This window comes from Microbacterium sp. FG3 (genome assembly GCF_057809335.1).
In genome coordinates this window covers 1-55,319 of record NZ_JBMDJT010000012.1, presented here as the reverse complement: position 1 = coordinate 55,319, position 55,319 = coordinate 1, and the positions used below count along the sequence as shown (strand labels likewise).

The following is a 55,319-nucleotide window of genomic DNA, read 5'->3' as shown; positions in this document are numbered from 1 at the left end:
AGCGAGACAGCATTTTCGCGCCGAGACAGCGTGCACACGCCACGGTCTCGGCGCGCAATTGCTGTCTCGCGGGCACCGCGTCAGACGGTGTCTCGCCAGTCGCGCTCGGGCGACATCGTGCCCTGCGGGGCGGTGACGGCCTCGGTGGGCGGGCCCATGATCGTGGCCTCGTCGCGGCGGTGGCGCAGCACGTTCTCGATGTAGCTCGAGAGGGTCTCGGCCAGCGGCACCCACTGCTCGCGCTGCTCGGAGATGAGCCAGCGATGCTCCAGCACCTGGTGGAACACCTCGGCCGGCTCGAGCTTGGCGCGCAGCTCGATGGGGATCGCGCGGACGACGGGCTCGAACACGCGCGTCAGCCACTCGTGGGCGGCGATCTCCTCCTCGTCCTCGCCCCGATCCGTGCGGACGCGGTACTCGTCGAGGTCGTTGAGCAGGCGGCGGGCCTGGTTCTCCTGCACGTCGAGGCCGGTCAGCCGCAGCAGGCGGCGCTGGTGGTGCCCCGCGTCGACGACTTTCGGGGTGATGGAGATGTGCGCGCCGTCCGGCGCCGTCTGGATGGCCATCTCCCCGATGTCGAAGCCGAGCTCGTTCAGGCGCCGCACGCGCTCGGTGATGCGCCACGACTCCGACATGTCGAACGACTCAGGCGCCGTCAGCTCGGCCCACAGCGAGCGGTACGCCGAGACGATGCCGTCCGCGATCCGGACCGCGTCGACATCCTCGTCGATCCGCCCGCTCGCGGCGAGATCCATGATCTCGCCGGCGATGTTCGTGCGCGCCAGGTCGAGGTCGTGCTCGCGCTGGCCCTCGCTCAGCTCCGTGCCCCCGGCGCCCTCGTGCAGCTCGGCCGTCTCGGCGTCGACGAGGTACGCGGCGAACGAGCCGGCGTCGCGGCGGAAGAGCGTGTTGGACAGCGAGACATCGCCCCAGTAGAAGCCCACGTTGTGCAGGCGCACGAGCAGCAGCGCCAGCGCGTCGACGAGGCGGGTGAGCGTGTCGGGGCGCAGCGTCTGCGTGAACAGCGCGCGGTATGGCATCGAGAAGCTCAGGTGCGCGGTCACGAGTGCGGCGGGCAGCGGATCGCCGGAGGGCGTCGTGCGCCCGGCGATCACGGCGACGCGGCGCACGCAGGGGATGTCGAGCCGCTGCAGGGCGCCGAGCATCTCGTACTCGCGGCGCGCCATGTGCTCCGTCGTCTCCTTGACGGCGACGACCTGGCCCGACAGCTCGCTGAACCGCACCACGTGGCGCGAGATGCCCTTCGGCAGCCGCACGATGTGCTCGCGGGGCCACTCCTCGAGCGGCGTGCGCCAGGGCAGCGCGAGCAGCTGGGGGTCGATCTCGCTCGCCGTGATGCGGAGGGAATCGGGCATCGCCAGTCCTGTCAAGACGCCGCGACGCGGGCCGGCCATGGGGCCGACCCGCGCCGTCGTGATTCGTTCCGGATCAGACCGCGGGGGTGACCGCGGCCTCGGTCAGACGCGCACCCGTCTCGATGTCGAACACGTGCACGTGGTGCGGCACCGGGGTGAGCGTGACCTTCTCGCCGGCGTTCGGGTGCGTACGGCCGTCGACGCGCGCGACGATGTCGGTGCGCTTGCCCTCGATCTCCGAGTGGCCGTACAGGTAGCCGTCGGCGCCGAGCTCCTCGACGAGATCCACGATCACCTCGAGGCCCTCGCCGGTGGCCGGGCCCACCTGGATGTCCTCGGGGCGGACGCCGACCGTGACCTCGGAGCCGTGCGCCTTGGCGAGCGCCGCCGCCTCGACCGGCACGACCTTCGAACCGAAGCGGATGCCGCCCTCGGCGATGTCGGCCGGGAAGAGGTTCATGGCCGGCGAGCCGATGAAGCCCGCGACGAACACGTTCGTCGGCTTCTCGTAGAGGTCGCGCGGCGTGCCCACCTGCTGCAGGACGCCGTCCTTCAGCACGGCGATCCGGTCGCCCATCGTGAGCGCCTCGGTCTGGTCGTGCGTGACGTACACCGTGGTGACGCCCAGGCGGCGCTGGAGCGAGGCGATCTGCGTGCGGGTCTGGACGCGCAGCTTGGCGTCGAGGTTCGACAGCGGCTCGTCCATGAGGAACACCTGCGGCTCGCGCACGATCGCGCGGCCCATCGCCACACGCTGACGCTGACCACCCGAGAGGGCCTTCGGCTTGCGGTTGAGGTACGGCTCGAGGTCGAGCAGCTTGGCCGCCTCCTGCACGCGCTTGGCGCGCTCGTCCTTGTTCACGCCGGCGATCTTGAGCGCGAAGCCCATGTTCTCCGCCACGGTCATGTGCGGGTACAGCGCGTAGTTCTGGAACACCATCGCGATGTCGCGGTCCTTCGGCGGCACATCGGTGACGTCGCGGTCGCCGATGAGGATGCGGCCGTCGTTGACCTCTTCGAGGCCGGCGAGCATGCGCAGCGAGGTGGACTTTCCGCAACCAGAGGGGCCGACCAGGACGAGGAACTCGCCGTCGCCGATCTCGAGGTCGAGCTTGTCGACCGCGGGGCGCGTGCCGCCCGGGTAGACGCGCGTGGCGTTGTCGAACGTGACGGATGCCATGTCATTTCTCCTTCACCGGCAGGTACGTGCCGGACGATCCGTAGTGAATGGAACGGCGAGCGTGCCCGCCGCGACCCGCCTTTGGGTCGCCCTCAGTATGGCATGCGGGCGTGTCGCCTGGGGAGAATCCGCGGCGGGCCAGGACGAGCGCGGCGCGATGCGGAGGCGGCCGGGGAGAGCCGGAGGAGCGCATTCCCAGGCCGCGGGACTATCCTCTGGAAGGTTGTGGAGGCCGCACCCGCGGCGAGGGAGGACCATGTCGAACGACGAGACGTCGAACGCGCCGGCACCGGACGAGCGCCCGGAGGGCGAGCCCGTCGACCCCGCCCAGGCGCCGGACGCTCGGGAGGCAGCCGAGACGCCCGCCGAGGTGAACCGCCGCGAGGCGCTGCGCGCGAAGGCGAAGCAGGTCTCCGCGCGGCAGACGCGACGGCGCCTGCTGACGCGCGCCGGCATCGGCGTGGGCGCGCTCGCCGTGGTCGCCGCGGCCGCGATCGCGATCACGAACACGGTCGTGCCCGAGGTGACCTCGGAGACCCGGGTCCCGGCCGGGTTCGTCGACGGCGGCTTCTCGGTGAACGGCCGCGACCTGTCCGCCATGATCGCCTCGGCTGAGGCGACGCCCACACCTACCCCCACGCCGACCGAGCAGGCGGAGCAGACGCCCGAGACCGAGCCGGTGCAGATCCGCGTCTACGTGGACTACCTCTCGGCCGAGTCGGGCGAGTTCGAGCGCGCCAACGCCGCGCGCCTGGCGCGCTGGGTGGAGGGCGGCACCGTCTCGCTCAGCTACCACCCCGTCGCGCTGCTGACCCCCAAGTCGAACGGCACCAAGTACTCGCAGCGTGCGGTCGCCGCGGCCGCGTGCGTCGCCACCCATGCGCCCGACGCCTTCCCGTCGTTCAACCACGCGCTGCTGCTCGACCAGCCCGAGCCGGGCACCGCGGGATACACGGACGAGCAGCTTGCCGACCTGGCGGTCGCGGCCGGCGCCGCCAACGAGCGCAACGTGCGCGAGTGCATCGAGCTGGCCCCGTACCTCGACTGGGCGCGCGAGACGACGGCCCAGGCGCTGGACGGATCGCTTCCCGGCACCGACGACGTGACGCTCACGGGTGCCCCGCTGATCCTCGTGGACGGCGAGGTGTACGTCGGGTCGCTCGACGATCCGGCCGAGTTCACGCAGTTCGTGCTCACGGTCGAGAGCGACGCCTACCTGTCGACGCCCACGCCCACCCCGACGCCGACCGAGAGCGCGACGCCGTCCGAGTGAGGCCGACGGCGGGCACCCTAGGATGGATCCCGCGCCGGCTTAGCTCAGTTGGTAGAGCACCGCTCTTGTAAAGCGGGGGTCGTGGGTTCGAGCCCCTCAGCCGGCACCTTCTGGCGCATCACCGCAACAACCGCGGCTTCGAGCGTCCTGATCCGGGCCGGGTGGCTCGCGCTGCTCACAGGCATTCTCATCCCCACCGGCGCATCGCTGGGTGCGTTCTTCCTTCACGCGCTCAACGAACGCTGCATGCAGCCGAAGCTGTGGGGGTTCGCGCCGCTTGGCTACAGCTGCGGCGAACCGAACTGGCTCGAGTCGGCGGTCGGCTGGACGGGCACGGCCTGACGCTGGCGGGACTTGCGGCAGCGGTGACGACGGTTGTCGCCGTCGCGGCCGTCGGAGGCCTGAAGCGAGCGGACGGCATCCACCTAGGGCGTGTCTCATAACCGTTTGAGCCAGATGGTGATGGCTCTCAGGACTGCTCCGCCGCGGTAGTTGCGGGCGAGTTTGTCGTAGCGGGTGGCCAGGCCCCGCCATTGCTTGTCTTCGTTGAAACCGCGTTCGACGACGTTGCGGCCCTTGTAGTCGTGGCGGTCGTAGGTCACGGGTCGGCCGCCGCGGGAGCCGCGTCGCTTGCGGTGCCCTTGCTGGTCGGAGGGCTCGGGGATGACCGAGACGATGTCGCGATCGCGCAGGTGCTGCCGGATAGCGCGAGACGAGTAGGCCTTGTCGCCGCGGACGCGGTCGGGTCTGGTGCGGGGTCTGCCGGGCCCGCGGCGGGCGACGCGGAGGTGGCTCATCAGGATCGGGAACATCGGTGCGTCACCGGCCTGCCCGGGGCCGACGAGCACGACCAGCGGGCCGCCCTTGCCATCGACGAGGTGATGGATCTTCGTCGACAATCCGCCCCGTGACCGGCCGATCGCATGATCGGGCGGCTCTTCGCGTGGATTTCTGTAATTCGATTCAGCCCCCTGTGTCGCGAGGGAGGTTCGTCGCGTGCTGATGCGCACGGTTCACCGTGGAGTCCACGCTCACATCCCACACCAACTCGCCCGCAGCGTCCGCGTCGGCGAGCAGTTCGGCATGGATCCTGTCCCAGGTGCCGTCCTTGCTCAACTCGCTGTGACGACGCCACACCGTCTGCCAGGGACCGAACTCAGCTGGCACATCCCTCCATGGCGAGCCGGTCCGGAAGCGCCAGATGATGCCCTCCACGATCGGCCGGTGATCACTGAAGGGCCGCCCACCCCTCGGCGACGCCTTCGGCATCAACGGCTCGATCCGAGCCCACGCAACGTCCGAGAGAACTTGAGTACGCGACACACCCCAAGTCTCAGACGACGATCACCCGAAAGTTACGAGACACGCCCTAGGCCGTGTTGCTAAATGTGGGTGTGGAGCCTTCGGGTGATTCTTGAGTCGTGTCGCGAGATGTCATCACGGACGAGGTCTGGGAGCTGATCCGGGACGTGTTCCCGCCGGCGAGGACACGGGGCCGTCCTCCGGTGGATCGGCGCACAGTGGTCGAGGCGACCGCGTGGCGGTTCCGCACGGGATCGGCGTGGCGAGACCTCCCCGATCGGTTCGGGAGCTGGAACACGATCTACAAGAACTTCCGCCGGTGGGCGAGCGACGGCGTCTGGGAGGACCTGCTCACCCACGTGCAGAAGCGGGCGTCGCTCGCTGGCGAGATCGACTGGGTCGTGTCGGTGGATTCCTCGATCGCGCGTGTCCATCAGCATGGCGCGACCTTGCCCCGGGTCACAGGGGGATCCGTCGAACTACAAGAAGTCCGGGCCAGAGCCTCCTGACCACGCGATCGGCCGGTCACGGGGTGGTTTGACGACGAAGATCCATCTCGTCTGCGACGGGAAGGCCCGGGCGCTGGCGTTCGTCCTCACTGGCGGGCAGGTCGCAGACACGAGCATGTTCACCTGCGTACTCGACGAGATCCACATCCCCGGCCGAGGGCCCGCGCGCACGAGACCGGACCGGGTGCTCGCGGACAAGGGCTACCCGTCGAAGAAGAACCGGGCCTGGCTGCGCGAGCGCGGCGTCAAGGCCACGATCCCCGAACGCGACGACCAGATCGCGCACCGTCGCAAGCGGCCGGGCCGTCCGATCGACTTCGGCGATGACCAACGGGAGCGCTACAAGGGCCGCAACGTCGTCGAGCGGTGCTTCAACTTCGTGAAGCAGTGGCGCGGACTCGCTTCCCGCTACGACAAGACCGCCCGGTCATACGCGGCAGGGATCTGCCTCTCCGCCGCTCTGCAATGGATTTAGCAACACGTCCTAGTGGCTACGACGCTCGCCGTCTGCCTTGCGATCGGGGTGGGCCTTGCAAGCCGGCCGGATCAGCGCGCCAACCTGGGCGGCGCGTGGATCTACCTGGCGTCGTTCGCGGCGGTGAGCACGCTCACCGTGGTCGGCGCGCTCGGCGGGATCATCCGAGCACGAGTGACGCGGCTGAATTCGAAGCGCGGGATGAGGTCGCACCGGAACGGCTGCTGAACGTCAGCGGCCGAAGGGACGCGGAGATAACGATCACCGCGATCCGCGGGCTCAGGTGTCGTCGGTGTCCCAGCCGGGGCCGGCTGAGCCCGCCGGGTACTCCTCGAGGGGCACGCGGCCGTCGCGCCAGGCCTTCAGGATCGGCTCGACGATCCGCCACGACTCCTCGGCCACGTCGCCGCGCACCGACAGCAGGGGGTCGCCGTCGAGGATGCCCTTGAGCACCTGGCCGTAGGGGAGCAGGTCGCCGGGCTTCTTCTCGGTCTCGAGCACGCTCTGCTCGAGCGTGAACGCGTCGCCGCTGCCGTTCATCGTCACCGCCAGCGCGACGTCGCCGGTCATGAGGTCCATCGTGATCTCGTCCGGGCGCGGCGTGCCCGTCAGGCCCTCGATCGGCTCGACGGGGCGCATCCGCACCGTCACGGTCGTGCGGTCCGCGGCGATCGCCTTGCCCGAGCGCAGGACGAAGGGCACGCCGCGCCACCGGGGCGTGTCGATCTCGCACGTGATCTGGGCGAGCGTCTCGGTCTCGCGGCTCGCGTCGACGCCCTCCTCGTCGGCGTACGACGGCAGCTCGCGCGATCCGACCTTGCCGGCGGTGTACCGCGCCCGCCGGCTGTCGGCGACCGGATCCGCGACGCGCGTGCTGCGCAGCACCTGCGCGATGTTCGAGCGCAGCTCTACCTCGTCCAGGCGGGGGATCGGCTCCATCGCGACGAGCGCCATCACCTCCAGCAGGTGGCTCTGCAGCATGTCGATGAGTGCGCCGGCCGCGTCGTAGTAGCCGCCGCGGCCCTCGAGGCCCAGCGTCTCGTCGAAGACGATCTCCACCCGCTCCACGCTCTCGCGCTGCCAGGCGCCCTCGAACATCCGGTTCGCGAAGCGCATGCCGAGGATGTTCAGCACCATCGACATGCCGAGGAAGTGGTCGATGCGGTAGATCTGCGTCTCCGGCACGAGCTGCGCCAGCAGCCGGTTGAGCCGGCGGGCGGAGGCCTGGTCCGTGCCGAACGGCTTCTCGAGCGCGAGCCTCGTGTCCTCGGGCAGATCGACCTCGCGCAGCGCCTCGCAGGCGGAGATCGTCACGCTCGGCGGCAGCGCGAAGTAGATCACGGGGGTGTGGCGGCACTCCGCGAGCACGCGTCGCAGATCGTCGGCGCTCGTCGCGTCGGCGCGGATGTAGGTGGCCGACTCGAGGATGTCGGGCGGGCCGTCGCCGCCGCCCTCGACCTTCGCGAAGCTGTCGGCGATCAGCCGGCGCCAGTCGTCGTCGCTGCTCTCGCCGGTGCTCGCGCCGATCACCTGCACCTCGTAGTCGTGGCGCACCAGCAGGCTCGCCAGTCCCGGCAGCAGCAGCCGCTCGGTCAGATCGCCCCCGGCTCCCAGGATCACCATGCTCGCGCTCGGCCCGCCCATGCCCCGAGGCTAACCGCCGCCCGGGGCGCGCGTCGAGGGGTTGCCGGGGCTCGGGCCGAGGGGTTGCCGGGGCGAGGGTCGCCGACGCGGCAGGCGGGGCGGGATGCGGGCGTAGGCTTGATCGGTGACCGTCGCTCCTCCCGCCGCCCGCTCCTGGATGCCGGCGGTGCTCGCGATCGGAGGCGCCGTCGCGGTCGGCGTGCTCGCCGCCCTGCAGGCGCGCATCAACGCGCAGCTGGGCGTCGCGCTCGACGACGGACTCGTCGCCGCCGTCATCTCCTTCGGCAGCGGGCTGGCGATCCTGCTCGTGCTCAGCGCGCTGCTGCCCGCCGGGCGCGCGGGCAGCCGCTCGCTCCTCGCGGCCGTCCGATCGGGCGCCGCGCCGTGGTGGATGCTCATCGGCGGCGCGGCCGGCGCCCTCACCGTCGCGACGCAGGGCCTCACGGTCGCGATCATCGGCGTCTCGCTGTTCACGGTCGGCATGGTCGCGGGGCAGACGCTCATCGGGATCGTCGTGGACCGCATCGGCTACGGGCCCGCGGGCGTCACGGCGGTGACGATGCCGCGCGTGATCGGCGCGGCGCTCGCGCTCGTGGCCGTCGCGTTCTCGCTCGGCGGCGACGCGGTCTCGCGCGCCCCGCTGTGGATGCTCGTGCTGCCGCTGCTCGTGGGCTTCGCCGTCGCGTGGCAGCAGGCGACGAACGGCCGGCTGCGCGCGGCGGTCGGATCGGCGCTCGCGGCCACGACGGTGAACTTCGTCGGGGGCACGGCGGTGCTGGCCGTGGCCGCCCTCGTGCACGTCGGGGTGGTGGGCGCCCCGGAGCCGCTGCCCGCCGCGCCGTGGCTCTATCTCGGCGGCCCGATCGGCTGCGTGTACATCTTCATGAGCGCCGCGCTCGTCGCGCGCACGGGGGTGCTGCTGTTCGGGCTCGCCTCGGTGCTGGGCCAGCTGCTGGGATCGGTCGTGCTCGACGCGATCTGGCCGCCCGAGGCGCCCGCCGCGGCGTGGCAGTCCGCCACGACCGTCGCGCTCGCGTCGATCGGCGTCGTGATCGCGTCGGTGCGCTGGCGCCGGCGCCACGCGGCCGGCGCGCCGGCTACTCCGGCAGCCGAGTGAGGAACGCCTCGGCGTCGATCGTCTTGCGGTGGCCGCCGCGCTCGCCCTCGGGCTTGCCGCCCACGTAGAGCCAGCCCAGCAGGCGCTCGTGCTTCTCGAGGCGATGCGCCTTCGCCACGGCCTTGCTGCGCGTGTAGTGGCCGGTGCGCCAGATGACGCCCCATCCGGCCTCGTCGAGCAGCAGGCTGAGCGTGTGGGCGACGCCGGAGGCCACGGCCTCCTGCTCCCACGCCGGCACCTTCTCGCTCGGGCGGATGCACGCGACGATCGCGATCAGCAGCGGCGCGCGCAGCGGCTTGGTCGAGGGCTCCCGCTCGTCCTGCGCCTTCGCGATCGCGCGGCCCAGTCGCTCGCGATCCGCGCCGCGCAGCTCGATGAGCCGCCACGGGCGCAGGCCGGAGTGATCCGCCACGCGCGAGGCCGCGGCCACGAGCTCCAGCAGCTCCGCGCGGGTGGGCGCCTCGTCCGTCACCTTGGAGTACGAGCGCCGGGCGCGCACCGCGTCGCGGGCGGGATGCGCCGAGCCGGCGCTGGCGGCGCTCACGATTCGGGCGTGAAGTCCAGGGCGATCGAGTTCATGCAGTAGCGGTCGCCGGTGGGGGTGCCGAAGCCGTCGGGGAAGACGTGCCCCAGGTGCGATCCGCACTTCGCGCAGCGCACCTCGGTGCGCACCATGCCGTGGCTCGTGTCCTCGAGCAGCTCCACGGCCTCGGGGCGCACCGACTCGTAGAAGCTCGGCCAGCCGCAGTGGGAGTCGAACTTCGTGCCGCTGACGAACAGCTCGTTGCCGCACGCCGCGCACGCGTAGATGCCCGCGCGCTCCTCATCCAGCAGCTCGCCCGTCCACGGGCGCTCGGTCGCCGCCCCGCGGAGCACCGCGTACTGCTCCTCGCCGAGCTCGGCGCGCCACTCGTCCTCGGACTTCTGCACTTCGTAGGCCATGCCTCAAGGGTACGCGGATCGGGGGTGCCGGGCGCGTGAGAGGCAGACTGTGACGCATGGATCCCGAGGTCGCCGCCGTGCAGGAGCGCTACGCCCGTTTCGCGCGGGATGAGGCCCCCGGCCGCAGCGCGCTGTACGCGCAGTGGGCGGCGGGCGTGGCCGCCGACGAGGCCGTGGCCGCGGTGCTCGCGCGGCTGGACCCGCCCCACCGCCAGCCGCCGCTCGTCTTCGCCGTGACGCGCATGCTCGGCGCCGCCGAGGGTGACTATGACGCGTGGGCGCGCTTCGTCCTCTCGCACGCGGATCGCGTGGTCGCCGAGTGCGCGGCGCGCGGCATCCAGACGAACGAGCCGGGGCGGTGCGCGCCGCTGCTGTACGCGTTGCAGCGCGTACCGGGGCCGATCGCGCTGCTCGAGATCGGCGCGTCGGCCGGGCTGTGCCTCTACCCGGATCGCTACGCGTACCGCTTCCGCAGCGACGACGGATCGGTGCGCGAGGTGGGCAGCGGAGCCTCGGTCGTGCTCGACTGCGTGCTGCGCGGTGGGACGCCCGTGCCCGGGGCACTGCCGGAGATCGTGTGGCGGGCGGGCATCGACCCCGCCCCGCGCGACGCGTCCGACCCCGCCGACCGCGACTGGATCACGGGGCTCGTCTGGCCGGGGGAGCGGGGCAGGGCCGCGCGCATCGAGGCGGCCCTCGACATCGCGGCCGCCGACCCGCCCCTGCTCGTCGCGGGCGACGCCAGTGCGCCGGGCGCGCTCGAGGCGCTCGCGGCTCGGGCGCCCGCCGGCGCGACCCTCGTCGTGACGACCCCCGGCGTGCTGCCGCACGTGCCGCGCGCTGCGCGGGAGCGCCTCATCCGGCAGATCCGGGCGCTCGACGCCCGCTGGATCACGCTCGACGCTCCCGGCCTGCACGACGCGTGGACGCGCCGGCCCGATCCCGAGGGCTGGGACGGGTTCGCGCTCGCTCTCGACGGCGAGGTGATCGCCGCCGCCGACCCGCTGGGCGCGTGGATCGAGGAGCGCACGCCGTAGGGGTCCCCGGCCGATCCGTCGCCCGTGCGGTGCGCCTCCCGGGCGACCCGAGCACGCCGCCTACCGTGGAGGACGTGGCACTGACCGAGACCGACCGCGCGATCCTCGCCTTCGAGGCGGAGTGGACGAGGCATGCGGGTGCCAAGGAGGAGGCGATCCGCGCCACCCTCGGCATGACGCCCGCTCGCTACTACCAGCTGCTGGGTCGGCTCATCGACACCGCCGAGGCGCTCGAGCACGACCCGCTGCTCGTGAAGCGCCTGCGCCGCGTGCGCGACGAGCGCCTCGCGCGCCGCGCGGCCCTGCACGCCTGAACCGCGGGAGCGGCGCCCAGAAACGGCGAAGTGGCGCCGGGTAGCATCGTCGGGTGCCGAACGAGACGTACCCCCGCGATCGCTTCGACGACGTGCCGGGACAGCGCGACCGCGTCGGCGCGCACCGCGCGGAGAACCCGCGCCTGCGGGTGGGCGTGGCGCTGCTCTGGGCCGGTGTCAGCGCGGTCGTGCTCTTCTGCGTGGGGGTGGTGACGTTCCTGGCTCTCTCGCAGCAGCAGCCCGATGTCGCGGCCGGTCCCGACCCCGTTCCCTCGGTCGAGGCGGTCGTCGATCCCTCCTACGAGGTGCTCATCCTGAACGGCACGGCATCGCAGGGGATCGAGCAGCGCGCCAAGGAGGAGCTCGTGGACGCGGGCTGGAGCGACGCCGACGTGTCGGCGAGCGCGTCGAGCGCGACGGACATCCCCGAGACTGTCGTCTACTACGCCGCGCCCGAGCACGAGGCGGCCGCGGCGGGCGTCGCGGAGGCGCTGGGCGGTGGACGCCTCGAGGAGAGCGACGCGTATGCGGATCCCGCCAGCAAGGTCGTCACCGTCGTCCTCGGCCTGGATCGTGTTTCCGTCGAGTAAACGTTCGGAATCGTCCGTGTCAAACCTCCCCTGACGGCGTTCCCGAGTCGGGGCCGCGTGGCTACGCTGTCGCTGTCGATCCCCCGCAGCACCAGGAGAGTTCCAGCATGACCCAGGGCACCGTCAAGTGGTTCAACGCCGAGAAGGGGTACGGGTTCATCACCGTCGCCGACGGCAGCCAGGACGTCTTCGTCCACTACTCCAACATCGAGATGGGCGGTTTCCGCGTGCTCGAGGAGGGGCAGGCCGTCGAGTTCACCGTCGGAACCGGCCAGAAGGGCCCGCAGGCGGAGGCCGTCCGCCCCGTCTGACCCTCCCTCATCCCGCAACGCCCCGGACCCCTCGGTTCCGGGGCGTTCCCGCGCGCCGGGAGCCCGCGCCACGCGGCTTGCACTCCCTGGGGTCGAGTGCCAGAATGGCGTTAGCACTCGCAGGATTTGAGTGCTAAACCCATACGCCTACGTCCGGGAGGGACGACACACACATGGCAAAGATGATCGCTTTCGACGAGGAGGCCCGGCGCGGCCTCGAGCGCGGCCTCAACCAGCTGGCCGACGCCGTCAAGGTGACGCTCGGCCCGCGCGGTCGCAACGTCGTGCTCGAGAAGAAGTGGGGCGCTCCCACCATCACGAACGACGGCGTCTCGATCGCCAAGGAGATCGAGCTCGACGACCCGTACGAGAAGATCGGCGCGGAGCTCGTCAAGGAGGTTGCGAAGAAGACCGACGACGTCGCCGGTGACGGCACGACGACGGCGACCGTGCTCGCCCAGGCGCTCGTGCGCGAGGGCCTGCGCAACGTCGCGGCCGGTGCCGACCCGATCAGCCTGAAGCGCGGCATCGAGAAGGCCGTCAAGGCCGTCACGGACGAGCTGCTCGCGAACGCCAAGGAGGTCGAGTCGAAGGACCAGATCGCCGCCACCGCGTCGATCTCGGCCGCCGACCCGGAGATCGGCGCGCTCATCGCCGAGGCCATCGACAAGGTGGGCAAGGAGGGCGTCGTCACGGTCGAGGAGGCCCAGGCGTTCGGCACCGAGCTCGAGCTCACCGAGGGCATGCGCTTCGACAAGGGCTACCTGAACCCCTACTTCGTCACGGACCCGGAGCGCCAGGAGGCCGTCTTCGAGGACCCGTACATCCTCATCGCCAACCAGAAGATCTCGAACATCAAGGATCTGCTGCCGGTCGTCGACAAGGTGATCCAGTCGGGCAAGGAGCTCGTCATCATCGCCGAGGACGTCGAGGGCGAGGCCCTGGCCACGCTCGTGCTGAACAAGATCCGCGGCATCTTCAAGTCGGTCGCCGTGAAGGCCCCCGGCTTCGGCGACCGTCGCAAGGCCCAGCTGCAGGACATCGCGATCCTCACCGGCGGCCAGGTCATCACCGAGGAGGTCGGCCTCAAGCTCGAGAACACCGAGCTCGACCTGCTCGGCCGCGCGCGCAAGGTCATCGTCACGAAGGACGAGACGACCATCGTCGAGGGCGCGGGCGACGCGGGCCAGATCGAGGGCCGCGTGACCCAGATCCGTCGCGAGATCGAGAACACCGACAGCGACTACGACCGCGAGAAGCTGCAGGAGCGCCTCGCCAAGCTCGCCGGCGGCGTGGCCGTCATCAAGGCGGGTGCGGCCACCGAGGTGGAGCTCAAGGAGCGCAAGCACCGCATCGAGGACGCCGTGCGCAACGCGAAGGCGGCCGTCGAGGAGGGCATCGTCCCCGGTGGTGGCGTGGCCCTCATCCAGGCCGGCGCGACCGCGTTCGACAAGCTGCAGCTCGAGGGCGACGAGGCGACCGGTGCGGGCATCGTGCGCATCGCCATCGAGGCGCCGCTGAAGCAGATCGCGCTCAACGCCGGCCTCGAGCCGGGCGTCGTGGCCGCCAAGGTCGCCGAGCTCCCCGCCGGCCAGGGCCTCAACGCAGCCACGGGTGAGTACGTCGACATGTTCGGCGCGGGCATCATCGACCCGGCGAAGGTGACGCGCTCGGCGCTGCAGAACGCGGCGTCGATCGCCGGCCTGTTCCTCACCACCGAGGCCGTCGTCGCCGACAAGCCGGAGAAGAACCAGCCGGCGCCGGCCGACGCCGCGGGCGGCATGGACTTCTGATGCGACGGGACTCAATGCCGCGCAGCGGCGTTGAGTCCCGGCGGATCAACGCTGAGAGAAGGTGCCGCCAGGCGCCGGAGTCGAAGCGAGGTCCATCGGCTCGCCAGAGCTGACGTACACGAACGGCCCCTCCTCGGAGGGGCCGTTCGTCGTCTTCGGCGCGGGTCAGCGGAACATGGCCATCGCCGCGTGCTCGGTGTCGGCGTAGTGCGTGCCGGCGGCGCGCAGCGACTCGCCGAGCGCCGCGAGCGCCTGCTCCACCTGCGCCTGCACGGCGCGCCACTCCTCGGCGCTGGACTGGAAGGCCCCCGCGGCCATGCCGGTCCACGAGCCCTGCAGGTCGCGCAGCTGGGCCTGCAGGGTGGCGGTCTCTGCCTGCAGGCGGCCGACCGTGCCGCCGACGGCGGCGGCCTTCTCCATGACGATGTCGCTGTCGACGGTGTAGACGGGCATCCGATCCTCCTCGGGTCTTCGGTGATTCTGTGGGGCTCGTCGGTGGTGACGGGTCGGCATCGACGCTACGGGCGCGGGTCGCGACGCGGAGCGCGCGTGCCGGATCCGTGGACGGATGGCGCCCGACCGCCGCCTGTGGACGAGCCCGGTCGGTCGTCGCCGTGCACGCGGGGGAGTGAGCGCCTCCGCGGCGGCGGAGTGCCCGGCGGCGCGCCCCGCGCGCGTAGGCTTGTGCGGTGGCCAAACTGTACTTCCGATACGGCGCGATGAACTCCGGGAAGTCCACCGCGCTGCTGCAGGCGGCCTACAACTACGAGGAGCGCGGCCAGGCGGTGCTGCTGGCGAAGCCGGCGATCGACACGAAGGGCGCGGATCAGATCGAGTCTCGCCTGGGCGTGACGCGCACGGTCGACTTCCTGATCGCGCCGGACGCCGACGCGCGCGCCCTCTTCCGCACGCACCGCGAGCGGGTCCGCGCGGGGGTGGACGACGCGCTCATCCCCGGCCGCCCGCGTGACGTCGCGTGCCTCCTCGTGGACGAGGCGCAGTTCCTCACCTCGCCGCAGGTGGACGACCTGTTCCGCATCGCGGTGGAGGACGGCATCCCCGTCATGGCCTACGGGATCCGCACGGACTTCCGCACCGCCGCCTTCCCGGGATCCGCTCGCCTGCTGGAGATCGCGCACTCGCTGGAGGAGCTGAAGACGATCTGCCGCTGCGGACGCAAAGCGCTGTTCAACGGCCGCGTCGTGGGCGGGCGGTTCGTGTTCGACGGTGATCAGGTGGCGATCGACGCCGCCACGGCCGCCGTGCGCGACGACCACTTCGTCACCTACGAGTCGCTGTGCGGCGCCTGCTACCTGGAGGAGTCCGGGGGAGCGCTCGGCGCGCGCTGACGCGCGGGCGCAGGCCGGCGACGGCCGTAGGCTGGGGGCATGCGAGTTCTCCTTGCCGGCGGCGCCGGATACGTCGGGACCCACACTGCGATCGCCCTCCTCGAGGCCGGCCACGAGGCCGTGCTGCTCGACGACCTGACGAACACGAGCGGGATCGTCACGGACCGGATCCATCAGATCACGGGAAAGCGCGCACCGCTCGTGGCTGGCAGCGCCGCGCACGCGGACGACGTCGAGCGCGCCTTCGACGAACACGGTCCGTTCGACGCGATCATGCACTTCGCGGCCAAGAAGGCCGTGGGCGAGTCGGTGCAGAAGCCGCTGCTGTACTACCGCAACAACCTCGACACGACGTACACGCTCATGAAGGTGGGCCTCGAGCGCGGCATCACCTCGTTCATCTTCTCGAGCACCGGCACGGTCTACTCCGATCCGGCGGACCTGCCGTTCACCGAGGAGGCCACGCGCGACCTCGTGCACCTGTCGAACCCGTACTCGAAGTCGAAGCTCATGAACGAGGTCGTGCTCGCCGACGTGCAGCGCGTCAACCCCGAGCTGAACGTCACGCTGCTGCGCTACTTCAACCCGGTCGGCGCGCACGAGTCGGGCCTGGTGGGCGAGGACCCGAAGGGCATCCCCAACAACCTCATGCCGTTCGTGGCGCGCGTGGCCGTGGGATCGCTGCCCGAGATCAACGTGTACGGCAGCGATTACGACACCCCCGACGGCACGGGTCTGCGTGACTACATCCACGTGGTCGACCTGGCCGAGGGGCACGTCGCGGCGCTCGAGAAGGCGCAGCCCGGGCTGGTGGCCTACAACCTCGGCACGGGCAGGCCCGTGAGCGTGCTCGAGCTGATCGCCTCGTTCGAGAAGGCCGTGGGGCGCGAGCTGCCGAAGGTCATGGCCGAGCGCCGGGCGGGCGACCTCGCCGCCACCTACTGCGACCCGTCGAAGGCGCAGCGGGAGCTGGGCTGGGCGGCCACCCGCACGATCGACGACATGACGCGCGACGTGTGGAACTGGCAGCAGCGCAATCCGCGCGGCTACGACGGCTGACCCGTCGGGGCGGGCGCGGGACCCGGTGCCCGCCCCGCGTCAGGCGCGCGGCGGCAGGGTCGGGATCAGGGCGTCCAGCTTGTCGGCGGTGTCCTGCCAGCCGGTGACCGAGACGCACGCGACCTCGCCCATCGCGAGCACGGGGTAGTCGTTGCCGTCCGGATCGAGGCGGTCGCCGTAGAAGAGCATGTCCGACAGCGCCACGCCGGTCTGCTCGGCGAGGCGGCGCATCCCGTACGCCTTGTCGATGCCCTTGCGCGTGATGTCGACCGACGTCGATCCGCCCGAGCGCACCTCCAGGTCGGGCACGCGGGCCGCGACGGCGTCGCGCAGGGCGGACTTCTTCGCGCCCGTCGGGTCCCACGCGCGCTTGGCGTCGACCGGCGCGGCCTGGCCGAGGGCCGAGAACGTGATCTGCGAGCCGCGATCCTCCAGGATCGGGCCCCACGTGTCGCTCTCCCAGTAGGCCAGGCGCCGGGCCTCCTCCTCGACGGCGACGAGCGCCCGCTGCTTCTCGTCCTCGGTGAGGTCCTGCGCGTACAGCACGGCGAAGTCGGTGCCGTCGTACCGGAAGTACTGCGTGCCGCAGGTCGGCAGCAGGTGGACGTGCTCGAGCGCGCCCGGCGCGTGCGGCAGGCGCTCGACCAGCTGCGAGCGGAACTGCCCGATCTGTCCGCCGGAGATCACGGCGACCTCGACGCGGTCTGCGAGCCGGATGAGCAGCTCGCCGATGCGCGCGTCGATGGGGCTCTTGGAGGGGGCCAGGGTGTCGTCGAGGTCGAAGGCGACGACCAGCGGGGTCTTCTCTGTCACCCCCCAAGCCTACGTGTCCGTTCGCGCCGGTTCGGGCACCGGTTCGTCGCAGCCCGCGGCATCAGGTAGACTTGCAGGGTTGCAAAACGGGGTGTGGCGCAGCTTGGTAGCGCGCTTCGTTCGGGACGAAGAGGCCGCAGGTTCAAATCCTGTCACCCCGACGGATACACGAGGAAGTCTCTCATCGGACGTCAGATAATGCCTGATGAGGGGCTTCTTCTTGCAACCTTGACTCTTGTGTTGAGGGTGAAGGACTCGTCGCCATCTCGGCAACAGTTCGGAGAGAAATACCTGGCTACGCCGTGAATTCAGGGTTCGTCTTGTTTTCTTTCCCGTGAGGTACCTTGTGGGAAGTCAACCAGGCGGATCGTCGTCGGGTTTCCCCGAGGTGCTTTCTGTCCAGGCGAGCAACAGCGCCTGCGCGAGAAGCTTCGCGTCGGGTTCGGGGCGGACGAGACTTCGGAGGCGGATCTCGTCTCGGCCGCGTCTGCCGCGCGTCGGCCCGCGCCGCGGGGACACGGGAGGCGCCGTTCGCCTGTCGTGATCGACGGCTTCCTGCGCGTCGAGGAACTCCTGGAAGGCGACGCTCGCTCGCCTCGGCAGGTCTCGATCGCGTGTGACGATTCGGCGGCGGTGTTCGGCCACGGCGCTCCTGCGCAGCGGCTTCGATGGGAGATAGAACGCGTGGAGTAGCCACTGCTTCGTCGGGGTCAGACGGGATAGCGCGGGCCCTCCTGTCGCCCAGTCGGAGCATAGAAGCAGGCGCCTTTCCCAGTAGGTGTCGTCATCGAGGTGTGGCATGTCGCACCGGTTCGCGTCTCGACGTCAGTGGTCGCTTCTATGCTCGTCCGTATGAGGGTCGGCGTCTACATCGACGGGTACAACCTGTACTACGGTGCGCGCGGGCTCTGCGGGCGGTCGACGCCGGGATGGCGCTGGCTGGATCTGCGAGGCATGGTCGAGAGTGTGATCGCCACCCGTTCGCACTGGGGAGAGGTGACGATCGAGAACGTCACCTACTGCACGGCCCGGATCAGCGGTGCGAGCAACCCCGAGGGGCAGCGGGAGCAGGACGTGTACCTGCGGGCTCTGGCGCACACGGGCTCGGCGACGAGGATCAGCTTCGGAACGTACGTCGCGCGCGTGTCGACGGCGCCGCTGGCCGTCAAAGGACGCAACAGCAAACCTGTTCTCGTCGAACCGGACTGGCCGATCATGATCCAGGACCACAGCGGCCAGGACGTCCCGGGCGCGACGTTCATGGCCTCCGTCGCCCGGCGCGAGGAGAAGGGCAGCGACGTGAACATCGCCTCCCATCTGCTGATCGACGTGCTCACCCGTAGGGTGGATGCGGCCGTCGTCATCAGCAATGACAGCGACCTCGCCTACCCGATCGGCGTCGCGCGCGAGCACGTTCCCGTCGGCCTGATCAACCCGACGAAAGGGGTCCGCGCGGGCAAGCTCGCAGGGACGCCGACCGAAGGCGCAGGCAACCACTGGTGGTACCGTCTTGAGCCCGATGACCTCTACGCGCATCAGCTCCCGAACGTGATCTCGTCCCGGATCACGAAGCCCGCACCATGGTGACGAGTGCTAACATGGGGTCACACCACCCGGCGCCTCTGGCGCCGGGTCTTTTCTTTGCGCATCACCGACGGTCCGGGGGCGCTCGGTAGCCTGGGAGCCGTGCGCCGTCCGGAGACCACCGCTGAGATCGATGCCCTGCGGACACGGATCGCGAGACTGGAGCGGGAACTTGCAGAAGCCCGCGAACAGCTGAGGGAGCTTCAGCGAGAGGAGCCGGTCGGCGCGCGCCCTCGCTCCGATCTGCTTCCTACCGTCACGGCGGCCTCGTCGAGCGCCGAGAAGCTCGCCTTGTTCCGAGCGCGCTTCACCGGCAGGAACGACGTCTACGCAACGCGCTGGACCAGCGCGCGCACGGGGAAGTCCGGCTGGAGCCCTGCCGTGCGCGGCGGCTTCTACACCGGCTCCGAGACCGCTGCTGACTACCTGCCACTCGATGAGCGCACGATCGAACGGCATCTGCGGGGCGCGGCTGCTCCTGGGGAACGCGAGTTCCATATCGGTCTCTACCCGATGCTCGAAGGCGACCAGTGCAGGCTTCTCGTCTGCGATTTCGACGACGCAGAGTGGCGGCACGATGCCGCGGCCTTCGTCGCAGAGTGCGAGCAGGTTGGGATCCACGCGCTCACCGAGGTCTCCCGTTCCGGCGAAGGCGCGCATGTCTGGATCTTCTTCGAGGATGTGCTCCCCGCCATGACGGCTCGCGCAGCCGGGATGCGGCTCCTGCGCGCTGCGATGACCCGCAGGCCGGCGATGGACTTCCGCAGCTACGACCGCTTCTTTCCCTCGCAGGACACGCTGCCCGAACGATCCTCAGGGCGGGCGCGCCTGGGCAACCTCATCGCGTTGCCCTTGCAAGGCGACTGCCGCCGACGCGGGACGACCGTGTTCGTCGACCCCGACACATGGCGTCCGCACGAGGACCAATTCGCGGCACTCGCGTCGACGACGCCCGTCTCCGCAGAACGAATCAGGGAACTTGGAGCGACGAGCCACGCAGAGGCGCGCGTGGGGCCCGCCGAGTCGTTGGGCGCCAGGCCACGGCGAGCGAGCATTCGAGCGGCCGCGCGCGGAACCGCGCATAGGTCGCTGAAGCTTCGCCGCGATGCTCTGTTGCACGTCCCGACGGCACACCTTCCGGGCATCGTGATCACCGAGCTCAAGCACATGGCATCGGTGCCCAACCCCGAGTTCTATCGCAGGCAAGCACAGCGGTTCAGCACCTTCGGGACGCCACGCCTGGTCACCAGCTTCGAGCACGACGAGCACGAGCTGCGGCTACCACGGGGGCTTACCGACGAAACCGTGGCGCTCCTCGCGGATGCGGGATTCCAGGCAGCGATCGAGGCAACAGCGACGGCGCAGACACGTCTGGAGCTGACATTCACGGGGCAGCTGCGAGAGAAGCAACAGGAAGCCGTCGACGCGCTCCTCGCACATGACACCGGAGTGCTCGTTGCACCGCCCGGGGCGGGCAAGACGGTCATGGCCTGCGCGCTCATCGCCGAGCGCGCCAGGCCGACGGCGATCCTCGTGAACCGGGCCGAACTGCTCACACAGTGGCGTGAGCGTCTTCAGCAGTTCCTCGGCCTCACCGACAAGCAGATCGGACAGCTGGGAGCCGGGCGTCGGAAGCGGCGAGGTGTCGTGGACCTGATCACGATGCAGTCCGTCTCGCACCGGAACGCCGACCCTGCGGTGCTGGAAGAGTACGGGCAGATCATCGTCGACGAGTGCCATGCCGTCGCCGCTCCCGCGACCGAGGCCGCCCTGCGCAATGTCAGCGCACGCTACTGGGTCGGGCTGACAGCGACCCCCTACCGTGCCGATCAGATGAACGGCCTGATCACGATGCAGTGCGGGCCGGTGCGGCACGTGCTCGACTCTCAGGAGCGAGCGGAGCGCAAGCTGATCGTCCACGAGACGACCTTCCGCACGGACGAGCCCGGGACAGACGGGCCGTCTATCCAAGCGATCTACTCGGAGCTCGCCGCCGATCCCGAACGCAACGCGATGATCGCCCGGCACATCAGTGAGGCGGTCGCCCAGGGGCGGACGTGCCTCGTCCTGACGAACAGGCTCGAGCATCTCGACGCGCTCGCAGATGCATTGAAGGGATGCGCGGCGCCAGTGGTCGGGCTCCATGGGCGCCTCCCCACCGCGGAACGCCGAAGCATTAGAGCGTCTCTCAACGAGATGGAAGCACGGCAGCAGCCATACGTGCTCCTCGCCATCGACAAGGTCGCCGGCGAAGGGCTCGATCTCCCGGCGCTCAACACGCTGTTCCTGGGAGTTCCGGTCTCCTTCAAGGGGCGAGTGATCCAGCAGATCGGACGCATCACCCGCGGGCATGATGCCAGTCACCTCCCCGCCACCGTTCATGACTACCGCGACATGTACGTACCGCTTCTGGAGCGCATGTACTCGCGACGACGGCGCATCATGGCGAAGGAGGGCTTCGTGACGGCCGGGCCCTCCGAAGAGGAGTAGGTGCCGTTCATCGACGAGGACGCAGTACCCGTCTGATCGTGGATTCGCTCACTCCGTACATCTCGATCAGCTCGCGTCGGGTCGCCCTGCTGGCGAACAGACGCCGAGCCTCGGCCTTCTGCTCCTCGCTCAGGGCTGCGCGCTTCGACTTGGCGGTGAGGTCGAACCCGGCGCGGCGGAGCGTGTCGCGGACGGTGTTGCGGCGCACGTTGTACCGATTGGCAAGCTCATGCGTGGATGCTCCGGCCGCATAGTCATCGATGATGAGCCTCACGGCCGATCGATGCAGTGCGTTTTGCTGGGGGATTGGCCGGTCATCCGCTTCCCGCGTCGAGCCTCGCGCAGTGGCCAGGAGTTCGGCCAGTTCCGCGGTTCTCCGCTCTTGTTGGCAGTAGTTTCGCAGCAGCCCGACGTAATGCAAAAGGGACCCGCCGAAAGGCGGGTCCCTTTTGCATTGCTCGCGGTGACCAAGGCGGGTACCCGCCGCCGAGGCCCCGCGCAGCGTGAAGCGGTGATCAGACGCGCGGAGCGAGGGTGAGGAGCGAGGCCTCCGGGCGGCACGCGAAGCGCACCGGCGCGTAGATCGAGTGGCCGAGCCCGGCGCTGACGTTCAGCGGGACGGAGCGCCCGTCGTGCGTCCACGTCGACAGCCCGCGCACCTGCGAGAGCGGCAGATCGCAGTTCCCCACGAGGGCGCCCACGAACGGCACACGCACCTGGCCGCCGTGCGTGTGGCCGGCGAACAGCATGTCGGCTCCCGCACCGGCCAGGGCGCTCAGGATGCGGCGGTAGGGCGCGTGCGTCACGCCGATGGTCGGACCGTCCCCGCCGAGGGCGGCGAGCGCGGCGAGGGTGTCGTCGACGCGATCGCTGCCGTGGTGGGCGTCGTCCGTTCCGGCGAACCGCAGGTCCGATCCGGCCACGGTCATGCGGACCGCGGTGTTGTCGATCCGCCGCCAGCCCAGCTCATCCGACAGATACGCGTCGAGCGCATCCGTGTCGAGCCGCGTGGGCTCGCTGTGCCGCCGCGACGGCCCGGCGAGGTACTGGAACGGGTTCTTCGGCGTGGGCGCATAGAGATCGTTCGAGCCGTGGACGAAGACGCCTGGCACGCCCGCGAACGGCGCGAACGCCGCTCGGATGCCGCGGAGACCGTCGGGGTGTCCCAGGTTGTCTCCGGTGTTGACGATCAGATCCGGCCGCAGCCCGGCGAGCCTGGAGATCCAGTCCTGCTTGCGGCGCTGCCACGGCGCCATGTGCGCATCCGAGAGGTGCAGGACGCGGATGGGGCGGGCGGCGGGCTCCAGAATGCGCACGACGTGGTGACGCACCGTGTACAGGTGGCGCTCGATCCCGACGCCCCACGCGGCGGCGAGGGCGCCGGCGGCGGCACCGGCGCCCACGACGCCGGCGACGCCGCGGGTGAGGCGGCCGATCATGCGAGGAGTCCGATCATTCAATCGTCGTCGTTGCCGCCGCCGTTGCCGCCGCCGCCGCAGTCGTCGGCCTGGTAGTCGACGGTCACGCGCGTGCCCGGTGCGACGAGCTCGTCCGCCGCGGGCGCGGTGCCGGTGGCCTTGCCGCTGCCGGCGCCCTTGGCCTCCGAGCAGGAACCCCGCGCGGGGTCGAGGCCGGCCGACTGCAGGGCGCCCAGCGCCGCCGCCACGGCCGCGCCCGCCACGTTCGGCACGCGCACGCCCTGCCCGTTGCTGGGGCTGATGGTCACGACGGTCCCCACGGCGACGCGTCCGGCGCCCGGCTCCTGCGTCTGCACGGTGCCGTCGGGCTGGTCGCCCGTGACGGGCTCGCCGACGTTCGGGTCGAAACCGGCGGCGCTCAGGATGCGCGTGGCCTCCTCGACCGTCTTGCCCGTGACATCGGGGAGGTCGGCCATCGGCGTCACGAGCAGGTTGCGGTCGGCCTCGGGGAACGGGTCGCCGCCGTACTTCGCGTTGGCCGCCGACTGCAGCGCCGGCGCGATCCTGTGGCGGATGTCCGACAGCCTGATGCCGTTCGCCCACTGGCGCGACATGCTCTTGCGCACCCACTGGCCGTTCTCCTGCACGGAGTCGACGTTGCCCACCCAGACGGCGGTCGCGACCTTGGTCGACGACTCCACCATGAACGTCTGGTCGTCCTCGTGCGTGCCGGTCTTGCCGATGAGCGGGACGCCGTCGCGGGTGTTCGATGTGTAGCCGGTGCCTCCGGGCTGCATGACGCCCTGCAGCACGTGCGCCGCCGTGGCGGCGACGTTCGGCTCGATGACCTTCTCGCAGTTGGGCTCGGGCACGGGCTGCTCGACGCCCCCGGAGTCGACGACGCGGTCGATCGCGATGGGCTCGCAGAGCACGCCGCCGTTGGCGACGGCGGCGTAGGCGGCCGCCATGTCCATCGGGGCGATGTTCTTCGACCCGAGCACGTCGTAGGGCACGTTCGTCTTGGTCACCGACTCGCCGTTCGCCAGCGTCACGCCCATCCGCTCGGCGACCTTGTTGATGTCGCAGATGTCGAGCTGCTCGGCCATCGCGAGGTAGCCCGTGTTGAGCGAGTCGCGCGTGAACGTCATGGGCGTGCCGTAGTACCCGCCGCTGCCGCCGTAGTTGCCGATCTGGCCCGTGTCCTTCGCGGACGGCGAGATCTGGCCGCAGGCCTTCATCCTCGAGAACGTGTGCTTGGTGCCGTTGAGGCGCTGGTTGACGGACTTGCCCTTCTCGAGCCAGTCGATCAGCGTGAAGAGCTTGTAGGACGACCCGACCTCGAAGCCGGTGGACGCCCCGTGCGCCGCGTCCGCGGCGTAGATGATGGACGTCTTGCCCGGCTCCTGGCTGTTCTCGGTGAACTCCGTGTTCTGCACCATCGCCAGGATCCGACCCGTCTGCGCCTCCATGGAGACGCCGGTCGCACCGAAGTTCATGCCGTCGATGTGGCTGGGCGCCCAGTCGCGCATCGCATCCTCGCCGGCGCGCTGCACGCCCAGGTCGAGGGTCGTGTAGATGTCGAGGCCGCCGCGCTGCAGCTTCTGCGCGCGCTCCGTCGGGGTGGCGCCGAAGGCCTCGTCGGTCAGGATGATCGACCTCACGTACTGGCAGAAGTAGGCGGAGCCGCCGGCATTCCGGCACCCCTGGTCGGTGGGCGTGATGGCGGGCACGATCGGCTCGGCCGCCGCCTGGTCGTGCTGCTCCTGCGTGATCTTGCCGTCCTCGAGGAGGCGCTTGAGCACATACAGCTGGCGGCCCTTGGTGAGCGAGTAGCCGTCGGCCTCGCTGTTGATCGGGTTGCCGTCCTCGTCGACGGTCGACCCGTCGCGCATGTCGATGCGGTAGATGTTCGGGTTCTGGACGACGCCGGCGAGCACCGCGGCCTGGCCGACCGTGACATCCTTGGCGCTCGTGTTGAAGTAGTAGCGCGCGGCGGCCTCGATGCCGTACGTCTGGCCGCCGAAGTTCGCGATGTTCAGGTACCCGAGCAGGATGTCGTCCTTCGAGTACTCCTTCTCGATCGCGATGGCGTAGCGCATCTCCTGCAGCTTGCGCTCATAGCCCTCCACGCCCTCGGAGTTGGTGTGCTTCATGAAGCACACCCGCAGCTCCTCGTCGTCCGCGGCCTCCTGCTCGCACTGCTGGATGAGCACGTTCTTCACGTACTGCTGGCTGATGGACGATCCGCCCTGTGTGGTGCCGCCGGAGGCGTTGTTGAGCAGGGCGCGCGTGGTGCCGATGAGGTCGACGCCGCCGTGCTCGTAGTAGCGCGGGTCCTCGCTCGAGAGGATCGCGTCGTAGATGTGGCGCGAGACCTGGTCGTACTCGACCGGCTGGCGGTTCTGGTCGTAGAACGTCGCCAGCTGCACATCGTTGCCGGCCTCGTCCTTCGCGTAGATGGTGCTCGGCTCCATCGGACGATCCACCTTGAGGATGCCCGGCAGGTTCTCGAACAGGCTGATCGCGCTCGAGGCGGCGGCACCGCTCATCGCGATGGCGGGGGTGACAGCCGCGGTGACCAGCAGGCCCGCGACGGCGCTCAGGCCGACGAGGCCGAGCACGCCGCTGAGCACGCCGCTCGGCGTCCTTTTCGCGTTGGGCATATGGTGATGGTAAGCGAGTTCCCTGGGGGAGGCCTCACATGCGGCGGCGGCACGCGGAGGGCCGCGCACATGGTTCGCGTGGACGCCGGGGACTCGCGATGCGCCGCTCGATGACGGGAGAGTCATGACCACGTGGGAGTACCTCACGACGCCGCTGCTGATCCACAACACGGCAGCGATCCTGAACAACTGGGGCAAGCAGGGCTGGGAGCTCGTGCAGGTCGTCCAGGGCCCGGAGGGAGGCCTCGTCGCCTATCTGAAGCGCCCGGTCGGATCGGGCGAGGCCAACGCCGGCCTCGGCGCGGCCGCGGAGGCGGCCAAGCAGTTCGAGGACGAGCGGTGACCGTCTCCGCGCGCCTGCGCGAGCTGGGCCTCGAGCTGCCCTCGGTCGTGCCGCCGGTGGCCGCCTACATCCCGGCCAAGGTGCACGGTGACCTCGCTTGGACCTCGGGTCAGCTGCCGATGGTGGCGGGCAGCCTGCCGGCCACGGGCAAGGTGGGCGAGGGCGACGGGCTCGTGCCCGCCGCCGAGGCGAAGGACCTGGCCCGCACCTGCGCGCTGAACGCGATCGCGGCCGCCGCGGCGGCCGTGGGCGGCGTCGACCGCCTGACCGGCGTGTTCAAGGTGACCGGCTTCGTCGCCTCCGATCCCGCGTTCACCGGTCAGCCCGGCGTCGTCAACGGCGCGAGCGAGCTGCTCGGCGAGATCTTCGGCGAGGCCGGGGCGCACAGCCGCTCCGCGGTCGGCGTCGCGGTGCTGCCGCTCGACGCGCCCGTCGAGGTCGAGGTGGCCTTCACCTTCGCGTGAGCGGTTAGTCCGCAAGTCTGTGCCAAGTCCGCGTGCTCGCCCGCCCGGAGTTGGCACAGACTTGCGGATATAGCGACGTCAGCGCACCTGGGCGCTGATGACGCTCATGACGGCGGTGTCGGCCAGCGTCGTCGTGTCGCCGACCTCGCGGCCCTCGGCGACGTCGCGCAGCAGGCGCCGCATGATCTTGCCGGAGCGGGTCTTGGGCAGCTCGCCCACGATGTAGACGTCGCGCGGCCGGGCGATCGGCCCGATCTGCTCGCCCACCCAGGCGCGCAGGTCGTTCGCCAGCCCCTCGGCGCTGTGCGCGCGCAGGAAGCTCTCCTTGAGGATGACGAAGGCCACCACCGCCTGGCCGGTCGTCTCGTCCGAGGCGCCCACGACCGCGGCCTCGGCCGTGGCCTCGTGCGCCACGAGCACCGACTCGATCTCGGCGGTCGAGAGGCGGTGTCCCGAGACGTTCATGACGTCGTCGACGCGGCCCAGCAGCCAGATGTCCCCGTCGTCGTCGAGGCGCGCCCCGTCGCCGGCGAAGTAGTAGCCCTTGTCCTGGAACATCTTCCAGTACGTCTCGACGAAGCGATCCGGGTCGCCCCAGATGCCGCGCAGCATGCTGGGCCACGGCTCGGTGATGACGAGCAGCCCGCCGTTGCCCTCGCCGACCGGCTCGCCCTTCTCGTCGACGACGGCGGCCGAGATGCCGGGGAGGGGCACCTGCGCGGACCCGGGCTTGGTCTCCGTGATGCCGGGCAGCGCCGACACCATGATGGCGCCCGTCTCGGTCTGCCACCACGTGTCGACGATGGGCGTCTTGCCCGCGCCGATCACCTCGCGGTACCAGATCCACGCCTCGGGGTTGATGGGCTCGCCCACCGAGCCGAGCAGGCGCAGGCTCGACAGGTCGCGCGCCTGCGGGATCTGTCGGCCCTGCTTCATGAAGCCGCGGATCGCGGTGGGGGCGGTGTAGAAGATGGTCACCTTGTACTTCTCGATGACGTCCCACCACCGGCCGGGCTCCGGGAACTCGGGCGTGCCCTCGTAGAGCACCTGCGTGGCGCCGTTGGCCAGCGGGCCGTACACGACGTAGGAGTGACCCGTGATCCAGCCGATGTCGGCCGTGCACCAGTACACGTCGCTCTCGGGGTGCAGGTCGAACACGTTCCGGTGCGTGAACGCCGCCTGGGTGAGGTAGCCGCCCGAGGTGTGCAGGATGCCCTTCGGCTTCCCGGTGGTGCCCGAGGTGTAGAGGATGAACAGCGGCGACTCGGCGGGGAACGCCTGCGGCTCGTGCTCGGCGGCCGCCTGCGGCACGACGTCGTGGTACCAGATGTCGCGGCCCTCGACCCAGTCGACCTCGTTCTCGCCGCGGCGCACGACGAGCACGTGCTCGACGGTGGCCTGCGGGCCGAGACCGCCGCGATCCTCGAGGGCCTGATCGACGGCCGGCTTCAGGGGCGAGACCTTGCCCTTGCGCCAGCCGCCGTCGGCGGTGATGACGAGCTTCGCGCCCGCGTCGTCGATGCGCGAGCGCAGGCTGTCGGCGCTGAAGCCGCCGAAGACGACGGAGTGCACGGCGCCGATGCGGGCCACGGCGAGCATCGAGGCGACCGCCTCGGGGATCATCGGCAGGTAGAGCGCGACGCGGTCGCCCTCGCCGATGCCCAGGTCGGTGAGCACGTTCGCGAGGCGCTTGACCTCGTCGGTGAGCTCCGCGTAGGTGACGGCGCGGGAATCACCGGGCTCGCCCTCGAAGTGCAGGGCGACGCGGTCGCCGTTGCCCGCCTCCACGTGGCGGTCGAGGCAGTTGTAGGCGACGTTCAGCGCGCCGTCGGCGAACCACCTCGCGAACGGCGGGTTCGACCAGTCGAGCACCTGCGTGAACGGCGTGCTCCAGTGCAGCAGCTCGCGCGACTGCTCGGCCCAGAAGCCCTCGCGGTCGGTCTTGGCCCGCTCGTAGAGCTCGGGCTTCGCCACGGCGTTCGCGGCGAAGGCCGGATCGGGGGCGAAGCGGCGGTCCTCGTCGAGGAGGTGGTCGATCTGACTGCTCATGCAGCGCGCTCCTTTGCGGATATCGATCGCCGGCGGACGAAGCGCCGGGCGTGCGTCGTCGCACGTTGCTCCCGAATCTACGTCGGGCGTCGGACAGGGGCTACCTCCGAAAGTCGGTGGGCTCGCTCACAGGGCGCTTTCTCGCGTCGGCGGCGGATCGGCGCTGTGGAATCGGGGCGCGCGCGGGGCGGGCAGACCTAGCGTCGGGGCATGCCCGATCCGTTCGTCGTCCGCCCCCGTCGCCCCGCGGCCGCGGGGTCACGCCGCCTCCCGCCCGTCCCGGGAATCGGCGCGCTCGCGCCCTACCTCGAGGACCCGCGGGTCACCGATCTGTTCGTCAACGGCGCCCACGGTCTCTTCGCCGACCGCGGCGCCGGCGCGGAGCACGATCCGTCGTGGCGCGCCTCGGAGCGGGAGGTGCGCGACCTCGCGACGGCGCTGATCGCCGCGGGCGGCCGCCACGTCGACGACGGCACGCCGTGCGTCGACGTGCGGCTGTCCGGCGGCATCCGCGTGCACGCCGTGCTCCCGCCGGTCGCCCGCCGCGGGACCGCGCTGTCGATCCGGATCCCCGCGCTCGGCGAGGCGACGCTCGACGCGCTGAGCGCCGGGGGCGCGTTCCCCGACACCGTGCGGGCGTGGCTGGTGCGCATGGTGCACGCGCGCGAGAACCTGCTCGTGACCGGCGCGACGGGCACGGGCAAGACGACCCTGCTGGGCGCGCTGCTCTCGCACGCGCCCGAGCGCGAGCGCATCGTCACGATCGAGGACGTCGCGGAGCTGCGGATCGACCACCCGCATCACGTGTCCCTCGAGGCCCGCCAGGCGAATCTCGAGGGCGCGGGAGGGATCGGACTCGCGCGGCTCGTGCGCGAGTCGCTGCGGATGCGCCCCGACCGGATCGTCGTGGGGGAGTGCCGGGGCGAGGAGGTGCGGGAGCTGCTCACCGCGCTCAACACCGGGCACGACGGCGGGGCGGGCACCCTGCACGCGAGCGGTCTGGCCGAGGTGCCCGCGCGGCTGGAGGCCCTCGGCGCGCTCGCCGGGATGGACGACCACGCCGTCGCGAGGCAGGTCGCCAGCGCGATCGCCTGGGTGCTGCACCTGGAGCGCGGCCCGGACGGCGGCCGCCGCCTCGCGAGCGCCGGCCGCTTCCGCGTGGGCGGCGACGGGCGGCTCGCGATCGAGGAGGTGCGGCCGTGGCACGCGTGAGCGCGCAGGCGCCGGCCGCCGTCGCGGCGACGCTGCTGAAGGTGGCGGTCCTGCTCGAGGCCGGCACCGCTCCCGCTGCCGCCTGGCGGCACGTCGGCGAGGCGGGCGACGAGGCGGCGCGCCGCATCCACGAGCGGCTCGAGGCCGGAACGCCCGCGCCGCAGGCGATCGAGGAGCAGGGCGCCGACGCGCCGCGGGCGGGCCAGGCGCGCGGAGGCGAGGCGGCGGCCTGGCGGCAGGTGGCGGCCGCGTGGGAGATCGCCTCCACAGTCGGCGCGCCGCTGGCTCCCTCGCTGCGCGGGACGGCGCTCGCGCTGCGCGACGCCCAGGAGGCGATGGACGACGTGAGGATCGCGCTCGCCGAGCCGGCGGCGACCGCACGTCTCATGACGTGGCTCCCGCTGTTCGGCGTGGCGGTGGGCGCCGCGCTCGGCTTCGACACCCTCGGCGTGCTCGTCACGCATCCCATCGGCATCGCCTGCCTCGTCGCGGGTGTCGGCCTGCTGGTGCTCGCCCGCCTGTGGACCGCGCGCCTCGTGCGCGCGGCGCAGCCGCCGGCCGCCGTCCCCGGCATGCACGCGGAGCTCACGGCCATCGCGCTGGGCGGCGGGGCGTCGGTCGACCGCGCTCGCGGCCTCGTGCGCACGGCCGCGGAGGAGACGGGAGCGCCAGCACCAGAGGAGGGCATCGGGGGCGACGGCGAGGGCGCCGCCGAGCGCGAGATCGACGGGGTGCTGGAGCTGTCGCGTCGCGCCGGCGTGCCCGCGGTCGATCTGCTGCGCGCCACGGCCGTGCAGCAGCGGCACGACGCGCGCACCGAGGGGCGGCTGCGCGCCGCCCGGCTCGGCGGGCGGCTGCTGCTGCCGCTGGGCGTGTGCACGCTGCCGGCCTTCCTCTGCCTCGGCGTGGCGCCGATGCTGCTGGCCGTGCTGTCGACCTCACCGCTTCCCGACCTCCCGTGAGCGTCCATCCATCCACCCCCATAAGAAGAAGGAGTCACCATGAACACCGCATCACCGCACACCGCCTCCGCACAGGGCGCCGAGATCCTCGCGTTCCCCGGCGGCGGCCCCCTGGCCCGCGGCGGAACCCGCGGTCTCGCCGCACTCGCCGCCGACGAGCGCGGAGCGTCCACGGCGGAGTACGCCATCGTCACCCTCGCCGCGGTGGCCTTCGCCGGGCTGCTCGTCGCCGTGCTCCGCTCCGGCGAGGTGCAGAGCATGCTCAGCGACATCATCCGCCGCGCCCTGAGCTCGGCCTGACCGGAGCCGGGCGATGAATCGGACGCAGCGGCGGCGCGCACGGGGCGCGTGGCGCGTTCTCCCGTGCCGCGACGCACCCGCGGTCCGGACGGGAGGGGAGGGCGAGCGCGGTTCGGTCACGGCCGAGCTCGCCCTCGCCCTTCCGGCGGTCGCGCTCATCGTGGCGCTCGGCATGACGGGGCTGCTCGCGGCCTCCACGCACGTGCGGCTGCAAGACGGCGCGGCCGATGCCGCCCGGCTCGTGTCCCGCGGGGAGCCGGGCCGCGCGGGCGAGGCGGTGGCGGCCGCCGTGCCGGGCGGCGGCAGCTCGGTCACGCACCGCGGCGATCTCGTGTGCGTCACGGCCTCGGCCGGCGTGCGCATCGCCTCGATCGAGGTGCCGCTGCGCGCGACGAGCTGCGCGCTCGCGGGAGGCCTGTGATGGCCGGGTCGATCGTCGCGGCCGCCGCGGTGGCCGGCACCTCCGCGCTCATGGTGGGGCTGCTGGCCGTCGGCGGCGCGGGCGTGGCGAGCCAGCGGATCGCGGGGGTCGCCGACGCGGCGGCCCTCGCCGCGGCGGATGCCGCCAGCGGCGCGGTCTCCGGCGACCCGTGCGGCCGCGCCGCAGAGGTGGCCGAGGCGCAGGGCGCGGCCGTGGCGGAGTGCGCCGTCGACGACATGGTCGTGACCGTCGCCGTCGAGGGTCGCTACGCGGGGCTGGTGGTGGCCGGGCGGGCGCGGGCGGGGCCTCCGCCGTGAGTCGCGCGGCGCGGCGCGTCGACGCCCGGCCGGGCCGGGCCGCGCCCGAGCGGTGGCGGGCCATACCGGAAGCGGCAGGCGGCCGAAAGTGTTGCACAGATGGCGGTGTGTATGGTGTGCAACGAAGAAAGGACGCCCCTTGGCATCAGGCAAGAAGCTCGTCATCGTCGAGTCGCCGACGAAGATGAAGTCGATCCAGAGCTACCTCGGCGACGACTACGAGGTGCTCAGCTCCGTCGGTCACATCCGCGACCTCGCGGACAAGCGCGACATCCCCGAGAAGGATCGCGCCGCCTACGGCAAGTACTCGATCGACATCGAGAACGGCTTCGAGCCCTACTACGTCGTCAGCGACCGGAAGACGAAGACCGTCGCCGAGCTCAAGCGCGCCGTGAAGGGCGCGTCCGAGGTCCTGCTCGCCACCGATGAGGACCGCGAGGGCGAGGCCATCGCGTGGCACCTGCTCGAGACGCTCAAGCCCAAGGTGCCCGTCAAGCGCATGGTCTTCCACGAGATCACGAAGGAGGCCATCCAGAAGGCCGTCGAGAACACCCGCGAGCTCGACACCGCGCTCGTCGACGCGCAGGAGACCCGCCGCGTGCTCGACCGCCTCTACGGCTGGGACGTCTCGCCGGTGCTGTGGCGCAAGGTCGGCAGCGGCCGCGACGGCCAGACTCTCAGCGCCGGGCGCGTGCAGTCCGCCGCCATGCGCATGGTCGTGGACCGCGAGCGCGAGCGCATGGCGTTCGTCGCCGCCGACTACTGGAGCATCCAGGCCATCGCCGCGCGCGCCGCCGAGGGCTTCGCCGTGAAGGTCGTGCGCATCGACGGCTCGCCCATCGCCGTCGGCCGCGACTTCGACGACCTCGGTGCCCTCAAGCGCGCCGTCGTCGTGCTCGGCGAGAAGGAGGCCACCGAGCTGGCCGCCGCGCTCGACAGCGCCGGCTCGGCCACCGTGACCAAGGTCGAGGCCAAGCCCGGCACCCGCCGACCCTACGCGCCGTTCACGACGTCGACGCTGCAGCAGGAGGCCGGCCGCAAGCTCGGCATGACCGCGAAGACCACGATGTCGGTCGCGCAGAGCCTGTACGAGCGCGGATACATCACCTATATGCGCACCGACTCGACCAACCTCAGCGCGCAGGCCGTGCAGGCGGCGCGCGAGCAGGCGGTGAGCCTGTACGGCGACAAGGCCGTGCCGCTCAAGCCGCGCGTGTACGCGTCGAAGAGCCGCAACGCCCAGGAGGCGCACGAGGCCATCCGCCCGTCTGGCGACCGGTTCCGCACCCCGAGCGAGGTGTCCGGGCAGCTCGGACGCGATGAGCAGCGCATGTACGACCTCATCTGGAAGCGCACGATCGCCAGCCAGATGTCCGACGCGAAGTTCGAGACGACGACCGTCACTCTCGAGGCCCAGGCCGACGGCAAGCGCGTCGAGCTGACCGCGGCCGGCACCGTGTACACCTTCAAGGGCTTCCTGGAGGCGTACGAGGAGGGTCGCGACGAGAAGCGCGGCGACGCCGACCAGGTCGAGGACCAGTCGCTGCCGCAGGTGGCGGAGGGCGATGCGCTCGACCTGCGCGAGGCCACGCCGAAGGGGCACCAGACCAGCCCCAAGCCGCGCTACACCGAGGCCAGCCTCGTCAAGGCACTCGAGGAGCGCGGCATCGGCCGCCCCTCGACCTTCGCGAGCATCATCGGCGTGATCCTCGACCGCGGCTACGTGGTCAAGCGCGGTCAGGCGCTCGTGCCCACGTGGCTCGCCTTCAGCGTCACGCGCCTGCTCGAGCAGCACTTCGCCGAGCTCGTCGACTACGACTTCACGGCCGAGCTCGAAGACGACCTCGACGCCATCGCGCGCGGCGAGCAGCGCCGCGCCGACTGGCTCAAGGCATTCTACTTCGGCGGCGACGGCCACCCCGGCCTGCGCAACATCGTGGACGATCTCGGCGAGATCGACGCGCGCGAGATCAACGCCACCAAGCTCACCGACACCGCCACGCTGCGCTTCGGCCGCTACGGGCCGTACCTCGAGGTCGTCGATCCCGAGAACCCCGAGGCCAAGCCCCGCATCATCAACGTGCCCGAGGAGCTCGCGCCGGATGAGCTGACGCCCGCCAAGGTGCAGGAGCTGATCGACGCCCCCGTCGCCGGCAACCGCGTGCTCGGCGAGAACCCGGTAGGCGGCAAGCTCGTCGTCGTGAAGGACGGCCGCTTCGGTCCCTACCTGGAGGAGGAGGACCCGGTCGATCCGGACGCCGCCGACGCCGAGACGGGCGAGGTCGCGGACGAGAAGCCCAAGAAGCGCACGGCCAAGAAGGACGAGCCGAAGCCGCGCCGCGCGTCGCTGTTCAAGAGCATGTCGCCCGAGACGATCGACCTCGACACGGCGCTCAAGCTGCTCGACCTGCCGCGCGTGGTGGGCACCGACCCCGAGTCGGGCGAGCCCATCACGGCGCAGAACGGCCGCTACGGCCCGTACCTGAAGAAGGGCTCCGACTCGCGTTCGCTCGAGACCGAGGACCAGATCTTCGACATCACGCTCGAGCAGGCCCTCGAGATCTACGAGAAGCCGAAGTACGGCGCCCGCCGCGCGGCCAGCGCGCTCAAGGAGTTCGACGCCGACCCCGTCAGCGGCAAGCCGCTGCGGGTGCGCGACGGCCGGTTCGGCCCGTACGTGACCGACGGCGAGACGAACGCCACGATCCCGCGCGGCGAGTCGGTGGACGACATCACGTTCGAGCGGGCGGTCGAGCTGATCGCCGAGAAGCGCGCGAAGGGACCGGCGAAGAAGCGCACGACCGGCAGGTCCAGCGCCGCCGGCAAGTCGACCACCACCCGCAAGACGACCACGACGCGCAAGAGCGCCCCCAAGAAGAAGTGAGCGCGACCGAGGCGTCCGGCTCGCGGAAGCGGGGCCTGTGGATCACGCTCGAGGGCGGCGACGGCTCGGGCAAGACCACGCAGGCGGCGCTGCTGCAGGAGTGGCTCGAGCATCGCGGGCGCACCGTCGTGCGCACCCGCGAGCCCGGGGGCACCGAGGTGGGGCGGCTGATCCGCGAGATCGTGCTGCACCACAGGGGTGAGGTCGGCGCGCGGGCCGAGGCGCTGCTGTTCGCGGCGGATCGCGCACACCACGTCGCCGCGCTCGTGCGGCCGGCGCTCGAGCGCGGCGATGACGTCATCCAGGATCGCTACCTCGACTCCTCGGTGGCCTACCAGGGCGCGGGGCGCGTGCTCGGCGCCGACGAGGTGCGCGACCTGTCGCTGTGGGCGACCGAAGGTGCCCTGCCCGACCTCACGGTGCTGCTCGACCTCGACCCGGCCGCCGCGCGTGCCCGGCTCGACGCCGACGACAAGCCGTTCGACCGGCTCGAGGCCGAGAAGGACGAGTTCCACGCGAGGGTGCGGGAGGCGTACCTCGCGCTCGCCGCGGCCGAGCCGGAGCGCTTCCTCGTGCTCGACGCCTCCCTGCCGGCGGAGGAGCTGGCGGCGCGCATCCGCGAGCGCGTGGAGCGCGCCCTCTGATCCACCGGGCAGGGCCGATCCGCACGGCACCCCATCCGTCCGGCGGCGTCGCACCCCATCCGTCCGGCGGCGTCGCACCCCGCCGTTAGGCTGAGAGCATGACCGCCGTCGCCGCCCCCGCGCTGCCCTGGGGGGATGTGTGGGGCCAGGACGACGCGGTCGCGACCCTCTCCGCCGCGGCGCACGATCCGTCGAGCCTCGCCCATGCGTGGCTGCTCACCGGCCCGCCCGGATCCGGCCGCTCCACGCTCGCGCACGCGTTCGCGGCCGCGCTCATCGCCGAGGGGCCCGACGACACGGCGACCATGCGGCAGGTGATCGCGGGCACGCACCCCGACCTCCTCGCGCTGCGCACCGAGGGCGTCATCATCACGATCGCGCAGGCGCGCGCACTCGTGGAGCGCTCCTACTTCGCGCCCTCGCTCGGGCGCTACCGCGTCATCGTCATGGAGGACGCGGATCGCATGACGGAGCGCACCTCGAACGTGCTGCTGAAGGCGCTCGAGGAACCGCCCGAGCGCACCATCTGGATCCTGTGCGCCCCGAGCGACGCCGACCTGCTGCCCACGATCCGCTCGCGCGTGCGCACGCTGCGGCTGCGCGAGCCCGATGTCGACGACGTCGCCCGGCTGCTCGTCGCGCGCACGGGCGTGGACGAGGCGGCCGCCGAGCAGGCGGCGCGGCACGCGCAGCGGCACATCGGCATGGCGCAGCGACTGGCCACCGACGAGGCCTCCCGCCGTCGCCGCGAGGAGACGCTGCGCGCGGTGCTGCGGGTGCGCAGCATCGGCGACGTCGTCGAGGTCGCCGGCGAGATCGTGCAGGCGGCGACCGACGACGCCAAGGCGCTGACAGCCGAGCGCGACGAGGCCGAGCGGGCCTCGCTGCTGCGCACGGTGGGCGTGCCGGAGGGATCGCGCGTGCCGCCGGCCGTGCGGTCGCAGCTGTCCGCGCTCGAGGACGAGCAGAAGCGGCGCGCCACGCGCAGCCTGCGCGACGGGCTCGACCGCGTGCTCACCGACCTGCAATCCCTCTTCCGCGACGTGATCATGTTGCAGTTCGGTCGCCACGACGGGATCATCAACGTCGAGCTGCTCGACGAGCTCCGCGCGCTCGCCGAGGCGTGGCAGCCCGAGCGCACCCTTCTCGTGCTCGACCACCTGGCCGAGACGCGCGCGGCGATCGAGCAGAACGCGCAGCCCGCCCTCGCCCTCGAGAGCCTGCTCGTCACCGTCGTGAGCGGGGCGCGGGCATGACCCGTCGGCACCGCGGCACGGGTCGCGCGCGGGCCGCCCTCGCCGGCCTCGCCCTCGCCGCCCTCGCGCTCGCGGGGTGCACGGCGCTCGAGCCGCGCCCGGAGGATCCCGCGCCGGTGACGGACGGCGTGCCCGACGAGCTGCTGCCGTTCTACGACCAGCCCCCGCAGTGGGAGTCGTGCGGCGAGCGACTCGAGTGCGCCACGGTGAGCGCGCCGCTGGACTGGCACGATCCGGACCGCGGCGAGATCGAGCTCGCGCTCGTCCGCCACCTCGCCACCCAGGGCGGCGCGCCGGAGGGGGCGCTGCTGGCGAACCCGGGCGGACCGGGCGCGAGCGGCGTCGACCTCGTGCGCACCGGCCTCGAGTCGTCCTTCGGCGAGGCGCTCGTGGAGGCCTACGACATCGTCGGCTTCGACCCGCGCGGCGTGGGCGAGTCGACCGCCGTGCGCTGCTACGACGACGCGCAGATGGACGAGTTCCTCTACGGCATCCCCGAGGCGCCCCGCGGCACGGCGGAGTGGGAGGCCGAGCTGACGGTGCGCTCGGCGGACTACGCCGAGGCCTGCGCGGCGAACTCGGGCGAGCTGCTGCCGTTCGTGACGACGGAGCAGGCGGCGCGCGATCTCGACCTGCTGCGGGCGGTGCTGGGGCAGGAGCAGCTGACGTACCTCGGATTCTCGTACGGCACCTTCCTGGGCGCCACGTACGCCGAGCTGTTCCCCGAGCGCGCCGGGCGCCTCGTGCTCGACGGCGCCATCGATCCGTCGGTCTCGGGCGATGAGGTCGGCACGGTGCAGGCGGTCGGCTTCGAGGCCGCGCTGCGCACCTACCTGGAGTGGTGCCTCGACAGTAGGCAGTGCCCGTTCGCGGGCTCGGTCGACAACGCCCTCGCCGATCTGGCGGCGCTGCTCGCCGAGGTCGACGCGCGCCCCCTGCCTGCGCAGGACGGGCGCCTGCTCGGCGCCGACACCCTCGTGACGGCGATCGTGGCGGCGCTGTACGCCGAGGCGAACTGGCCGTACCTGGACGACGCCCTCGTCGGCGTGCTCGAGGGCGACCCGACCGACGCGTTCTTCCTCGCCGACTTCTACAACGGACGCGGCGAGGACGGGCGGTACCTCGACAACAGCACCGACGCCTTCAACGCCTACAACTGCATGGACTACCCCGCCACGACGCCCGAGCAGCAGGAGGCGGGGCAGGCGCGTCTGGAGGAGCTGGCGCCCACGATCGCCCCGTACTGGACGGGCCCCGACCTGTGCGCGCAGTGGCCGTACCCGCCCACCGGCACCCGGACCGCGCTGACGGCGGAGGGCGCCGATCCGATCCTCGTCGTCGGCACGACGGGCGACCCCGCCACGCCGTACGAGTGGGCGCAGTCGCTGGCGGATCAGCTCTCCAGCGGCGTGCTCGTCACGTACGAGGGGGAGGGGCACACGGCGTACAACGGCACGAGCGCGTGCGTCAACGACGCCGTGGAGCAGTTCCTGCTCGAGGGCGCGGTGCCCGAGGGCGGGCTCACCTGCGAGTGAGTTCCGCGCGCGGCCGGGCCGGCGACTCGTGACGGCGGGGCCGATTCGTCGCCGCCTCGCCGATCCGGTATGCTTGTTCCTCGTGCCGCGCAGCGCGCACACGCCGCCTTAGCTCAGTCGGCAGAGCGATTCACTCGTAATGAATAGGTCGTCGGTTCGATTCCGACAGGCGGCTCGGCAGGACCCCCGGACTCCACTCCGGGGGTCTTTCCATTTGCCGTGAGTATGCCCCGCCCCGTATGCCTCGTCGCGTAGCGTGGCACGCAGCGATCGGCGACCGCCTTTGGCTCAACAGGTCGCCGTGCGGCCGCCCGAACGATGGGAAGCCGATCATGGCCACCACCGCTCCGTTCATCTCGACCTCCTCGCAGGCCCGGCTCGGCCCCGTCCGCCAGACCTATGCCGGGCCCGAGAGCTTCCCGCCGATCACGCACTCCTATTCCAAGGTGTCGCAGGTCGTGCGCGAGACCGGCCTGCTGCGCCGCGCGCGCTGGTTCTACGCGCTCGTCGGCTCCGCCCTCGCCGTCGGCTTCGGCGGCGCCATCACCGGATTCGTGCTGCTGGGCGACAGCTGGTTCCAGCTGCTCATCGCCGCCGCGCTCGGCATCCTCTTCACCCAGGTCGCGTTCATCGCGCACGAGGCTGCGCACCGGCAGGTGTTCACGAGCGGCAAGGCGAACGACCGGCTCGCCCGCGTGCTCGCCGCCGGCGTCGTCGGCATCAGCCTCTCGTGGTGGGACAACAAGCACTCCCGCCACCACGCCAACCCGAACCGCGTCGGCAAGGACCCCGACATCGACGTCGACACCGTGTCGTTCCTCGACGAGGACGCCGCGCAGGCGCGCGGCCTGCGCCGCGCGATCACCCGCCGTCAGGGCTGGCTCTTCTTCCCCCTGCTCACGCTCGAGGGGCTCAACCTGCACTGGCTCGGCCTGCGGCACCTGCTCTCGCGCGGCCCCGTCAAGGGCCGCTGGATCGAGCTCGGCCTCATCACCCTGCGCTTCGCCGTCGTGCTCGTGCCGCTGTTCCTCATGCTGCCGCTGGGCATGGCATTCGCCTTCCTCGGCGTGCAGCTGGCCGTGTTCGGCGTCTACATGGGCGCCTCGTTCGCGCCCAACCACAAGGGCATGCCGGTGATCGCGCCCGACGCGAAGCTCGACTTCCTCTCCAAGCAGGTGCGCACCTCGCGGAACATCCGCGGCGGCTGGTGGGCCACGGCGCTCATGGGCGGCCTGAACTACCAGGTGGAGCATCACCTGTTCCCCAACATGGCGCGCCCGTACCTGGCCCGGGCCAGCGAGATCGTGCGCGACTACTGCGCCACGCACGGCGTGCCCTACACCGAGACGAGCCTGCTGCGCTCGTACGCGATCGTCGTGGAGTACCTCAACCGCGTGGGTCTCGCGGCGCGCGATCCCTTCGACTGCCCCGCCGCCGCGCAGCTGCGTCGCGCCTGACCCGCTCGCGCGCCTGACACCTCCGGCGCCGGGGGCGTGGATCCGACGTAGCGTGGAGGGACGGATCCCGTCGAGCAGGAGGCACACATGGCACGCATCGTCGTCATCGGAGGGCACGGGAAGGTCGCGCTGCGCCTGGCCCCGCTGCTGAGCGCGCGCGGGGACGCCGTGACCGGCGTCATCCGCAATCCCGATCACGCCGCCGAGGTCGAGGCCGCGGGCGCCGCGCCGCTCGTCGCCGACATCGAGACCATGGACGTCGACGCGATCGCCGAGGTGCTCGCCGGGCACGACGCCGTCGTGTGGTCGGCCGGAGCCGGCGGGGGAGACCCCGAGCGCACCTATGCGGTCGACCGCGACGCCGCGATCCGCTCGATGGAGGCGGCGTCGCAGGCGGGCGTGCGTCGCTACGTGATGGTGTCGTACCTGGGAGCGGGGCCCGATCACGGCACCCCGCCCGACAGCTCCTTCTTCCCCTACGCCGAGGCGAAGGCCGCCGCCGACGAGCACCTGCGCGGCACCGACCTGGACTGGACGATCCTCGGCCCCGGGCCGCTCACGCTCGACGAGCCCACCGGGCGCATCGAGGTGCGCGAGCCCGGCAACGGCAGGGTCGGCCGGGCCGACGTGGCGGCGGTGATCGCCGCGGCGCTCGCCGAGCCCGCGACGATCCGCCGCACCATCGGGTTCGGGAACGGCGACGTGCCGATCGCCGAGGCGCTCCGGGCCTGAGCCGAGGAGCGCCCCGGCGCGGGGTCAGGCGCCCGCGGCGGCCTCGCGCACGAAGCGCGCGACGTTGGCGCGCAGCGCCTCGATCCGCGCCCGCCGTGCGGCCTCGACGTCGAAGCCGACGTAGGCCAGGGGCGGACGCTTGCGCGCGTTCGCGTTGCACTCGAACGCGGCGCACACGAGGGTGCCGATCGCGTCGCCGCGGCGGCCGGCGGCACCGGCGCGGCGCGTGCTGAAGAGCACGACGTCGTTGGGCAGGTGCACGTCGGCGCACCACGAGCACTGGGTGCGCTGGCGCGGCGTGGCCTCGGCCTGCTTCAGCAGCAGGCCCACCGGCTCGTCGTCGACGATCGCGACGACGTAGCCGACGAGGGGCAGCTTGGGGTCGCGCCAGCCGAGGAAGTCGATCCGGTCCCAGTCGATGCGGTCGAGGTCGGGCAGGGTGATGTTCTTGCGCTCGCGGACGGTGACGTTCGCGAACGACGCCCGGATGCGGGCGGCGTCGAGGGGAAGCATGAGACAGCTCTCTTCGTGTGTGAGAAGGATGAGGACGCGCGGAACCCGAGGGATCGCGCGGATGAGGCGGGCGGGCGCGGCGAAAGCCGACGCCGCACCGTGAAGGAACGGGCCGTCAGGCTCTCGCGGTCGCCGACGCAGAGCGCGTCGACGGCCTCCTCACTCCCCGAGGGGATCCTGTCTCGAACACGCGTCCATCCTACTCCGCCCGTCGTGGGCACCGGTGGGCGGACGCTCAGCCGCGCGGCGGCCGGTCAGGCGAGCGGCGGCCGGTCAGGCGAGCGCGAACAGGGCCGCGGCACCCAGCGCGAGCACGAGGCCGATGCCCTGCGCGGGCGAGAGGCGCTCGCGCAGCACGAGGGCGGCCAGCAGCACCGTGCCGGCCGGGTAGAGGGCCTGCAGCACCCCGACGACGGCGAGGTCGCCCGTGCGCAGCGCGACGAGGATGAGCACGTTCGCCGCCGCGTCGCACACGCCGGCCGCCAGCGCGATCCTGACCCCGTGGCCGCCGGGCGCGGCCCCGCCGCCGCGGCGGCGCAGCGCGAGCACGCCGATCCCCGCGGCGCACAGCGCGGCCAGCACGACGCGGCTGGCGACGAGCGGCGTGAGCCCCGAGGCGGCGGAGGTCTGATCGAGCGCGATGACGAAGGCGCCGAACGCGACGCCGGCGACGATCGTGAGCGCGAGCGGCACCGGGCGGGGACGCGCGGCGTGCTCCCCGCGGGCGCGCGCGATGAGCACGACGGCCGCCAGGGCGCACGCGGCGCCGACCCAGGCGAGCGGCCCGGGCGACTCGCCCTCCACGAGCACCGCCCACGCCGACGGCACGACGGCCGAGAGCACGGCCGCCAGGGGCGAGAGGATGATCATGGGCCCGGCCGCGAACGCGGCGTACAGGCACACGAGGCCGACGGCGTAGAGCGCGCCGACGGCCGCGCCCAGGGCGGTGTCTCGCGCCGACCACGCGCCGCCGATGAGCAGCTGGGCGGGCAGCAGCACGACGAGCGCCGCCACGCCGGTGAGGAACGTCACGCGCACGGCGGCCGTGCGCTTGGCCGCGAGGCCGCCGAGGAAGTCCGCGCCGCCCCAGATCATGGCGCCGACGAGGGCGAGGGCGGCGGCGATCACGACGCTCAGTCTCCCACGCGGTGCGGGTGGCGCCGGCCCGGCGTACGCTGGCGGGAAAGCGGATCGAGGAGGCGGATCGGGATGAGCAGGGCGCTGCTGGTCGTGGACGTGCAGAACGACTTCACCGAGGGCGGTGCGCTCGGCGTGGACGGCGGCGACGCCGTGGCCGAGGGCATCACGCGGCTGCTCGCCGAGCGGGCGGAGGAGTACGCGCTGATCATCGCGTCGCGCGACTGGCACGACGCCGACAGCGACAACGGCGGGCACATCGCCGAGCAGCCCGACTTCGTCGACACGTGGCCCGTGCACTGCGTCGCCGGCACGCCCGGCGCGGAGTACGACCCGCTGCTCGAGACGGCGGCCGTCACTCACCACGTCAAGAAGGGCCAGGGCAAGCCCGCGTACTCGATGTTCGAGGGGGTCACCGACGAGGGCGCCACGGTCGGCGATCTGCTCACGGAGCACGGCATCGTCGAGGTCGACGTCGTCGGCATCGCCACCGACCACTGTGTGCGCGCCTCGGCCCTCGACGCGATCTCGCACGGCCAGCGCGTGCGCGTGCTGACCGACCTCGTCGCGGGCGTCGCTCCCGAGCCGAGCGAAGCGGCGCTCGCCGAGATCGTGCACGCCGGCGGCGAGCTCGCCGCCGCGCGCGGCTGACACGGGCCCCGTCCCGCCCCGCGGAGGGCCCGCGGCCACCGCGTAGAGTTGAGGCGGGCCTATAGCTCAGTCGGTAGAGCAGCGGACTTTTAATCCGTAGGTCGAGGGTTCGAGCCCCTCTGGGCCCACCGCACGCACAAGGCTCGAACCCTTGCCAATGGAAACGTTGGCAGAGGTTCGGGCCTTGTTCATGTCTGCGGCCCAGGTCAGCGCGTTAGCGTTGACCTGCGGATCGAGGAGCATTTCGAAGGGCCGGTGCGCGTGACGAGCGCCGACGACGGCTACAGGAATCTACTGCACCCCGTGGGCGTGATGATGCTGACCGGAGCTTTTCGGCGCCGCCGCCCCGCTACTTTGCCGAAGCCGGCCCTTTCCGTCCTCTTGACTCGGCTCCGGCCCTACCCAACTTGATCGAGGCCGCTCATCGCGGGCGTGGAAAACCGAACGGCCGGTGAACGCCACCTTCACGGTCAGCTGGGTTCAGCGGTCGTCTCCGCTCAGCCAACAGCGACGCCGAAGAGCAGGCCGATGAGGTAAGTCGCAATCATCGTCGCTGAGCCCATCATCACGTTCCGGAGGATGGCCGGGCCGCGCGGGGCCCCGCCGAGGGCGGCGCTGATCCAGCCGGTGAGGAACAAGCCGATCACCACTGCAACCGCGGCGATCCAGACGCGATTCTCGCCGAATGGCAAAAGGATCATTACGAGCGGGATGAGCGCTCCCAGCGCGAACGAGACGAATGACGAGACAGCCGCCGCCCAGGGGCTGGTGAACTCTTCGGGGTCGATTCCAAGTTCAACCTCTGCATGGGCTGCGAGGGCGTCCTTCGCGGTGAGCTCGACCGCGACCTGATGCGCGAGGTCGTCCGAGAGCCCACGCTGACGGTAGAAGCCGGCGAGTTCTTCGAGTTCTTCCTGAGGTATGGTCTCGAGTTCCCATTTCTCCTTGGCGATCAGCGCCTTCTCGGTATCGCGCTGGGTGCTCACCGAAACGTACTCGCCTCCGGCCATCGAGAATGCGCCAGCGACCACTGCGGCGATTCCTGCCGTGGCGATCGCGAGAACGTTGTTCGGGGTCGCCGCTGCGACACCGATCACGACGCCAGCGGTCGAGACGATGCCGTCGTTCGCTCCCAGTACCCCGGCGCGCAGCCAGTTGAGTCGCTGGCCGGTGCCGCGGTCGTGAGGTTCGCCGGGATGGGCTTGGGGTGCTGTTTTTCTAGCCATGGCTCGGTGCCTCCATAGTGATTCTCAGTGGGTTCGCCGGCTCTCTCGGCCTGTCAGCGGGGTGCGCTGTGCGCCGTCTGCGTTGGCTCGCGACGCCTTGAGTTTGCGCTCGGCGCGCGGGCCGACGGCGCGCAGCGCGCCCAGGATCGCGACGAGGTCGACGACTTCTTGGAGCCAGGCCCCGATCAACGCGGGAAGGAACCCGAACGCTGCGACGAGCATGAGACCCACACTGATGATGATGCCGAGCCAGATGCTCTGGAGAGCGATCCGCACCGTGTCCTTTCCCACGCGTACCGCCAGGGGGAGGGAAGCGAGGGTGTCGTACCGGTTCACAATGTCGGCGGACTCGCTCGCGGCGGTGGCGCCCCGAGCCCCCATCGCGAAACCGATATCGGCAGCGGCGAGCACCGGGGCGTCGTTGAGGCCGTCGCCGACCATGATGAGCGGCCTGGGCTGCACCGTGCTCACGATGCGTACTTTGTCGGAGGGCCGGCACTCGGCGTGCACCTCGTCGATGCCGAGGCTCGCGGCGATCGGCTCGGCAGTGGTCGCCACGTCGCCGGTGACCATGAGCGTGCGTTCGATCCCGAGCCCGTGCAGCTCGTGGAGCGCCTGCGCAGCCTCGTCCCGCGTCTGGTCGCGCATCACGATCGCGCCCGCGAAGCGGTCGTCGACGGCGACGTAGATCGCGAGCTCCCCGGGCTCCAGCGGGGCGAGCGCGAGGGTCGGGGCGAACTCGCGGAGCCAGGAGGGCTTGCCTACCCGTACCGTCGCCACCGCACCGTTTGTGCTGTCGGACGCGAACTGCGCGGCGACGCCGTTGGTGGCGATCTCCTCGGCTCCGAGCATTTCCAGCAGCGAATATCCGTGCTGCTTGGCCGCCGCGACGACCGATTCTGCGAGCACGTGGGACGAGTACACCTCGGCCGATGCGGCGAACCGGAGCACGCTCATCTCGTCGAAGCCGGGCTCAGCAAGGATGCGTTCGAGCACGGGCCGCCCGGTCGTGATGGTGCCGGTCTTGTCGAACGCCGCGGAGCGTACCCGCGAGAGCTGTTCGAGAGTGCCGCCGCCCTTCACGATAAGCCCGAAGCGCGCAGCCCGGCTCATGCCGCCGAGGAACGCGACCGGTGCGGCGATCAGCAGGGGGCACGGCGTTGCGACCACCAGCACCTCGGCGAATCTGACCGCCTCCCCGCTGGCCACCCATGCAACGCCCGCGATGACGAGCGAGAGTACCGTGAACGGCACCGCATAGCGATCGGCGAGCCGCACCACTTTCGCCTTGCTGCCCGCGGCCTGCTCGACCAGACGCACGATCTGCTGGTACTCGCTGTCTGAGGCGAGCGCGACAGCCCGCATCGTGACCGCACTCGCACCGTTCACCACTCCGCTGGAGACGCGCTCGCCCGCCACGCGCTCGACCGGCAGGCTCTCACCCGTGAGCGAGGATTCATCGAGCACAGCATGCTCTGACACGAGCACCGCGTCGACCGGTACGAGCGCGCCGGGCCGTACAAGCAGCAGATCGCCGACCTCGACGGCTTCGACCGGCACGTCCTCGGCGACCGCCTCGAGGGTTGAGCGGCCCGCCGGGGCGGCCTCGTCGCGCAGCAGCCTGCTGGCCTGCTGCGGGGCTTTGCGCAGCAGCGCGGTGAGCTCGCGCTTGGAGCGGTTCTCAGCGTAGTCTTCGAGGGCCGCGCCGCCGGTGAGCATGAGCACGACCACGAGCGCGGCCCACGGCTCACCGACGAGCACAGCCGCAGTGATCGCGGTGACCGCGAGGATGTCGAGCCCGGCGTGGCCTTTGAGGAGCTGGCGGATCATGCCGACCGCCTCCCACGCTGCGATCGCCAGCGCATACGCGCCGACGAGCCACGGGGCGGTTTCTCGGGCAGGGGTGGTGAGCAGGATCAGGCCGACCATCGCGATCAGCAGGGTCGCGAACACCAGCGGATACGCCTTGGCTGCGGCAGAAACTCGTCTCACGCTGCAAGCTTCCCAGATCGCGGGCGTCGGCATCGCAGGCGGGCCTTGCCTCAGCATGCTTCGGTCTCGGCCGAGGGCGTGGTTCAGAACAGCAGCGCCCCCAGCCCAGCAGCTCCCAGCACCACCGCCCAGGCGGGAGCCTTCCACGCGGTCAGTGCGACGAATGAATGCCACTGCGACGATTACGAGAGAGTGCGGTCCGGTGACGCCCTCGGTGAACACCGGATCGTACAGGGCCGCCGCGAGCAGGCCGACGACTCCCGCATTCACGCCCTTCAGCGCTCGCTGCACCCTCGGGGCTCGGCGCAGCCGACTCCAGAGCGGCAGTACGCCGATGATGAGGAGGGCCGAGGGGAGGAAGATCGCGACGAGGGCGATCGATGCTCCGAGCGCCCCCGAGGGGCCGCTCGTCGTGACCGCGCCAAGGAAAGCGGAGAACGTGAACAACGGACCAGGCACCGCCTGCGCGGCTCCGTACCCGGCCAGGAACGCGCCGGGCTCTACGAGCCCTGTCTGCACCGTCTCCGCCTGCAGGAGCGGCAGCACGACATGGCCGCCCCCGAACACGAACGAGCCCGCACGGTAGAAGAGGTCGAACAGACTGAGTGCCGCATCTCCTGTCGCTGTTGCGAGGATCGGGAGGGTCACCAGCAGCAGGGCGAACGCGATCAGGCAGCCGATCGAGACCCTCGTGCTCGGCGTGCTGATCCTGTACGCCACGCTCCTGCTCGTCAACACCCTGCTCGTGTGGATCGTCGTGCCCGACGAGCTCATCGAGTCGGAGCTCGGCCACGCCGACACCCTCGCATCGACGCTCGCGATGGCGTGGGCGTTCACGACCATGGGCATGCTGGCCGGAGCGCTCGGATCGAGCCCGGAGTCGGACGAGGCGGTGCGCCAGGCGGCGTACGGCCGGCGCGAGAGCCACCGGCTGCAGACGCTCGAGTCGGAGCCGGCGCCGGACGAGGGGCCCGCCGGGGGAGCGTGACGTCGCGCCCGTCGAGACCCTGCCCCTGCCACGAATCCGCGCCCAGGTCAACTGGGGAGCGAAACCCGGAGCGATCGCGTTTCATCGTTGGCGAACCCACTGTCCGAAATCGGTGAGGAAGGGAAGCCAATGTCGCAGAGCTATGTACCAGGTGCGGGGCCCGGAGCGGAGTCGGAGCAGGGGAGCAGGACCGACGCCGCCAAGCAGGAGGCCGCCGAGCTGAAGGACACCGCCCAGGCCGAGGCGGGGCACGTCGTCGAGACGGCCAAGCAGGAGGCCTCGGCTGTCGGCCAGGAGGCCAAGACGCAGGCCAAGGACGTCTACCGGCAGACCACGCAGGAGCTGCGGGATCAGGCGGCGACGCAGCAGCAGCGCGTGGCCGAGGGCCTGCGCTCGCTCGGGCAGCAGTTCGGATCGATGGCGCAGGGCTCGCAGGAGCAGGGCATGGCCGTCGACCTCGTGCAGCAGGCGTCGCAGCGGCTCACCGACGTGTCGAGCTGGCTGGGGGATCGCGATCCCGGATCGCTGCTGAACGAGGTGAAGTCGTTCGCGCGGCGCAAGCCGGGGGTGTTCATCGTCGGCGCCGCCGTCGCCGGCATCGCCGCCGGGCGCCTCACGCGCGCGCTCGCCGAGGACGCCCGCGAGCAGCACGGCTCCGGCGGCACCGGAACCACCGGTGGCGGCGGGGCGGTCCCGCCGCCTCCGCCCGCGGCGCCGGCCTCCGCGGTCGCGGCGGCCCCCGTGGCCGAGCCGGGAGTGGCCGGTCCGACGGGCACGGGCCTCACGGCGGAGCCGACCCCCGCCTACGAGCGCACGCGCGCCGGCTGGGACGGCACGCGTCCGTCCGAGGGGGTGTGACGGTGACCGATCCGACCCCGTCCGAGGAGAAGGCCGCCACGACCTCGCTCGGCGACCTCCTGAGCGAGGTCACCGGCGACATCTCGGCCCTGTTCCGCAAGGAGGTCGAGCTCGCAAAGGCGGAGCTGAAGCAGTCCGCGACGCAGGCGGGCGCCGGCGCCGGCATGTTCGGCGGCGCCGGCTACGCCGCGATGATGGCCGTGTTCTTCCTGAGCGTGGCGCTCTGGTGGGCGCTCGGCGTGCTCATGGGGCTCGGCTGGTCGGCGGTGGTCGTGGCGCTCATCTGGGCCGTCGTCGCCCTCGTGCTGTTCCTGATGGGACGCAGCCGCCTGAAGCAGGTCAAGGGGGCGCCGCAGACCGTGGAGTCCCTGCAGCAGATCCCCGACGCGATCAAGAGGAATGAGGAGAACCGATGACTGATTCACCCGATGCCATCCGTGCCGACATCGACCGCACGCGCGACGAGCTCGGCCGCGACGTCGACGCCCTGGCCGACAAGGTCAGCCCGTCGAAGGCGATGCACCGGCAGACCGACAAGGTGAAGGGTGCCTTCACCTCCGTGCGAGAGCGGATCATGGGCGTCGCCGACGACGCCGCGTCCTCGATGCAGGGCGCCGGTTCGGGCGTCTCGGATGCCGCGCACCGCGTCACGGCGAAGGCGGAGGGCAACCCGCTGGCCGTGGGTCTCATCGCCTTCGGCGTGGGACTGCTCGCATCGTCGCTGCTGCCCAGCTCCGAGAAGGAGAAGGAGCTCGGCGCGAAGGTGAAGGAGCAGGCCCAGCCGCTCATGGATGAGGCCAAGGGTGTGGCGCAGGAGATGGGCGAGCACCTGAAGGAGCCCGCGCAGGAGGCCGCGACCGCGGTGAAGGAGACGGCCGAGAACGCGGTCACGAACGTCCGTGACGAGGCGCAGGGGGCGGCGGAGTCGGTGAACGACCGAGCACAGCAGAGCCGCCAGAACCTCACCGAGAGCTGATAGACGCGACACCGGGGGCGGTCGCGCACGGCGCGGCCGCCCCCTCTCACACCCAAGGAGCGAACATGGCCCGATCGACCGCCTCGCGCGAGCGCGCCCGGACGGACGCGCCGAGCCCGGAGCATCCCGACAAGCCCGATTCGCTGGCCGAGATCACCAAGCCGTCGTGGATGTACGTGCTGCGCAAGTCGGTGCGCGAGTTCTCCACCGATCAGTGCATGGACCTGGCCGCGAGCCTGACGTACTACGCAACCCTGGCGCTGTTTCCCGCCCTCATGGCGGTGTTCTCGCTGCTCGGCGTGATCGGGCAGGGGCAGCAGGCCGCCGACGCGCTGCTCGGCATCGTCGGGTCCGTCGCGCCCGGCGACACGGTCGAGACGCTGCGCGGCCCGATCGAGGAGATCGCGACATCGCCGGCGGCCGGGTTCGCGCTCATCAGCGGTGTCGTCCTCGCCGTCTGGTCGGCGTCCGGCTACGTCGGCGCGTTCACGCGCGCCATGAACCGGATCTACGAGATCGAGGAGGGGCGCCCCTTCTGGAAGCTCAAGCCGACCCAGCTCATGGTCACCCTCATCGCGATCCTGCTCGTCGTCGTCGCGGGTCTGCTGCTCGTGGTGTCGGGCCCGATCGCCCACGCCGTCGGCGAGGCGATCGGCATCGGCGAGGTCGGGGTCACGGTCTGGCAGATCGCGAAGTGGCCCGTGCTCGCGTTCATCGTGGTGCTGATGGTGGCGGTGCTCTACTACTTCACGCCCAACGCGAAGCAGCCGCGGTTCCGCTGGATCAGCGCCGGCGCCGTCATCGCGATCGTCGTGCTCGCGATCGCGTCGGTCGGCTTCGGCATCTACGTGGCGAACTTCTCCAACTACGAGCGCACCTACGGCTCGTTCGCCGGCGTGATCATCTTCCTGCTGTGGCTGTGGATCACGAACATCGCGCTGCTGTTCGGCGCGGAGTTCGACGCCGAGCTGGAGCGCGGGCGCGAGTTGCAGGCGGGCACGGCGGCGGAGGAGCGGATTCAGCTGCCGCCGCGCGACACGCGCAAGATCGACAAGGCGCAGGAGGCCGAGCGCAAGGACGTCGAGGCCGGGCGGCGGATCCGGATCGAGCACGGCCCCGACGGCGAGGGCAGCGACGATGGCGACGGCCGCGGCGACGACGTGCGCCGATAGCGATCCCCGCCCCGCCGGCGCGGTGGCACGATGGGCGCATGGCGGACAAGGTCGATCTCGCGAAGACGCTCGACGCCTACCGCGCCCGCCGCGGCGAGTTCCGCGTCGTCGACGTGCCGGCGATGCGGTATCTCGCGATCGACGGATCCGGTGATCCCAACACCTCGCCGCGGTACCGGGAGGCGCTCGAGACCCTCTATCCCGTCGCGTACGCGGCGAAGTTCGCCAGCAAGGCGGCCGGGCGCGACTACGTCGTGCCCCCGCTGGAGGGGCTGTGGTGGGCCGACGACATGGCGTCGTTCACGACGGCGCGCGACAAGTCCCGCTGGCACTGGACGATGCTGCTCCTGCTGCCGGACTGGATCGACGACGCGGCGGTCGATGCGGCGGTCGCGCGAGCGGCGGCGAAGCGCCCGCCACGGCTGGACGAGCTGCGGGTGCAGGGGCTCGAGGAGGGGCGATGCGTGCAGACGCTCCACGTCGGCTCGTTCGACGACGAGGCCCCGGTGCTCGCGCGGCTGCACGACGAGGTGATCCCGGGGCTGGGCATGCGCATGACGGGCCGCCACCACGAGATCTACCTGAGCGACCCGCGCCGCACCGCGCCCGAGCGGCTGCGGACGATCCTGCGCCAGCCGGTCGGCTGAGGGCGGCGCGGACCGCCGGCATCCCGCCGAACGCGACCGAGATCGGACGGGCCGGCGGCCGCGGCGCGCGCGTCCAGGCGGCGTCAGCAGGCCTCGTAGCGGTGCCCGGGGGCGTGCTGCCCGACGAGCCCGCGGTCGCGGAGGATCGTGAGCGGCGCGCGGTCGGGCAGCGCGCACACGTCGGCGAAGGTCAGCCCCGCCTCGCCGAGCGCGTCGGGGTACTCGATCTGCAGCACGTGCGGGCCGTACACCGCGGCGTAGGCGTCGCACTCGGCGTAGGCGCCGCACTCCTCGACCACCGCGAAGTCGAAGCCGATCTCCCGCGCCTCGCCGGCCGCCTCGGCGGCGTTCTTCTGCGCGATCGCGAGGTCGCGCGCGTGCGCCGCGTCGGCATACGCCGCGGCCAGCCGCAGCGCCCCGTCGCGATCGACGCCGGGGAACCGCGTCCACGTGTCGAGGTTGTCGATCTCCACCGCGTCGAAGCCCGCCGCGGCGCACCCCTCGATGACGGGGAGGATCTCCTCGAGGATGCCCGCGCGCTGCGCTGCCGTCGAGGGATCGAGCACGCGCTCGTCCGGCCACTCCGGATCGGCGACGGCGCGGCCGGCGTCGTCGCGCAGCAGGAGCGACTCGTCCCACGACGCGCCCGGCTGGGTCTGGAACCCGTTGACGTAGCAGACGCTGTAGGCGCCGGCGAGGGGCGCGGCCGTGGCGTCGCGGACGACGACGTCGATCGGCGAGCCGTCGGGCAGCGCGTCGTCCGTGCCGCCCAGCTGGTAGTCGAACGCGCCGGAGGTCGGGGGCAGCGCGGGGCCGTCGCCCCCGGCGGAGGCGGCGCACCCCGCGAGGAGCCCGACGAGCATCGCCGCCGCGAGCAGGGCGACGGCGCGGCGGCGACGCGCGGCGGGAGCTGCCGGCGGGCGACCGGGCGTCACGGTGCCGACGTGGGTGCCGGCGTGGGCGTGCGCCGTGGCCGCGTGGCGATCGCCGCGACGCCGCCGCCGACGGCTCCGAACAGGTGCGCCTGCCACGAGATGCCCTGCGCCGCGCCGAAGATGCCCGTGAGCATCGTGCTGCCGTACAGCGCCGCGACCGCCAGGGCGATGAGGGCGTAGAGGATGCCGTGGCCGAGCGAGCGCGCCACGAACGCCCGCACGAGCAGGTATCCGAAGTAGCCGAACACGAGGCCGGAGGCGCCCACGGTGAGGGTGCCCGGCGCGTTGACGATCCACGTGCCGAGCCCGCCGACGACGGCGACGATCGCGGTGACGCCCCAGAACCGCCCGACGCCGTCGAGCGCGACGAGCAGGCCGAGGATCGCGAACGGCACCGAGTTCGACGCGAGGTGCGCCGCGTCGGCGTGCAGCCCGGGGGAGAGCAGCACGCCGTCGAGCCCGTCGAGCGCCCACGACTCGATGCCGTACTCGGCGTTCCAGCTGCCGGGCAGCACGGCGTCGAGCCACCGGACGGCCCACATCACGGCGAGGAGGATCAGCGGCTGGGCCACGCGGGCGAGCAGGCCGCCGCCGGAGCGGGCGGGGGCCGGGGTCGTCGTCATGCGTTCATCGTCGCACCTCGATCCGCGGCCAATCGCCGAGATCTCGCAGGAGTTGCCGATCGTGCGTGGCGACGACCACGGCGGCCGGGGTCGCGCGGAGCGCCGTGGTGAGCTCGTCGACCAGGGCGATCGAGAGATGGTTGGTCGGCTCGTCCAGCAGCAGCACGTCCGGGCGCTCCGCGAGCCGCAGCGCGAGCTCCAGGCGCCGTCGCTGCCCCTGCGACAGGCGCGTCACCGGGGTGCGCAGTGCCTCGCGCGGAAGCAGCCCCAGCGATCCGAGTGCGATGGCGTCGCGCTCGGCGATCGTGCGGGTCGACAGCAGCCGCCCGACGTGCCGTTCATATGCCTCGCGAGCGGTCAGGGATTCGTCCGGCAGGGACGTCTCCTGCGCGACGAGGGCGATCCTGCCCGTCCTCCTGATCGCGCCGTCCGCGGGGATCGTGCCCGCCAGCGCGCCGAGGAGCGTCGACTTGCCGGCGCCGTTCGGGCCCACGACGAGCACGCGGTCGCGTGCCGAGAGCTCGAGATCGACGGCTCGCTCCAGACGTTCCGGGACGCGGACGTCCGCGGCGCGCAGGAGCACACCCGCGCGGGGTCGCAGCTCGGGGAAGGCGAGCACCGCGGGCGGAGGCGGCACCGTGACCCGATGGCGCTCGAGGGCCTCCTGATCGCGGCGAAGAGCCTGCACCACCCCGGGCGCGTGGGACTGGCGCTGGTGCTTCCCGGTGCCCTTGGGTGGGCGCCATCCGGTTTCGAGACGATCCTGGGCCGTCCGCACCGCGTCCTCGAGCCGCGCGTGCTCCCGCCGCTGGTCGGCGTGCTCCTGCTCCCAGCGCTCGCGCTCGCGACGACGGCCCTCCGTCCACCCGTCGTAGCCGCCGCCGTACAGTCGGGGGCGGCCGTCGCGGCTGGGGTCGAGGTCGAGGAACTCCGCCGCCGTGTCGCGCAGCAGCGCCCGGTCGTGGCTGACCAGGACGACGCCGCCGCGGTGGGCGCGGATGCGATCGGTGAGGAAGGCGAGCCCGTCGGCGTCGAGGTGGTTGGTGGGCTCGTCCAGCAGCAGCAGATCGTGCTCGGCGCCGAGGAGGCAGGCCAGGCGCACGCGATACCGCTGGCCGACCGAGAGCGAAGCGAGGGGGCGCGACCGGTCGGTGCACGCGCTCAGCGACTCGAGCGCGACGTCGACCCTGCGGTCGGCGTCCCACGCGTCGAATCGGATCGCCGCGTCCAACGCGCGGGCGTACCGATCGTCCGCTCCGTCGTCGCCGTCGGCGAGAGCCGACGTCGCGGCGTCGAGGGCCTGCAGTGCCGCGCGGGCGCCGCGCAGCGCCTCATCGACGATGTCGCCGATGGTCGCGCCGCCGGCCGCATCGAGCTCCTGCTCGGCGAGCCCGATCGTGCCGACGCGCGTCACCGTGCCGGCATCGGGCGTGAGCAGGCCGGCGCACACGTGCAGCAGGCTCGTCTTGCCGCGGCCGTTCTCGCCGACGATCGCGAGTCGCGAACGTGCCGACACGGTGAACGAGGCCTGGTCCAGGATGCGGTCGCCGCCGCGGATCAGGGTGATGCCGGAGACGACGATCTGCGCCGTCTCGCCGGCGGGGAGGGGAAGGGATTCGAAGGACCCGGAGGATCCGGGGTGAAGAGGGGACAAGGTTTCTCCGTCGCTCGCAGGGAGCCGGGAGGGTCGTCCAGGGGCATGACGATCACCGCCCGGCAGATGCCGGGACGGCGGAGCAGGTCGTGGGAGGGCGCCGCCGTCAGCGGGCGGTGCGGATCCTCATCGACGCGATGCCTGTGTACCTCATGCCTCCATGATCGCACCACGCGGCTGAGCGCCGGCCCGAGGTGCCTGGACGACCCCTGGACGGCCGCCGGGGCGCCGCCGTTACCGTGGGGGCATGGACGCTGAACTCGACGACGTCGTGGACACCGTGGCGGCCAACCCGTGGACGTCCTGGCTGGCGGTGGGCATCGCGGTGGCCGGATCGATCGCGCTCGCGCTCATCCTCGCCTTCGTCTTCAGCCGCGTGACGGCCGCGCTCGAGCGCCGGCATCGCGTGTTCGTCGAGCTGCGCGCCGCCTTCACCCGGCCGCTGTTCTGGATCGTCGCGGTCCTCGGCCTGTGGGCGACGGTGCCGCGCTTCATTCCGCAGGACCTCGAGGCGCTCGCCGGCGGGGTCGAGTACGGGCTGCGGCTGTGCGTGATCGGCATCGTCGGCTGGATCATCGCGAAGGTGCTCGTCTTCCTCGTCGACGGGGCCATGGTGCGGCAGGACAACGTCGTGGTGGACGAGTTCACCGCGCGTCGCCGGCGCACGCAGATCCGGATGATCCGCCGCCTCGTCATCGCGGTGGTCGCCGTGCTCACCGTCGCGGCGATGCTGCTGACCATCCCGGGGGCGGAGACGTTCGGGGCGTCGCTGCTCGCCTCCGCGGGCGTCGCGTCGATCGTCGCGGGCCTCGCCGCCCAGTCGACGCTCGGCAACCTCATCGCGGGCATGCAGCTGGCCTTCTCGAACGCCCTCAAGGTGGGCGACGCCGTCGAGGTGGGCGGCGAGTTCGGCACGGTCGAGGAGATCACGCTGACGTACGTCGTCGTGCAGATCTGGGACGACCGGCGCCTCGTGCTGCCCTCGACGTACTTCACGACCACGCCGTACACGAACTGGACGCGCAACCAGACGGCGCTCACCGGCACGGTGTTCGTGGAGGCCGACTACACCGTCGACGTCGACGCCGTGCGCGCCGAGCTCATGCTCATCCTCGACGCCGCCCCGGAGTGGGATCGCCGCAGCGCGGCGCTCATCATGTCGGACGCGGTGGGCGGGGTCGCGCAGCTGCGCGCGACGATGACGGCCGCGAACGCCGACGACCTGTGGAACCTGCGGTGCCTCGTGCGCGAGAAGCTCGTGTCGTTCATCGCCACGCAGCGCCCGGACGAGCTCCCCCGGCGGCGCTCGCTCGTGGCGGGCTGGGGCGACGAGCGCGGCGCCGACGCGTGAACGCGGCCCCGAGGGGCGCCCGTCGGTCGTAGCCTGGATGGATGAGCAGCGACGAGTTCCACAAGCCGGTGAAGCGGCCGTCGGAGACCTTCGACCGGCTGTTCGCCGCCGAGGACCCGGCCGAGGTCTCGCGCGCGGCGCACTCCACCGCGCAGGCGCTGCTCGCGCGCGTGCGGCACGAGGCCGACGACCGCGTCATCGACCGGCTCATCTCGTTCACCGACCGCCACGGCATCGACGACATCGCGGAGCTGTGGTCGCGCTCACCGGCGCGCACCCTGCCCGGATCGCTGTGGCGGCTGTACCTGCTGCAGCTGTCGATCCACGACGATCCGCAGACCGCGTCGCTGATCTACGAGCGCGGGCGCACCGAGCTCGCCTCGGCGGATCCGGTGGTGGCGGGCGCTCCCATGCCGGCGGGCCCGGCCGAGCTCGTGGCGCTCATCGACACGATCCTGCGCGGCGCGTTCACGGGCGACTTCGCCGGAGCGCTCGAGCGGGCGGCCGCCTTCTGCCGCGTGCAGGCCTCGGGTGCCACGCACCTCGCCGACGACTACGAGCCCAGCGAGCCGGAGCGCGCCAGCGCCCTCACGTCGCGCGCCCTGCGCCTGTCGACCTACGCGGGCGACCTCACGACGGCCGCGCGCCTGTGGCGCCGGGAAGCGCTGGCTTGATTTTCTGAGTCTGCGCCGCTCGGGCACCGCTTCGCGGTGCCGCTCGCGTGCTCGCGTCGGCGCTCCCGCGCCGACGAAGCGGCGCTTCGCGCCGCGGGGGGGGCGCC

General features: G+C 71.7%; 55 protein-coding genes, 4 tRNA genes and 1 pseudogene. 40 read left to right on the top strand and 20 right to left on the bottom strand.

Annotated features, from left to right (window positions below; genetic code table 11):
• Positions 1-80: 80 nt before the first annotated feature.
• Both ACODR5_RS06135 and ACODR5_RS06130 read right to left on the bottom strand, forming a co-directional pair.
• The gene (locus tag ACODR5_RS06135) at positions 81-1,376 is read right to left on the bottom strand and encodes a DUF4032 domain-containing protein (protein ID WP_449855146.1); all 1,296 of its coding nucleotides are present in this window, start codon (positions 1,374-1,376) and stop codon (positions 81-83) included.
• Between the two features lie 73 nt (positions 1,377-1,449).
• Positions 1,450-2,556 (bottom strand): ABC transporter ATP-binding protein, encoded by a 1,107-nt coding sequence (locus tag ACODR5_RS06130; protein WP_488983042.1) that lies wholly within the window; start codon positions 2,554-2,556, stop codon positions 1,450-1,452.
• 256 nt (positions 2,557-2,812) lie between these two features.
• Between ACODR5_RS06130 and ACODR5_RS06125 the strand changes: the two genes are divergently transcribed.
• From ACODR5_RS06125 to ACODR5_RS06115, 3 genes are all read left to right on the top strand, one after another.
• The gene (locus ACODR5_RS06125; RefSeq protein ID WP_488983041.1) at positions 2,813-3,829 is read left to right on the top strand and encodes a DsbA family protein; all 1,017 of its coding nucleotides are present in this window, start codon (positions 2,813-2,815) and stop codon (positions 3,827-3,829) included.
• A 33-nt stretch (positions 3,830-3,862) separates the two neighbouring features.
• Positions 3,863-3,935 (top strand) — tRNA-Thr (locus ACODR5_RS06120).
• A complete protein-coding gene (locus ACODR5_RS06115) occupies positions 3,911-4,171 on the top strand; it encodes a hypothetical protein (RefSeq protein WP_488983040.1) in 261 nt (86 codons plus the stop codon). Before ACODR5_RS06120 ends, ACODR5_RS06115 begins: the two co-directional genes overlap by 25 nt.
• 95 nt (positions 4,172-4,266) lie before the next feature.
• On the opposite strand, the gene ACODR5_RS06110 is transcribed toward ACODR5_RS06115, so the two are convergent.
• Positions 4,267-5,152 (bottom strand): IS5 family transposase gene (locus ACODR5_RS06110; protein ID WP_488983039.1). Its coding sequence is split into 2 segments (ribosomal slippage): positions 4,267-4,800 and positions 4,802-5,152, totalling 885 coding nucleotides; the frame shifts between segments, so codons are not numbered across the junction.
• A 98-nt stretch (positions 5,153-5,250) separates the two neighbouring features.
• Between ACODR5_RS06110 and ACODR5_RS06105 the strand changes: the two are divergent.
• Both ACODR5_RS06105 and ACODR5_RS06100 read left to right on the top strand, forming a co-directional pair.
• Positions 5,251-6,115: pseudogene (locus ACODR5_RS06105) on the top strand (IS5 family transposase).
• A 12-nt stretch (positions 6,116-6,127) separates the two neighbouring features.
• Positions 6,128-6,343: a hypothetical protein gene (locus tag ACODR5_RS06100; RefSeq protein WP_488983038.1), complete on the top strand. Its 216-nt coding sequence runs from the start codon at positions 6,128-6,130 to the stop codon at positions 6,341-6,343.
• Positions 6,344-6,394: 51 nt separating this feature from the next.
• Here the strand turns inward: ACODR5_RS06100 and ACODR5_RS06095 are convergent, their stop codons facing one another.
• The gene (locus tag ACODR5_RS06095) at positions 6,395-7,759 is read right to left on the bottom strand and encodes a glucose-6-phosphate dehydrogenase (protein ID WP_488983037.1); all 1,365 of its coding nucleotides are present in this window, start codon (positions 7,757-7,759) and stop codon (positions 6,395-6,397) included.
• A gap of 124 nt (positions 7,760-7,883) precedes the next feature.
• Here ACODR5_RS06095 and ACODR5_RS06090 point away from each other — a divergent pair, with 124 nt between their 5' ends.
• The gene (locus ACODR5_RS06090; RefSeq protein WP_488983036.1) at positions 7,884-8,876 is read left to right on the top strand and encodes a DMT family transporter; all 993 of its coding nucleotides are present in this window, start codon (positions 7,884-7,886) and stop codon (positions 8,874-8,876) included.
• Here ACODR5_RS06090 and ACODR5_RS06085 read toward each other — a convergent pair.
• Complete coding sequence (locus ACODR5_RS06085; RefSeq protein WP_488983035.1) at positions 8,857-9,420, bottom strand: nitroreductase family protein; 564 nt, start codon at positions 9,418-9,420, stop codon at positions 8,857-8,859. The genes ACODR5_RS06090 and ACODR5_RS06085 overlap by 20 nt on opposite strands.
• The gene (msrB, locus tag ACODR5_RS06080; protein WP_449854653.1) at positions 9,417-9,818 is read right to left on the bottom strand and encodes a peptide-methionine (R)-S-oxide reductase MsrB; all 402 of its coding nucleotides are present in this window, start codon (positions 9,816-9,818) and stop codon (positions 9,417-9,419) included. The genes ACODR5_RS06085 and msrB overlap by 4 nt, the downstream gene beginning before the upstream one ends.
• A 56-nt stretch (positions 9,819-9,874) precedes the next feature.
• Between msrB and ACODR5_RS06075 the strand changes: the two genes are divergently transcribed.
• From ACODR5_RS06075 to groL, 5 genes are all read left to right on the top strand, one after another.
• Positions 9,875-10,855 carry a DUF2332 family protein gene (locus ACODR5_RS06075; RefSeq protein ID WP_488983034.1) on the top strand — a complete coding sequence of 327 codons (981 nt, stop codon included), beginning with the start codon at positions 9,875-9,877 and terminating at the stop codon, positions 10,853-10,855.
• 74 nt (positions 10,856-10,929) lie between these two features.
• On the top strand, positions 10,930-11,169 hold the full coding sequence (locus ACODR5_RS06070) for a DUF3263 domain-containing protein (RefSeq protein WP_449854651.1): 240 nt from the start codon (positions 10,930-10,932) through the stop codon (positions 11,167-11,169).
• A 53-nt stretch (positions 11,170-11,222) separates the two neighbouring features.
• Complete coding sequence (locus ACODR5_RS06065; RefSeq protein WP_488983033.1) at positions 11,223-11,759, top strand: LytR C-terminal domain-containing protein; 537 nt, start codon at positions 11,223-11,225, stop codon at positions 11,757-11,759.
• Positions 11,760-11,866: 107 nt separating this feature from the next.
• Positions 11,867-12,070, top strand: a complete 204-nt coding sequence (locus tag ACODR5_RS06060; protein ID WP_449854649.1) for a cold-shock protein — start codon at positions 11,867-11,869, stop codon at positions 12,068-12,070.
• A gap of 173 nt (positions 12,071-12,243) precedes the next feature.
• Entirely contained in the window at positions 12,244-13,863 is a 1,620-nt protein-coding gene (gene groL / locus ACODR5_RS06055) for a chaperonin GroEL (RefSeq protein WP_488983032.1), read from the top strand.
• 165 nt (positions 13,864-14,028) lie between these two features.
• Here groL and ACODR5_RS06050 read toward each other — a convergent pair whose 3' ends face one another.
• Positions 14,029-14,316, bottom strand: a complete 288-nt coding sequence (locus ACODR5_RS06050) for a WXG100 family type VII secretion target (protein ID WP_449854647.1) — start codon at positions 14,314-14,316, stop codon at positions 14,029-14,031.
• A gap of 236 nt (positions 14,317-14,552) precedes the next feature.
• Between ACODR5_RS06050 and ACODR5_RS06045 the strand changes: the two genes are divergently transcribed.
• Positions 14,553-15,212: a thymidine kinase gene (locus ACODR5_RS06045; protein ID WP_449854646.1), complete on the top strand. Its 660-nt coding sequence runs from the start codon at positions 14,553-14,555 to the stop codon at positions 15,210-15,212.
• A 39-nt stretch (positions 15,213-15,251) separates the two neighbouring features.
• On the top strand, positions 15,252-16,271 hold the full coding sequence (gene galE, locus ACODR5_RS06040) for a UDP-glucose 4-epimerase GalE (RefSeq protein WP_449854645.1): 1,020 nt from the start codon (positions 15,252-15,254) through the stop codon (positions 16,269-16,271).
• Between the two features lie 39 nt (positions 16,272-16,310).
• Here galE and ACODR5_RS06035 read toward each other — a convergent pair whose 3' ends face one another.
• Positions 16,311-17,084: an HAD-IIB family hydrolase gene (locus tag ACODR5_RS06035; RefSeq protein ID WP_449854644.1), complete on the bottom strand. Its 774-nt coding sequence runs from the start codon at positions 17,082-17,084 to the stop codon at positions 16,311-16,313.
• Between the two features lie 87 nt (positions 17,085-17,171).
• On the opposite strand from ACODR5_RS06035, the gene ACODR5_RS06030 reads away from it, so the two are divergent.
• Positions 17,172-17,245: transfer RNA gene (locus ACODR5_RS06030), tRNA-Pro, on the top strand.
• A gap of 193 nt (positions 17,246-17,438) precedes the next feature.
• Here ACODR5_RS06030 and ACODR5_RS06025 read toward each other — a convergent pair.
• Positions 17,439-17,729 (bottom strand): hypothetical protein, encoded by a 291-nt coding sequence (locus tag ACODR5_RS06025; protein ID WP_287271203.1) that lies wholly within the window; start codon positions 17,727-17,729, stop codon positions 17,439-17,441.
• Positions 17,730-17,936: 207 nt separating this feature from the next.
• Here ACODR5_RS06025 and ACODR5_RS06020 point away from each other — a divergent pair, with 207 nt between their 5' ends.
• Both ACODR5_RS06020 and ACODR5_RS06015 read left to right on the top strand, forming a co-directional pair.
• The gene (locus ACODR5_RS06020; protein WP_287271205.1) at positions 17,937-18,671 is read left to right on the top strand and encodes an NYN domain-containing protein; all 735 of its coding nucleotides are present in this window, start codon (positions 17,937-17,939) and stop codon (positions 18,669-18,671) included.
• 99 nt (positions 18,672-18,770) lie between these two features.
• Positions 18,771-21,158 carry a TOTE conflict system archaeo-eukaryotic primase domain-containing protein gene (locus ACODR5_RS06015; RefSeq protein ID WP_488983031.1) on the top strand — a complete coding sequence of 796 codons (2,388 nt, stop codon included), beginning with the start codon at positions 18,771-18,773 and terminating at the stop codon, positions 21,156-21,158.
• Between the two features lie 7 nt (positions 21,159-21,165).
• On the opposite strand, the gene ACODR5_RS06010 is transcribed toward ACODR5_RS06015, so the two are convergent.
• From ACODR5_RS06010 to ACODR5_RS06000, 3 genes are all read right to left on the bottom strand, one after another.
• The gene (locus ACODR5_RS06010; RefSeq protein WP_488983030.1) at positions 21,166-21,432 is read right to left on the bottom strand and encodes a hypothetical protein; all 267 of its coding nucleotides are present in this window, start codon (positions 21,430-21,432) and stop codon (positions 21,166-21,168) included.
• A 241-nt stretch (positions 21,433-21,673) separates the two neighbouring features.
• Positions 21,674-22,597, bottom strand: a complete 924-nt coding sequence (locus ACODR5_RS06005; RefSeq protein WP_488983029.1) for a metallophosphoesterase — start codon at positions 22,595-22,597, stop codon at positions 21,674-21,676.
• Between the two features lie 17 nt (positions 22,598-22,614).
• The gene (locus ACODR5_RS06000; protein ID WP_488983028.1) at positions 22,615-25,239 is read right to left on the bottom strand and encodes a transglycosylase domain-containing protein; all 2,625 of its coding nucleotides are present in this window, start codon (positions 25,237-25,239) and stop codon (positions 22,615-22,617) included.
• A gap of 124 nt (positions 25,240-25,363) precedes the next feature.
• On the opposite strand from ACODR5_RS06000, the gene sp36 reads away from it, so the two are divergent.
• Together sp36 and ACODR5_RS05990 are read left to right on the top strand one after the other, a co-directional pair.
• Entirely contained in the window at positions 25,364-25,582 is a 219-nt protein-coding gene (gene sp36, locus ACODR5_RS05995; protein WP_449854639.1) for a Sp36 family protein, read from the top strand.
• Positions 25,579-26,046 (top strand): RidA family protein, encoded by a 468-nt coding sequence (locus ACODR5_RS05990; protein WP_488983027.1) that lies wholly within the window; start codon positions 25,579-25,581, stop codon positions 26,044-26,046. Before sp36 ends, ACODR5_RS05990 begins: the two co-directional genes overlap by 4 nt.
• Positions 26,047-26,124: 78 nt before the next feature.
• On the opposite strand, the gene acs is transcribed toward ACODR5_RS05990, so the two are convergent.
• A complete protein-coding gene (gene acs / locus ACODR5_RS05985) occupies positions 26,125-28,095 on the bottom strand; it encodes an acetate--CoA ligase (RefSeq protein WP_488983026.1) in 1,971 nt (656 codons plus the stop codon).
• A 210-nt stretch (positions 28,096-28,305) separates the two neighbouring features.
• Between acs and ACODR5_RS05980 the strand changes: the two genes are divergently transcribed.
• The 12 genes from ACODR5_RS05980 (at position 28,306) to ACODR5_RS05925 (ending at position 39,815) form a co-directional block, all read left to right on the top strand.
• Positions 28,306-29,307 carry a TadA family conjugal transfer-associated ATPase gene (locus ACODR5_RS05980; protein WP_449854634.1) on the top strand — a complete coding sequence of 334 codons (1,002 nt, stop codon included), beginning with the start codon at positions 28,306-28,308 and terminating at the stop codon, positions 29,305-29,307.
• Complete coding sequence (locus ACODR5_RS05975) at positions 29,295-30,269, top strand: type II secretion system F family protein (RefSeq protein WP_460816461.1); 975 nt, start codon at positions 29,295-29,297, stop codon at positions 30,267-30,269. Before ACODR5_RS05980 ends, ACODR5_RS05975 begins: the two co-directional genes overlap by 13 nt.
• A 39-nt stretch (positions 30,270-30,308) precedes the next feature.
• Positions 30,309-30,569 (top strand): DUF4244 domain-containing protein, encoded by a 261-nt coding sequence (locus ACODR5_RS05970; protein WP_449854632.1) that lies wholly within the window; start codon positions 30,309-30,311, stop codon positions 30,567-30,569.
• 13 nt (positions 30,570-30,582) lie between these two features.
• Positions 30,583-30,990, top strand: a complete 408-nt coding sequence (locus ACODR5_RS05965; RefSeq protein ID WP_449854631.1) for a TadE family type IV pilus minor pilin — start codon at positions 30,583-30,585, stop codon at positions 30,988-30,990.
• Positions 30,990-31,307, top strand: a complete 318-nt coding sequence (locus tag ACODR5_RS05960; RefSeq protein WP_449854630.1) for an Rv3654c family TadE-like protein — start codon at positions 30,990-30,992, stop codon at positions 31,305-31,307. Before ACODR5_RS05965 ends, ACODR5_RS05960 begins: the two co-directional genes overlap by 1 nt.
• Before the next feature lie 139 nt (positions 31,308-31,446).
• Complete coding sequence (topA, locus tag ACODR5_RS05955) at positions 31,447-34,191, top strand: type I DNA topoisomerase (protein WP_488983025.1); 2,745 nt, start codon at positions 31,447-31,449, stop codon at positions 34,189-34,191.
• Positions 34,188-34,835: a dTMP kinase gene (gene tmk, locus ACODR5_RS05950; RefSeq protein ID WP_449854628.1), complete on the top strand. Its 648-nt coding sequence runs from the start codon at positions 34,188-34,190 to the stop codon at positions 34,833-34,835. Before topA ends, tmk begins: the two co-directional genes overlap by 4 nt.
• A 98-nt stretch (positions 34,836-34,933) precedes the next feature.
• Positions 34,934-36,091, top strand: coding sequence for a DNA polymerase III subunit delta' (locus ACODR5_RS05945; protein WP_488983024.1), 1,158 nt, complete (start codon positions 34,934-34,936; stop codon positions 36,089-36,091).
• Positions 36,088-37,626 (top strand): alpha/beta hydrolase, encoded by a 1,539-nt coding sequence (locus ACODR5_RS05940; protein WP_488983023.1) that lies wholly within the window; start codon positions 36,088-36,090, stop codon positions 37,624-37,626. The genes ACODR5_RS05945 and ACODR5_RS05940 overlap by 4 nt, the downstream gene beginning before the upstream one ends.
• A 102-nt stretch (positions 37,627-37,728) precedes the next feature.
• Positions 37,729-37,801: transfer RNA gene (locus ACODR5_RS05935), tRNA-Thr, on the top strand.
• 157 nt (positions 37,802-37,958) lie between these two features.
• Positions 37,959-39,083, top strand: a complete 1,125-nt coding sequence (locus ACODR5_RS05930) for a fatty acid desaturase family protein (protein WP_449854625.1) — start codon at positions 37,959-37,961, stop codon at positions 39,081-39,083.
• A gap of 87 nt (positions 39,084-39,170) precedes the next feature.
• Positions 39,171-39,815: an SDR family oxidoreductase gene (locus tag ACODR5_RS05925; RefSeq protein ID WP_488983022.1), complete on the top strand. Its 645-nt coding sequence runs from the start codon at positions 39,171-39,173 to the stop codon at positions 39,813-39,815.
• 24 nt (positions 39,816-39,839) lie between these two features.
• Here the strand turns inward: ACODR5_RS05925 and ACODR5_RS05920 are convergent, their stop codons facing one another.
• Entirely contained in the window at positions 39,840-40,328 is a 489-nt protein-coding gene (locus ACODR5_RS05920) for an FBP domain-containing protein (protein ID WP_488983021.1), read from the bottom strand.
• 273 nt (positions 40,329-40,601) lie between these two features.
• Positions 40,602-41,456, bottom strand: a complete 855-nt coding sequence (locus tag ACODR5_RS05915; protein ID WP_449854622.1) for an EamA family transporter — start codon at positions 41,454-41,456, stop codon at positions 40,602-40,604.
• An 81-nt stretch (positions 41,457-41,537) separates the two neighbouring features.
• Between ACODR5_RS05915 and ACODR5_RS05910 the strand changes: the two genes are divergently transcribed.
• Both ACODR5_RS05910 and ACODR5_RS05905 read left to right on the top strand, forming a co-directional pair.
• Entirely contained in the window at positions 41,538-42,116 is a 579-nt protein-coding gene (locus tag ACODR5_RS05910; RefSeq protein ID WP_488983020.1) for an isochorismatase family protein, read from the top strand.
• 55 nt (positions 42,117-42,171) lie between these two features.
• Positions 42,172-42,244, top strand: a tRNA-Lys gene (locus ACODR5_RS05905).
• A 369-nt stretch (positions 42,245-42,613) separates the two neighbouring features.
• Here ACODR5_RS05905 and ACODR5_RS05900 read toward each other — a convergent pair.
• Both ACODR5_RS05900 and ACODR5_RS05895 read right to left on the bottom strand, forming a co-directional pair.
• Positions 42,614-43,342 carry a VIT1/CCC1 transporter family protein gene (locus ACODR5_RS05900; RefSeq protein ID WP_488983019.1) on the bottom strand — a complete coding sequence of 243 codons (729 nt, stop codon included), beginning with the start codon at positions 43,340-43,342 and terminating at the stop codon, positions 42,614-42,616.
• Positions 43,343-43,366: 24 nt separating this feature from the next.
• On the bottom strand, positions 43,367-46,054 hold the full coding sequence (locus ACODR5_RS05895) for a heavy metal translocating P-type ATPase (protein ID WP_488983018.1): 2,688 nt from the start codon (positions 46,052-46,054) through the stop codon (positions 43,367-43,369).
• Between ACODR5_RS05895 and ACODR5_RS05890 the strand changes: the two genes are divergently transcribed.
• The 6 genes from ACODR5_RS05890 to ACODR5_RS05865 all read left to right on the top strand — a co-directional run bounded on the left by ACODR5_RS05890 (position 46,035) and on the right by ACODR5_RS05865 (position 49,975).
• Complete coding sequence (locus ACODR5_RS05890) at positions 46,035-46,322, top strand: hypothetical protein (RefSeq protein ID WP_460818089.1); 288 nt, start codon at positions 46,035-46,037, stop codon at positions 46,320-46,322. The genes ACODR5_RS05895 and ACODR5_RS05890 overlap by 20 nt on opposite strands.
• A 129-nt stretch (positions 46,323-46,451) precedes the next feature.
• On the top strand, positions 46,452-47,180 hold the full coding sequence (locus ACODR5_RS05885) for a hypothetical protein (protein WP_488983017.1): 729 nt from the start codon (positions 46,452-46,454) through the stop codon (positions 47,178-47,180).
• Between the two features lie 2 nt (positions 47,181-47,182).
• Complete coding sequence (locus ACODR5_RS05880) at positions 47,183-47,596, top strand: phage holin family protein (protein WP_460818092.1); 414 nt, start codon at positions 47,183-47,185, stop codon at positions 47,594-47,596.
• Complete coding sequence (locus ACODR5_RS05875; protein ID WP_488983016.1) at positions 47,593-48,156, top strand: DUF3618 domain-containing protein; 564 nt, start codon at positions 47,593-47,595, stop codon at positions 48,154-48,156. Before ACODR5_RS05880 ends, ACODR5_RS05875 begins: the two co-directional genes overlap by 4 nt.
• 65 nt (positions 48,157-48,221) lie before the next feature.
• On the top strand, positions 48,222-49,328 hold the full coding sequence (locus ACODR5_RS05870; RefSeq protein ID WP_488983015.1) for a YihY/virulence factor BrkB family protein: 1,107 nt from the start codon (positions 48,222-48,224) through the stop codon (positions 49,326-49,328).
• A 38-nt stretch (positions 49,329-49,366) separates the two neighbouring features.
• Complete coding sequence (locus ACODR5_RS05865) at positions 49,367-49,975, top strand: GyrI-like domain-containing protein (RefSeq protein WP_488983014.1); 609 nt, start codon at positions 49,367-49,369, stop codon at positions 49,973-49,975.
• Positions 49,976-50,058: 83 nt separating this feature from the next.
• On the opposite strand, the gene ACODR5_RS05860 is transcribed toward ACODR5_RS05865, so the two are convergent.
• From ACODR5_RS05860 to ACODR5_RS05850, 3 genes are read right to left on the bottom strand one after another with little or no spacing between them, the layout of a single operon-like run.
• A complete protein-coding gene (locus ACODR5_RS05860; protein ID WP_449854612.1) occupies positions 50,059-50,910 on the bottom strand; it encodes an endo alpha-1,4 polygalactosaminidase in 852 nt (283 codons plus the stop codon).
• The gene (locus ACODR5_RS05855; RefSeq protein ID WP_449854611.1) at positions 50,907-51,533 is read right to left on the bottom strand and encodes a rhomboid family intramembrane serine protease; all 627 of its coding nucleotides are present in this window, start codon (positions 51,531-51,533) and stop codon (positions 50,907-50,909) included. Before ACODR5_RS05855 ends, ACODR5_RS05860 begins: the two co-directional genes overlap by 4 nt.
• Positions 51,534-51,537: 4 nt before the next feature.
• Positions 51,538-53,187, bottom strand: a complete 1,650-nt coding sequence (locus ACODR5_RS05850; protein ID WP_460818102.1) for an ATP-binding cassette domain-containing protein — start codon at positions 53,185-53,187, stop codon at positions 51,538-51,540.
• A 247-nt stretch (positions 53,188-53,434) separates the two neighbouring features.
• Between ACODR5_RS05850 and ACODR5_RS05845 the strand changes: the two genes are divergently transcribed.
• On the top strand, positions 53,435-54,538 hold the full coding sequence (locus ACODR5_RS05845) for a mechanosensitive ion channel family protein (protein ID WP_488983013.1): 1,104 nt from the start codon (positions 53,435-53,437) through the stop codon (positions 54,536-54,538).
• A gap of 41 nt (positions 54,539-54,579) precedes the next feature.
• Positions 54,580-55,212: a DNA-directed RNA polymerase subunit beta gene (locus tag ACODR5_RS05840; RefSeq protein WP_449854608.1), complete on the top strand. Its 633-nt coding sequence runs from the start codon at positions 54,580-54,582 to the stop codon at positions 55,210-55,212.
• Positions 55,213-55,319 lie beyond the last annotated feature (107 nt).

Excerpts from the sequence above, each read along its gene's own strand:
- ACODR5_RS06135 (WP_449855146.1), bottom strand. The coding sequence starts at position 1,376 with ATGCCCGATTCCCTCCGCATCACGGCGAGCGAGATCGACCCCCAGCTG.
- ACODR5_RS06130 (WP_488983042.1), bottom strand. The coding sequence starts at position 2,556 with ATGGCATCCGTCACGTTCGACAACGCCACGCGCGTCTACCCGGGCGGC.
- ACODR5_RS06125 (WP_488983041.1), top strand. The coding sequence starts at position 2,813 with ATGTCGAACGACGAGACGTCGAACGCGCCGGCACCGGACGAGCGCCCG.
- ACODR5_RS06095 (WP_488983037.1), bottom strand. The coding sequence starts at position 7,759 with ATGGGCGGGCCGAGCGCGAGCATGGTGATCCTGGGAGCCGGGGGCGAT.
- msrB (WP_449854653.1), bottom strand. The coding sequence starts at position 9,818 with ATGGCCTACGAAGTGCAGAAGTCCGAGGACGAGTGGCGCGCCGAGCTC.
- ACODR5_RS06075 (WP_488983034.1), top strand. The coding sequence starts at position 9,875 with ATGGATCCCGAGGTCGCCGCCGTGCAGGAGCGCTACGCCCGTTTCGCG.
- ACODR5_RS06060 (WP_449854649.1), top strand. The coding sequence starts at position 11,867 with ATGACCCAGGGCACCGTCAAGTGGTTCAACGCCGAGAAGGGGTACGGG.
- groL (WP_488983032.1), top strand. The coding sequence starts at position 12,244 with ATGGCAAAGATGATCGCTTTCGACGAGGAGGCCCGGCGCGGCCTCGAG.
- ACODR5_RS06050 (WP_449854647.1), bottom strand. The coding sequence starts at position 14,316 with ATGCCCGTCTACACCGTCGACAGCGACATCGTCATGGAGAAGGCCGCC.
- galE (WP_449854645.1), top strand. The coding sequence starts at position 15,252 with ATGCGAGTTCTCCTTGCCGGCGGCGCCGGATACGTCGGGACCCACACT.
- ACODR5_RS06020 (WP_287271205.1), top strand. The coding sequence starts at position 17,937 with ATGAGGGTCGGCGTCTACATCGACGGGTACAACCTGTACTACGGTGCG.
- ACODR5_RS06005 (WP_488983029.1), bottom strand. The coding sequence starts at position 22,597 with ATGATCGGCCGCCTCACCCGCGGCGTCGCCGGCGTCGTGGGCGCCGGT.
- ACODR5_RS06000 (WP_488983028.1), bottom strand. The coding sequence starts at position 25,239 with ATGCCCAACGCGAAAAGGACGCCGAGCGGCGTGCTCAGCGGCGTGCTC.
- sp36 (WP_449854639.1), top strand. The coding sequence starts at position 25,364 with ATGACCACGTGGGAGTACCTCACGACGCCGCTGCTGATCCACAACACG.
- acs (WP_488983026.1), bottom strand. The coding sequence starts at position 28,095 with ATGAGCAGTCAGATCGACCACCTCCTCGACGAGGACCGCCGCTTCGCC.
- ACODR5_RS05980 (WP_449854634.1), top strand. The coding sequence starts at position 28,306 with ATGCCCGATCCGTTCGTCGTCCGCCCCCGTCGCCCCGCGGCCGCGGGG.
- ACODR5_RS05970 (WP_449854632.1), top strand. The coding sequence starts at position 30,309 with ATGAACACCGCATCACCGCACACCGCCTCCGCACAGGGCGCCGAGATC.
- ACODR5_RS05965 (WP_449854631.1), top strand. The coding sequence starts at position 30,583 with ATGAATCGGACGCAGCGGCGGCGCGCACGGGGCGCGTGGCGCGTTCTC.
- ACODR5_RS05960 (WP_449854630.1), top strand. The coding sequence starts at position 30,990 with ATGGCCGGGTCGATCGTCGCGGCCGCCGCGGTGGCCGGCACCTCCGCG.
- ACODR5_RS05945 (WP_488983024.1), top strand. The coding sequence starts at position 34,934 with ATGACCGCCGTCGCCGCCCCCGCGCTGCCCTGGGGGGATGTGTGGGGC.
- ACODR5_RS05940 (WP_488983023.1), top strand. The coding sequence starts at position 36,088 with ATGACCCGTCGGCACCGCGGCACGGGTCGCGCGCGGGCCGCCCTCGCC.
- ACODR5_RS05930 (WP_449854625.1), top strand. The coding sequence starts at position 37,959 with ATGGCCACCACCGCTCCGTTCATCTCGACCTCCTCGCAGGCCCGGCTC.
- ACODR5_RS05925 (WP_488983022.1), top strand. The coding sequence starts at position 39,171 with ATGGCACGCATCGTCGTCATCGGAGGGCACGGGAAGGTCGCGCTGCGC.
- ACODR5_RS05920 (WP_488983021.1), bottom strand. The coding sequence starts at position 40,328 with ATGCTTCCCCTCGACGCCGCCCGCATCCGGGCGTCGTTCGCGAACGTC.
- ACODR5_RS05910 (WP_488983020.1), top strand. The coding sequence starts at position 41,538 with ATGAGCAGGGCGCTGCTGGTCGTGGACGTGCAGAACGACTTCACCGAG.
- ACODR5_RS05900 (WP_488983019.1), bottom strand. The coding sequence starts at position 43,342 with ATGGCTAGAAAAACAGCACCCCAAGCCCATCCCGGCGAACCTCACGAC.
- ACODR5_RS05885 (WP_488983017.1), top strand. The coding sequence starts at position 46,452 with ATGTCGCAGAGCTATGTACCAGGTGCGGGGCCCGGAGCGGAGTCGGAG.
- ACODR5_RS05875 (WP_488983016.1), top strand. The coding sequence starts at position 47,593 with ATGACTGATTCACCCGATGCCATCCGTGCCGACATCGACCGCACGCGC.
- ACODR5_RS05870 (WP_488983015.1), top strand. The coding sequence starts at position 48,222 with ATGGCCCGATCGACCGCCTCGCGCGAGCGCGCCCGGACGGACGCGCCG.
- ACODR5_RS05865 (WP_488983014.1), top strand. The coding sequence starts at position 49,367 with ATGGCGGACAAGGTCGATCTCGCGAAGACGCTCGACGCCTACCGCGCC.
- ACODR5_RS05855 (WP_449854611.1), bottom strand. The coding sequence starts at position 51,533 with ATGACGACGACCCCGGCCCCCGCCCGCTCCGGCGGCGGCCTGCTCGCC.
- ACODR5_RS05845 (WP_488983013.1), top strand. The coding sequence starts at position 53,435 with ATGGACGCTGAACTCGACGACGTCGTGGACACCGTGGCGGCCAACCCG.
- ACODR5_RS05840 (WP_449854608.1), top strand. The coding sequence starts at position 54,580 with ATGAGCAGCGACGAGTTCCACAAGCCGGTGAAGCGGCCGTCGGAGACC.